The organism is Bacteroides gallinaceum (assembly GCF_030373775.1).
Classification (GTDB): Bacteria; Bacteroidota; Bacteroidia; order Bacteroidales; family Bacteroidaceae; genus Phocaeicola; species Phocaeicola excrementipullorum.
In genome coordinates this window covers 57,672-115,342 of the sequence record NZ_JAUDEN010000005.1, presented here as the reverse complement: position 1 = coordinate 115,342, position 57,671 = coordinate 57,672, and the positions used below count along the sequence as shown (strand labels likewise).

Genomic DNA, 57,671 nt, shown 5'->3' with positions numbered 1-57,671 from the left:
AGCCATCTGTCTGAATCTGGCATGACTGCCCAGCGCATAGATATAACAGTGTTTACACCGCTGGTCGCACGCTTCTGTGATATGCCATTGAAATGCGAAATATTCCATAAGCCTTTTTTATTTTAAAAGTTCCTGCCGCATACCATATTTTTCATTGCTGCACAATGAACTTCATTGTTTGTCATCCGCTCCGCAAGCGCTGCCGCAAGCACTCGCAGCATTCAACTGTCTGAAAAAACGATTTTCTAACATAATCTTTAGTGTTTAAAAGTAATACAATCAGTTCTTGATTTCTTTTTTCCGATCACAAAATTACGACGCTTATTTCTGATAAACAATAACTTACATATTCATCAGATAGTAACCTTTTTCTCGCTTTTGCTGATTAACAAAGGATTGTTCTCATAAAAAAATGCAGAAAATGCTTTTTTACATTGATTCACTGCTGGGCACTTAGTCCCAGCTGATTTTCAATTGTTTATAATTTAGTTCTTTGACATTTTTGTAATCGCAATTGGTAAGTATCTCTCTTACAGGCGTTTTATCCAGTAGAGAAAAACTCAAAATTTGTAGGATTTCGTAGATTGGACGGTTAACTTTCAATTTGTAAGCGACAATGGCAACCAGACAGTATGTTATGATGGCACAGTAGACTTGTGTCTTGACTGCATTCATCGTGGTTCCCCAAAAAGATTTTACTTTCAGGTGTTGCTTTATCCATTTGAAAAATAGTTCCACCTGCCAACGGTTCTTGTATAGCAAGGCTACTTCCTCTGCTGAGAGTTCCATGTTGTTGGTGATGAACACAAATTCTCTGCCCAGTTCTTCATCGTAGTATTTAACCCGCCGAAGTTTGTCCGGATATGCTTTGAGCGATTTATACGTTTCAAGTATTCCAATCTGGTCACATTTTATTCCGGTTGTTTTATCGACTTCACGGGAATACATTCTACGGAATCTCATATTATCCTTTGCACGTGTAACGAAGTAAGCATCACAGGTGTGAAGCTTATGCAAACGGGTGAAGTCAACATATCCTTTATCCATGATATAGAAACTTCCCTTTTCATAACTCAACTCATCCAGCATGTTTACGTCATGTACTTTAGCATTGGTTACCAGTACGATTGTCGGTATGGAAGTCTTTACATCATACAAGGTATGAAGTTTGATGCCTCCTTTGTGTTTCCTAAATTCCGCCCACCAAAAAACATTCAGACAAAGGTCTATGGTGGAGGAATCAAAGGCATAAACATTACCGTCAACTTTCACCTCGAAGTCATTTTTGTTGTAGCTATTACGGGCTTCCGCAATCAGGGTATAAGCAAATTCTTCGTAGATACGATAATCTCTATTCCGGTTTGCTTTCCCCAGATTGGTACGGCTAACTGTTGCACCGAATCCCAAGTGATAGTACTTGCTCTTGTGCGCCTCAAGGCTGAGCATAAGCTCACGCATACTATCTCGGGCGGTCAGTTGTCCGAAAATCATGCACAGCATCTGATTCCAACAGGTGAATGTTCTGATTTTCTTATTCCCGGAATACTTCTCTACCAAACGGTCAAAGACACGACGGGGAAGAAAATCTGTAAGTTGAGCGAAGATATATTTGCCTTGGTTCATTGTTTTTAGCTTTTGGACAAAGCTAAAACAACTTTTCAATTCAAATCGTCACGCTCCAAAAAGATATTTAACTATGCGATTATCAAAGATTTCAAAGAACGATGTTTAATTTAAAGTGCCCACTAGTGACATTGATTATTTTTTTAGCCTATGCGTTTGGACCAAGAGCGTTTAAATTTTCCAATAAAATGAGAAACTGTTTTGAATTTATCGTGTGCTGATTTGGGATGAGTTTTTGAGGCATTTCCGTTTGTGTGATGAGGAAGATAGCGGGCTATCCGACGAAGAACAGAAGCGGAAAAGACAAAAAAATAGCCCAAAGCACACACGAAAACGAACACATCAAGCCAAGAAAAACTTTTTGGAGAAATTCAAAACAGTTTCTGATATTCTGTCAGGTTCTTTTGCGCTTGCTTCCGGCATGTCTTCCCCGATTCTATTCGTCAGCCGATTGCCCTTCGGTACAAAGCACAATCCTGTCTAGCCCGCCGAGGCTTTCACCCCCTGAAATATCCTGTCATTCTATATAAAAAAGACATTATCTCCTTTTGGGCAGTTTTTATTCCGAGTTTGACAATTTTCTTTTTAACTTTGCAGAGCGTTGAGGTGACATTAGACGCACGACTTATTTTCATCGTTTAAGCAACTAAAAAAGACAGAACAAAGCGTATGTTTACAGTTATCAAGCGGATGGAGATCTCCGCATCACACAAACTGACTCTATCTTACCCAAGCAAATGCGAAAATTTGCATGGTCACAATTGGGTAATTACAGTGTATTGCCAAGCCGAAGAACTCGATGAAAACGGCATGGTGGTGGATTTCACCCATATCAAAAAGGCAGTCAAGGAGCGGCTGGATCATAAAAATCTGAACGACATTCTGCCATTCAACCCTACGGCAGAAAACATTGCCAGATGGATCTGCGGCCAGATCCGCAACTGCGTGAAGGTGGAAGTGAGAGAGTCGGAAGGAAACACCGTCATCTATGAAAAAGATTAACGAAATTTTCTACAGCCTTCAGGGAGAGGGATTCCATACGGGAACTCCCTCCGTGTTCGTCCGCTTTTCCGGCTGCAACTTAAAATGCGAATTCTGCGACACGGCGCACGAAAGCGGCAGCCTGATGACAGACGAAGAAATCGTTGAAGAAACAAACAAATACCCGTGCCGCACAGTTATCCTCACCGGAGGAGAACCGGGACTGTGGATTGACAAGAAGCTGCTGGACCTGCTCCATCAGGCGGGAAAATACATCTGCATCGAAACAAACGGAACCTGCAAGCTGCCGGAAAGTATCGACTGGGTGACTTGCTCGCCCAAGGAAGGCACCGAAATAAAGGCCGGACACATCGACGAAGTAAAAGTGGTCTACACCGGACAGGATGTGACGAAATACCTGAAGCTTCCGGCAAAGCACTATTTCCTTCAGCCTTGTTCATGCAGCAATACCCAACAGGTGATCGGCTACATCCTGGAACACCCCGAATGGAGATTGAGCCTCCAGACCCACAAGCTGGTCAATATCCAGTAAAAGCACTCACAGAAGACCGGAAGAGCTTCGGCAAAAACTCCGTCTCCAGACTGAAGACATGCATCTCCAGACTGAAAACATAAATCTCTAGCCTGAAGACATACATCTCCAGGTTAGAGATAAAAATTTGCCCGGCAGAAACGGCATTATCCGGCAATCCGCATCAGTCCGGAAGTACAACCACGCCCAGTTTCTTCCTTCCGTCCATCTTCACGGCCAGAGGCTTTTCAAAACGCACCCAACGGATAAACTTCGTTTCCTCTACGGCAGGCATGCTGTCGAGTATCTGCTGGTTATAGATTCCGTCTTTGATATAGGCATTGATCGTAAAGTATCCCACACCGAAAGAAGTCAGATTCTGAAAGAAATGTGTGCCCTGGCTGGGATCGACCCGATAGTTGGCCAGTCCGGCTTCAACAATGACACGGGCCGCCGAAATGTTCGGCCACTTCACCGGAATGCCGAGCCACGTATCACTGCTTCCCCAACGCCCCGGACCCACAAGCACATAATGCTTCCCTTCGTCAAGGAAACGGCGGTTCAGTTTCTCGATATCGTATGCAATCAGCTGGTTGTTGGATGCCGAATACCCCTCCGTCTTCACATAAATCACATCCTGAATGTCTTCCATTATACCATGTCCCAGCGAATTCTCGCTCTTCAGCAGCAGCCTTGAATCAGGAATAAGCGTAAGGTCTTCCTCCAGATCGGCTTTCACGTCCACCATCGGACGGATTTGCAGCATATAGAATGTGCCCGTCTTCGTCTTGGCATCGAAGTTCACCGCAAATTCAATCTCAACCGGCCTCCTCATCTCACCCTGCCCGTATTTCTGGACAAGCTGCAGAATACGCGCCAGCGGGAACACATCGTGCTGGAGAATGTTGGCGAAAGTGATCAGCTTCCGTCCGCCCGGATAAAGTCCGTCGCGTATCACCATGTCATACGGATCATAAGTGGAAGCGATGAAATTGAGCGATCCGTCAGCCTCCGCATCCTTCACATGCAGCTTGAGCAGGTTGAATCCGTCGTCGAGCGAGAAATTCTGCCCCATATTCTTCAGGTCAAGCGCATAGAACCGTGTCTGCGTTTCACGCAAGGCTATCTCCATCTCGCTTGTCTGCAACACCTGCGTAGGATGATACGGACAAACGCGCAGAGTCAGTCCGCCGTCAACGATGTATTTTCCCAGACCGAGAGCCAGGCTTACGATTCCTTCTTCAGCCAGTTCATCGTTGATGGGATAATAATTGATGGAACGTGCCACCCCCGAAATAGCAGGATAATAACGGTCGCCGTACTGCGTCCCTACCACCTCCTGCAGAATGACTGCCATTTTCTCCTGATCGATGACATTGCTGGTTGCCTGCATGTAGGCCTTGCTGTCCTTATAATATACCGAAGCATATACTCCCTTGATGGCGTCGCTCAACATGCGGAGCATCTCATACTTGTCGTCCAGATACGGAATCATGTACGTAGAGTAGATGCCGGCAAAGGGCTGGTAGTGCGAATCTTCAAGCAGACTGGACGAACGGATGGCTATCGGCGCCTTCACCGCATCGAAAAACGTGAAGAAATCCTCCACAAGCCGGTCGGGCAGCTTCGCGCGGAGAAACGCCCGCAATATGGTTTCATCGTCGGCATCGCTCAGCGCCACCTGATAAAGCTGGTTCGTGTCCATGAACTCATCGAACACATCGGTACACAGCACCACCGTTTTTGGAATCATGACCGAAGCGTTTTCAAACTCGTCAAACTCGCTGTGGCGCTTCAGCAGATGGTCGATAAAGGCAAGGCCTCTCCCTTTTCCTCCGAGCGAGCCTTCACCGATGCGGGCAAAATTGGAATAACGGTCAAAGCGGTCGCGCTGGAACACAGCCACAACACCCTGATTCTTCATCTTGCGGTATTTCACGATCGCCTCAAAAATAATCTGGCGATGGGCATCGATGTCCTGCAAAGACTCCCACGTGATCTGCTTCAAGAACTCGGCCACCGGAAAAATGGCGCGCGAATACAGCCAGCGGGAAATATGATTGTGGCTGATATGGTAGAAGAAAGACTCGGCTGGAATGGAAAACAGCACATTCTGCAGCTCTTTCAAGTTATGCACACGCGCAACCTCTCTCATGGTTTTCGGGTCACGGAAAATGAAGTCACCGAAACCGAAATTCTGCGATACGGCCTCCCGAAGGTCGACGTCCATCTTTTTCGAGTTCTTGTCGATGAAGTGGGCATCCAGTTCGCTCACATACTTTCTGTTGTCTTCTTCCGACGATTCCAGGATAAGCGGAACAAACGGGTCGCGCTTCCGGATTTCGCGCAACAGCTGCACGCCGGCAAGCGGATCCTGTTCGCCCTGGTGCGGAAAGCGGGCGTCAGAAATCACCCCCAGCACATTGTTCTGGTATTTCTGGTACAGCGACCAGGCTTCTTCATACGAGCGCGCAAGCACAATTTTGGGACGTCCGCGCATGCGCAAGGTACGCTGATGGGCATTCAGAGCCTCCGTAGCAAAAAGCTGGCTCTGCTGGAGCACAAACTTATACAGATTGGGAAGAACAGACGAATAGAAACGGATCGAATCCTCCACCAGCAGAATCATCTGCACGCCCACTTCCTCTATGTCGCGCTCCAGGTTCATCTTGTCTTCTATCAGCTTGATGATAGACATGAGCAGGTCATTGTTTCCCAGCCAGCAGAACACGTACTGGAATATGCTCAGGTCTTCGTGTTCCATCCTTTCTCTTATGCCGTGTGAAAAAGGAGTAAGCACCACCAGCGGCATGTGCGGATACTTCTCACGGATTTTATGCGCAATGTCGAACGAGTCGCTGTTGTCCGACCCCGGCATGCAGATCACCAGATCGAACGTGGTTTCGTTGAGCTTCTCCCAAGCCTCCTCCAAAGCAGACACCTGGGTGAAGCGAGGCGGATAGCGCAAGCTCAGATTCATGTATTCGTTGAATATCTTCTCATCGATGCGTCCGTCATCTTCCAGCATGAAAGCATCGTAGGGATTGGCAACCAGCAGCACATTGAATATGCGCTTGGTCATCAAATTGGCAAACTGCGTATCCTTGAAATAAAGCTGGTTGAGCTTTATCCGTAAAGCGTTAAGCATGATATCTCTGATTTAAACGGTTAATAGACAAGCAAAATTCGGGATTTCGGACGACATTTGCAAATATTTTCAACGCCATCTCCGCAAGTATCATTTTATCATATTTTAATCGATTTTTCCAAGGAAACCACTTGCAGGAACCAGAAAGTTTCCTAACTTTGTAAAAGTGAAAGTTTCAAAATGTCACACCTTTAAAAATCTAATTATGGACATCAACAGAATTATGTCATCGCTGGAGGCCAAGCATCCAGGTGAATCCGAGTATTTGCAGGCTGTCAGAGAAGTGCTGCTCTCTATTGAAGATATCTACAACCAACATCCTGAATTTGAAAAAGCCAAAATCATCGAACGGCTGGTTGAACCCGACAGAATATTCACATTCCGCGTAACATGGGTGGACGACAAAGGCGAAGTGCAGACCAACCTGGGATACCGTGTACAGTTCAACAACGCCATCGGCCCGTACAAAGGCGGCATCCGCTTCCATGCGTCGGTCAACCTGTCTATCCTGAAATTCCTGGGATTCGAGCAGACTTTCAAGAACGCCCTGACATCGCTGCCTATGGGCGGAGGAAAGGGCGGGTCCGACTTCTCTCCGCGCGGAAAGAGCGATGCGGAAATCATGCGCTTCTGCCAGGCATATATTCTGGAGCTTTGGCGTCATCTGGGACCGAACATGGATGTGCCGGCAGGCGACATCGGCGTGGGCGGACGTGAGGTTGGCTACATGTTCGGCATGTACAAAAAACTGACCCGCGAATTTACGGGCACATTCACCGGAAAGGGACTCGAGTTCGGAGGTTCGCTGATACGTCCCGAAGCAACGGGATTCGGAGGACTGTACTTCGTAAAGCACATGCTTGACAAGAAAGGGATCGACATCAAAGGCAAGACCGTAGCCATATCAGGATTCGGAAACGTTGCGTGGGGAGCGGCAACAAAGGCAACCCAGCTCGGCGCAAAGGTCATCACAATCTCCGGCCCCGACGGTTATGTATACGACCCGGAAGGAATCAGCGGAGAAAAGATCGACTATATGCTTGAACTGCGGGCTTCGGGCAACGACATCGTAGCTCCGTTCGCCGAAAAATTCCCAAGCGCAACATTCGTGCCGGGGAAACGCCCGTGGGAAGTGAAAGCAGACATCGCTCTGCCCTGCGCCACCCAAAACGAACTGAACGGCGAAGACGCAGCCAACCTGATAAAGAACAATGTCATCTGCGTAGGTGAAATATCCAACATGGGCTGCACACCGGAAGCCATCGACGCCTTCATCGAACACAAGATGATGTATGCCCCGGGAAAAGCGGTCAATGCAGGAGGAGTAGCTACTTCAGGACTTGAGATGAGCCAGAATGCCATGCACATCAGTTGGTCGGCGCAGGAGGTTGACGAAAAACTGCACAACATCATGCACAACATCCACGAACAGTGCGTAAAATACGGTACGGAACCTGACGGGTATATCAACTACGTAAAAGGAGCCAATATCGCAGGATTCATGAAAGTGGCTCACGCCATGATGGCTCAAGGAATTGTTTAAAAACATAAAAGAGAAAAAAGAGGAAAAAAGATGTGCCGAGGGAGATTATAATTCTTATCTTTACGCACTTTTAAAAAATAATCTCGTTTAGTTGTATTTGTATTTTGTATTGTAGCTTGCGCTATCAGCCTGTGAAGGTCAAGATAGCGCATTTTTTTTCATACATCCCACATGAATCAGAAGCCGCAGCCCGAATGCTCCATGCTTGGCAAAGCCTGCGGCAGGCTTCCTCCGGAAAAAGATGAAGGGCACAAGCAGCCCGCATATGCATAAAACAAGGGCATATCTTCGCAAAAACATCCGCATGTTTCACCGAAGATATGCCCTTCTGCTTTAAAATCCAACAGATTCTCAGCCCTTGATAACGCCCAATTCTTTACCAACCTTGACAAATGCGGCAATCGCCTTATCCAAATGCTCGCGCTTGTGGCCGGCAGAAAGCTGTACGCGAATGCGCGCCTGGCCTTTCGGAACAACCGGATAATAGAAGCCCGTAACATAAATGCCTTCTTCTTGCATCCGGGCCGCGAAATCCTGCGACAATTTCGCATCATAAAGCATCACCGCGCAAATGGCGCTCTGCGTTGGCTTGATATCAAAACCGGCAGCCAGCATCTTGTCGCGGAAATAAGCAACGTTCTCCATCAGCCTGTCATGCAGTTCGTTGCTTTCCTTCAGCATGCGGAACATTTCCAGACTGGCTCCCACAATAGCGGGCGCAACCGAATTTGAGAACAGATACGGACGCGAACGCTGGCGCAGCATGTCAATGATTTCCTTACGGCCAGTAGTAAAGCCGCCCATCGCTCCTCCGAACGCCTTTCCCAAAGTTCCGGTAAAGATATCAACCCGTCCGTAAACGCCAAACTGTTCTGCCACTCCGTGTCCTGTAGGACCTACCACACCCGCAGAGTGCGACTCGTCGACCATTACCAGGGCATCGTACTTCTCCGCCAGATCACAGATCTTGTCCATCGGAGCCACATTGCCGTCCATCGAGAACACGCCGTCTGTGGCAATGATGCGGAAACGCTGCGCCTGAGCCTCCTGCAAGCAACGCTCCAGATCGGCCATGTCAGCATTCGCATAACGATAACGCTTAGCCTTGCAGAGACGAACGCCGTCAATGATAGACGCGTGGTTCAGAGAATCCGAAATAATGGCATCTTCATCGGTAAGCAACGGTTCGAACAAACCGCCGTTCGCATCAAAACAAGCTGCATACAGAATCGTATCTTCTGTGTGGAAATAATCAGAAATGGCAGCTTCCAGCTGTTTGTGCAGATCCTGCGTTCCGCAGATAAAACGCACAGACGACATGCCGTAACCGTGCGTATCCATGGCAGCTTTCGCCGCTTCGATCAGCCGCTTATTGTCTGAAAGTCCCAGATAATTATTCGCGCAGAAATTAAGGACATCTTCCCCAGCATTCACTTTGATGTCCGCTTTTTGAGGAGTGGTTATCACACGCTCGTTCTTGTACAATCCGGCTGCCTGAATATCGGCCAGCTCTTTTGTCAGAAATTCTTTAAAATTACCATACATATTAGCAGTGAATTAAGGTTCTTATTTCAAGTCAAAGATGGGACTTTTTTCTGAAAAAAGAAACAAAGCCTAAAGAAATAACACTTTTTCACGCTATTCTTCCCGCCAAATTGCTACTTTTGCCACCGTATAAATTCAACCATAAATAAAATGAAAAACATTTTGATAATAGGAGCTACCGGCCAGATAGGTTCGGAGCTTACCATGTTGCTCAGAAAGAATTATCAGGGAAATGTAGTAGCCGGTTACATCACCGGCGCGGAACCGAAGGGAGAACTTAAGGAGTCCGGTCCTTCGGCATTGGTAGACATCACTGATCCCCAACAAATAGCAGACGCGGTAGAACGGTTCAACATAGATACCATTTACAATCTGGCTGCTATCCTTTCTGCCGTAGCGGAAAAAAAGCCTCAACTGGCATGGAAAATCGGCTTGGGAGGCCTCTACAACACCCTGGAAGTAGCGCGCGAAAAACATTGCGCGGTGTTTACGCCAAGTTCCATCGGTTCATTCGGCGGAGGAACTCCCAAAGACAAGACTCCGCAGGACACCATCCAGCGTCCCAAAACCATGTATGGTGTAACCAAAGTAGCAGGAGAACTGCTGAGCGACTACTACTTTACACGCTTCGGGGTAGACACCCGTTCGGTCAGATTCCCGGGACTGATTTCGTATGTCACTCCTCCGGGAGGGGGCACAACCGATTATGCCGTAGACATTTATTATGCCGCTGCAAAAAAGGAGAAGTTTGTCTGCCCGATAGCGCAAAACACTTACATGGACATGATGTATATGCCCGACGCTCTGCGTGCCGCCATCGAAATAATGGAGGCCAATCCGGACAAACTCATCCACCGCAACTCGTTCAACATTGCATCAATGAGCTTCGAACCGGAAACCATTTACCGGAAAATTAAAGAATACCGTCCTGATTTTGAAATGGAATACCAGGTGGATCCGTTACGCCAAGCCATCGCCGACTCATGGCCAAACTCACTGGACGACACCTGCGCACGCGAAGAATGGGGATGGGCGCCCAAATACGACCTTGACGCAATGACACGCGACATGCTGGAAAAACTGGAAAAACGGTTCGGTTAATCCATTCTGTCCAGTTCATGCGGCAAGACGGAACATTCGGAATTCGCCGCAAATAAGACAAAGGCATGTATTAAACGGAGATTGAATTCTCGCTTAATACATGCCTTTTTGTTTTGCCGCCTCCAAGCGCATGGAAAGCAGCGTACAGCAAAAAAGAGGAACCTCATCGCTGAAATTCCTCTCCTCGGGGTGACTAGTGGGACTCGAACCCACGACATTCAGAACCACAATCTGACGCTCTAACCAACTGAACTATAGTCACCATGTTGGCAATAATAATGTTCTGCTAAAAGAAGGGTGACTAGTGGGACTCGAACCCACGACATTCAGAACCACAATCTGACGCTCTAACCAACTGAACTATAGTCACCATGTTGATTATCCTTCTAAAAGCGAGTGCAAAGGTAAAGATATTTTTTTAATCCGCAAACATTTCTCTCACTTTCTTTCAAAAAAGTATTCTTCCATACCTGTTGAGTGATCATGAAACAGACGGCGCACATTGTTCAGGAACAGCTCCATGTGGTTTTTCTCCGCTGCATTTACCTTTTCCTTATTTATATCCGAAGGGTAGACTGCAAAATTACGCTTCCCGCTCAAGACCGGGCGCGACGTCCACACAAACGAATAGCCGCTTCCGGCCAAACGTGTCTTTCCGTTCGCCTTCCTCAACAGCAGTTTAACAGCCATTCCCCCATCCGTATGCAACTGGCTCATGTTCGAAATAAAGTTGCCCAAAGAATAAACCACAACATGAGGCTTCTTGTCCGCCAGCGTATCCACAACCTCTACCGGCTGAACCACATGAGGATGCGAACCGATCACATGATCCACTCCCAGCTTCAACAGCCAGCGTGCCAGCTCACGGTCTGCGTCCTCCGGCAACAGCTTATACTCTATCCCCCAGTGCATGCAAGCGATAATGGCATCCGGATTCATCCGACGGGCCTTGACTACATCCTGACGGATCTGCTTGCGGTCTATCAGGTTAACCATTCCGGGAGAAGGAACAGGAATCCCGTTTGTACCATACGTATAATTAAGGATTGCGATACGGAAACCTTTCTTTTCAATCAAAAGCGGATACCTGTCCGCCCGATCAAGCGAATCCCGATAGATGCCCGCATTCCACACTTTCAGCGAATCAAACACCCCGACAGTACGCTCCAGCCCTTTCTTCCCCCTGTCCAGGCAATGATTGTTTGCCGCAAGAAAGACATCAAACCCGGCGTCGCGCAAGGCAAACAGCCATTCGTCAGGAGCACTGAATGCCGGATAACCGGTGTACGGCTTACCTCCCAACGGAACTTCCAGATTCCCAACGGCGATATCAGCCTTCATGATTTCAGGGGAAACCTCAGCAAAACATCCGGAATAATCAAAGCTGCCGTCTTCACGGCGGGCCGCATCGAGCTGAGCCTGATGCTGCATCAAATCTCCGACAAACAGCAAAGACAACGTATCTGCCTGCTCTCCGGCAAAACAAGATGCTGACACTCCCCAACAGAAAAGTGCCAGCATCCTGCCCGCTACAGTTCTTTTCAGCTTCATAAAATCACCCGTAAATAGCCTTCTTTCCCGCAAGCAGCGTATTCTTCATCAACGACACGATAGTCATCGGTCCGACACCTCCCGGCACAGGAGTTATGAACGAACACTTGGCAGCCACCTCATCAAACTTCACATCTCCGGTCAGCTTGAAGCCCGACTTTTTAGTCGCATCAGGCACACGGGTTGTACCTACATCAATCACCACCGCCCCTTCTTTCACCATATCCGCTTTAACAAAATTGGGCTGCCCCATTGCAGCAATAATAATATCGGCTTCCCGACATTCTTCCACCAGATCTTTGCTGCGGCTATGGCACACGGTCACCGTGGCATCTCCGGGATAAGCCTTTTGCATCATCAGCATGGCCATAGGCTTTCCCACGATGTTGCTTCGCCCTAAAATCACACATTTCTTGCCCCGCGTTTCTATCTCGTACCGGCGAAGCAATTCAAGTATTCCATTCGGAGTGGCAGAAACATAACAGGGAAGCCCGATGGACAGCCGCCCTACATTAATAGGATGAAAGCCGTCGACGTCTTTCCGGTAATCAATGGCCTCGATTACTTTCTGTTCTGAAATATGTGCAGGCAAAGGAAGCTGCACAATAAATCCGTCAATATCCGGATCTTCATTCAACTCATGCACCTTTGCGAGCAACTCTTCTTCTGTCACATCCGATTCATACCGGATTAAAGAGGATTTGAACCCGCAAACTTCGCAGGCCTTCACCTTCGCAGCCACATACGTTTCGCTTCCTCCATCGTGCCCGACCAGCACTGCCGCCAGATGGGGACGCTTGCCACCTTTGGCCACGATATCAGCGACCTCCGCTGCAATCTCCTGTTTCACTTGTTCGGAAACAGCTTTTCCGTCAATCAATACCATATCAATAATTTGTTTTAAGGATAAACTGAACTCATAGTTTTACAAAAATAGCAAATTAAAAGGTAAAAAGACATCTATTTATCGGATTTTATAGCATTTATCAGCAATAAAGAAGATTTATTCGGAATACAGCCCGATTAAAGACAAAAAAATATTAACTTTGCCACGAATATATGTTTATGCAGACTATCAGATTCTACATACTATCTGTCATGTTATCCGTCCTGATGCCTTTTTCCGGATACCAGGAAACACATGCGGCGCCGGGCAAAACCTTCACGGTGGTCATAGATGCCGGCCATGGCGGCCATGATCCGGGTGCGATCGGAAAACGAGGGAAGGAAAAAAACATCAATCTGAAAGTTGCCATGAAGCTTGGCAAACTGATAGAGAACAACTGCGCTGATACGAAAGTCATCTACACAAGAAACAGAGATGTGTTTGTCCCCCTGCACCGCCGCGCAGAAATCGCCAACAACGCCAAGGCGGACTTATTCATATCAATCCACACCAATTCGATCGCCTCGCGCAGCAGCCAGGTTTCAGGTGCAGAAACCTACACGCTGGGGCTTCACCGCACCGAAGAAAACCTGGAGGTGGCCAAGAAGGAGAACTCCGTCATTCTGATCGAGGACGACTACAAACAGCAATACGCCGGATTCAACCCGGGATCGTCGGAAAGCTATATCATTTTTGAATTCATGCAAGACAAGAACATGTCGCAAAGCGTTGACTTTGCCAAAATGATACAACGCCAGTTCAAGCAGGGAAAACGAATCGACAAGGGAGTGCACCAGGCTGGATTCCTTGTATTGCGCGCCACTTCAATGCCAAGCGTACTGGTTGAACTGGGATACATCACAAATCCCAATGAAGAATCGTATCTGTTGTCAGAAAACGGCAGCACAAACCTGGCCCAATGCATCTACAGGGCATTCAGGAACTACAAAGACGGGCACCGTCCGGACAACACGGACATAAAAAATGCAGAAACGCCCGTACAGAATGACATCGAGGAAACGGTTGCCGCTATTGAGCCGGAAACGACAAAGACCGCCAATAACAGCACTGTTTCAGAAAAGCCCGTGTTCAAAATACAGATACTCACATCAGGAAAAGCGCTTTCCGCCAAGAACCGGGCCTTCAAGGGACTGTCGCCTGTGAGCTACTACAAAGAAAATGGTCTGATAAAATACACTTACGGTGCAGACACAAACTATAACAGTATCCTCAAATTAAAACGGAACAAAGTCGACAGCAAATTTAAAGACGCCTTCATCATAGCGTTCAAAAACGGAAAGAAAATAAACGTGAATCAAGCCATCAAGGAATTCAAGAAAAACAAATAGAAACGAAGAAAGATGAGAAAAGAATTTAAAATCGGACTTGCCGGTATCGGCGCACTGCTGATATTGTTCTTCGGTATCAACTACCTGAAAGGAATCAGCATGTTCAAACCCGAAAGCTACTACAATGTGGAATTCGAGAATATCAACGGACTGTCATTGTCAAGCCCTGTCTTTGCAAACGGCTACCAGATCGGTATCGTGCGTGACATAAGCTACAATTACAAGAACCCGGGACATGTCGTTGTAGGCATAGAAGTGGAAGAAAATCTCCGCATTCCCCAAGGCAGCCAGGCTGAACTGGTAACAGAAATGCTGGGAACCGTAAAAATGAACATGAAGCTCAACCACGAGGCAACAGTATATGTAACTCCCGGAGATACCATAAAAGGAGTGGCAAATTCCGGCATTCTGGGAGCTGCTGAAGAAAACCTGCTCCCGCAGATCGAGAAAATGCTTCCCAAACTTGACTCCATCTTGACTTCTGTCAATGCTCTCCTTGGAGATCCCGCACTGAAAAAGACACTTCACAATGCAGAACAGTTAACGGCATCGCTCAATGCTACCAGCAACGACCTCCATCTGCTGATGAGCAAAGACATTCCCCAACTGACAAGCAATGTGAACGCCATCACCGAAAACCTGAAAGGAATCAGCGAAAACCTGAAAGATGTTGACTACGCCTCAACGTTCGTAAAGATAGATTCAACCCTGCAAAATGTCCGCCTGCTGACAGACAAGCTGAACCGCAAAGACAACTCGCTCGGGCTGCTTCTCAACGACGAAGCACTTTACAACAACCTGAACGCGACAACAGCCAATGCTGCAAGCCTGCTCAAAGACTTGCAAGAGCACCCCAAACGATATGTGCATTTCTCATTGTTCGGAAGAAAGGACAAATAATCTTCCCCAAAAGAAAACGGCAATGCTGTCCGGCCAGCTCAAGGACAGACAACGATCCGATAAAAAGAACACCCGCAAAGGCAGAAAACAACAGAATAAGAACCGTACCCTATTCTATGCTTCTGCCTTTGCAGATGTTAGACTTCCATATTCAAACGTATCTGTTTAGTGCCGAGAAGACTCCTGTACTGCTCCCGACATTCGCATGCCACAGCCATTTACGCGCGAATGCATCACCCGAAAAACGCCCGAAAGAAAACGCCGGATTTTTCTTTATATAGAAATATTCTAAATAGCACAGACATCCGCCGTGATAGATGTACAATAACATAAACCATTGATAACCAACAGATAGACAAACACACAAAGTTTCACGCAAGGTGGCAACCGAAACAAAACAAACATTTGAGTTTCAAACCCTTAGAATTTCACAAATCAGCATGTTGCATCTTTTTTCTTAACATGAATGTAACATCCTACTATTCAACCCATTAAAATAGGCTCCAAAAAAGCAAGAAAAAAGAGATTTGTTTTTCTAGAATTAGATTGCGAAATTTGCAAACGTAGAAATTTCGCTTTATCAATAACAAAGTAAGTATGATTGAACAGAACCAAGCCGAAGTGCTGTGGAACCGTTGCCTTGGATTCATCAAGGACAACATCAACAACGCGAAAGCTTTTGAAACATGGTTTGAGCCAACTGTCGGTCTGAAATACGAGAACAAGGCCCTGACAATCGGCATCCCCAGCCCGTTCTTCTATGAGTTCCTGGAAGAGCACTATGTGGGGTTGCTGCGTGCCGCCATATATAAAGAAATAGGCGAGGGCACCGAGCTGATGTATTCAATTCTGACAGACAAGACCAACCACATCACGGTCGATTTAAGAGGAGGTGACAGATCGCCTGCCCTCCCCAAGCAAAAGCCAATCCATGACGGCAACAAAACCCCTAATATCCTGCAGGAGCCAAGACCGCAGGATCTGGATCCGCATTTGAATCCGAACTATAACTTTGAGAATTTCATCAAAGGAAACAGCAATGAATTCTCCAGAGCTGTGGCAGAAACTGTTGCACAGAACCCGGCACGCACTTTCAATCCGCTGTTCATTTACGGACCGTCTGGAGTGGGTAAAACACATCTCATCAACGCCATTGGTACACGCATCAAGGAACTTTATCCCGAGAAGCGGGTGCTTTATGTATCTGCACACTTGTTTCAAGTGCAGTATACAGACTCCGTACGCACCAATCGGTTCAACGATTTCATCGGGTTTTATCAGACCATAGATGTTCTGATAATAGATGACATCCAAGAATTTGCGGGAGTTACCAAAACGCAAAACACATTCTTCCATATATTTAACCATCTCCATCAGACGGGAAAACAGCTTATCCTGACTTCCGACCGCGCACCGGTCATGCTGCAAGGAATGGAGGAACGCCTGCTTACGCGCTTCAAGTGGGGACTGGTGGCCGAACTGGAGAAGCCGGACGTGGAGTTGAGAAAAAACATCCTCCGGAACAAGATCAAGCACGACGGCTTGAAGATACCGGAATCGGTCATATGCTACATTGCAGAGAATGTAAACGAAAGCGTACGCGAACTCGAAGGAATCGTCAACTCACTCCTCGCCTATTCTATCCACCTGAAGCGGGAAATAGATTTGGATTTAGCTCAACGCATAGTACGGAAGGCTGTGCGCTGCGCCGAAAGCAAACCGTTGACTGTGGACAATATCATCGAAAAGGTATGCGAGCATTATAAAGTTGACCGCTCATCCATCTTCACAAAGACACGCAAGCGCGAAGTTGTGCAGGTACGGCAGGTAGCCATGTATCTGGCCAAGAAACATACAGAAACGTCTTCATCAAAGATAGGCCAGCTCATCGGAAACAAAGACCATGCAACGGTGTTGCATGCCTATAAGATTGTAAAAGGACAGGTAGATGTAGACAAGGCATTCAAAGCTGAAGTCGAAGAAATAGAGTCGAGCCTGCATACGAAATAAAGCGAATATCTCAACCAACTCAACGTAACAAAACCCGCAAAGCCTGCAGCAAGATCAGCTTTGCGGGTTTTATTATGCTCAGAATCCCTGTTTTTTAATGACCTCTATCAGATTTGCAGACATCGACTCATTGTCAGACTTGGTGTAGCGGATATCGGTAAAAATCTGGGCCAAGGTTTCCGTATGATTGATTTCCACAAAATGCTTGTTTTCCGGAAGCGCTTCCTTGTATGCATAAATGTCGTCAATCATGGCAGGAGTGTAATCCTTATATGTTTCTTCATGAACAATGGCCCGCAAAGGCAGACGGTCCGGCTGGTCAGGATGCTCGTCGGGATACCCTACCGTAATGGTAGCCACAGGCATCACCAGTTTCGGCAGATTCAGAATCTGGATAATCCGGGCAGGATCGTAAATCGTTGTGCCCAAATAACAAATCCCCAGCCCCGACGCTTCGGCCAGCGTGCAGAAGTTCTGAGTTACCAGCAACGTATCGCTCGCCGCATTGATAAACGACATGAAGTTGTCATATCCGGGTTCTGCCTTACGCTGGCGGCACCACAGGCTGAAACGGTTGTAGTCGGCGCAGAAAGTCAGGACAACAGGAGCTGAAGTAACCATCGGCTGGTTGAAATGAGCCGGAGCAAGCTTTGCCTTCATCTCCGGATCACGGGTAACCACTACACTGTAGAGCTGCATGTTTCCCATTGTAGATGCCCTGAACGATTCCTCCAGCAAGCTGTCCAACAAGTCAGCGGGGATATCCTGCTCCGTATATTTTCGGATAGTACGTCTGTTTTTAATTGAATCCATAATAGTTCCATTTTGATCATACACTACCACAAAGATACAAAAAAAATGGAATAAAACACCCGTGGCCTAATTTTTATATTGAACAACCATTCAAAAGTAACAATTTATCATTTTTGACAACTTCACGAACAGACAAAAATCATAACATACTGAATATAAGCGTATTAAAAAACAGTTTCTGAAAACTTCATATTTTGTTGACAACTTCTTCTGGATTTATTTTGCAATTCAAAAAAACATCTTTAGCTTTGCACCCACTATCCTTTGTTATCTGTAAGGCAGAATTTCTACAAATGCTTTAGAAAAATATTTATTATATCAACCATAAACAACCGTGGAAAAAAAAACGTATAGCTACGATGAAGCGTATAACGCGACATTGGAGTATTTTAAAGGGGACGAACTTGCCGCACGCGTTTGGGTAAACAAATATGCGGTAAAGGATTCGTTCGGGAACATCTATGAAAGGACGCCTGCTGACATGCATTGGCGTATTGCTAACGAAGTGGCAAGAATTGAAGCGAAGTATCCGAATGCGCTCAGTTCGGAGGAGCTTTTTGAACTGATGGATCATTTCAAGTACATCATTCCCCAAGGAAGCCCGATGACAGGAATAGGAAATGACTTCCAGGTGGCTTCGCTCTCCAATTGCTTTGTTATCGGACTGGATGGACCGGCCGATTCGTATGGAGCAATCATACGGATCGACGAAGAACAGGTGCAACTGATGAAACGCCGCGGAGGTGTAGGACACGACTTGTCCCACATCCGTCCCAAAGGCTCGCCCGTGAAGAATTCGGCACTCACGTCCACCGGACTTGTTCCATTCATGGAAAGGTATTCCAATTCCACGCGCGAAGTCGCCCAGGACGGACGCCGGGGAGCGTTGATGCTGACCGTATCCATCAAACATCCGGATTCGGAATCATTCATCGACGCCAAAATGACGGAAGGGAAAGTAACCGGCGCAAACGTATCCGTAAGAATCGACGACGATTTCATGAAGGCAGCCATCGAGGAGCGCCCCTACATGCAGCAATACCCGATAGATTCGGACAAGCCAATGGTTTCAAAAGAAATCAACGCCAGCGCAGTGTGGAAAAAGATTGTACACAATGCCTGGAAGTCGGCAGAACCGGGCGTATTATTCTGGGACACCATCATACGCGAATCCGTACCCGACTGCTATGCAGACCTTGGCTTCCGCACCATCTCAACCAATCCGTGCGGAGAGATTCCCTTGTGCCCGTACGACTCCTGCCGGCTGCTGGCCATCAACCTCTACTCGTATGTCGTAAACCCGTTCACCCCGGAAGCTTATTTCGACTTCGAGCTGTTCAAGAAACATGTTGCACTGGCCCAGCGTATCATGGACGACATCATCGACCTTGAACTTGAAAAGATCGAGCGCATTCTCGAAAAGATCGACGCCGATCCGGAAAGCGAAGAAATCAAGGGAACCGAACGCCACTTGTGGGAGAAAATATACCATAAATCCGGGCTGGGACGCCGCACGGGTGTAGGAATCACTGCCGAAGGCGACATGCTGGCAGCCATGGGGCTGAGATACGGCACCGAAGAAGCCACCGAATTCTCAGAACAGGTGCACAAGACCGTTGCGATTGAAGCCTACCGCTCTTCAGTCAACATGGCAAAAGAACGCGGAGCATTCAAAATCTACGACACCGAACGCGAAAAGAACAACCCGTTTGTGAACCGCATCAAGGAAGCCGACCCGGAACTGTATGAAGAGATGGCGAAATACGGACGACGCAACATCGCGTGCCTCACCATCGCTCCGACAGGAACAACCAGCCTGATGACGCAAACCACATCGGGCATAGAACCCGTATTCATGCCTGTATACAAACGGCGCCGCAAAGTGAACCCGAACGATGCCAATGTACACATCGACTTCGTTGACGAAACGGGCGACGCTTTTGAAGAATACATTGTGTTCCACCACAAGTTCCTCACCTGGATGAAGGCGAACGGATACGACCCCGACAAGCGGTACACGCAAGAAGAAATCGACGAGCTTGTAACCAAGTCACCCTATTACAAGGCTACCTCAAACGATGTAGACTGGCTGATGAAGGTGAAAATGCAGGGACGCATCCAGAAATGGGTAGACCATTCCATCAGCGTCACCATCAACCTGCCGAACAATGTAGACGAGGATCTCGTAAACCGCCTTTATGTGGAAGCATGGAAGTCTGGCTGCAAAGGATGCACCGTTTACCGCGACGGCTCTCGTGCAGGCGTGCTGATCTCGGCACAGAAGGACAAAAAGAAGGAAAAGGAAGAAGAATGCTGGTGCAAACCGCCTCAGGTTGTAGAAGTGCGCCCGAAAGTGCTCGAAGCCGATGTGGTGCGCTTCCAGAACAACAAAGAGAAATGGGTTGCTTTTGTGGGACTGCTCGACGGGCATCCTTACGAAATCTTCACCGGCCTGCAGGACGATGAGGAAGGAATCCTGCTCCCCAAGTCTGTCACACACGGACGGATCATCAAGAACTATGATGAAGCGGGCATAAAACACTATGACTTCCAGTTCGAAAACAAGCGCGGCTACAAGATGACCGTAGAAGGCTTGTCGGAGAAGTTCAACAAAGAATACTGGAACTACGCCAAGCTGATCTCGGGAGTCCTGCGCTGGAGAATGCCGATCGAGCAGGTCATCAAGCTGGTAAGCTCGTTGCAGTTTGACAACGAGAACATCAACACCTGGAAGAGCGGCGTTGAACGCGCACTCAAGAAATATGTGATTGACGGCACGGAAGCCAAGGGCATCAAATGCCCGAACTGCGGACACGAAACGCTTGTCTACCAGGAAGGGTGCCTCATCTGCAAAACCTGCGGCTCATCACGCTGCGGATAAATACTGATCTACAATGAATAACGGCACGAACAGCATAAGGCCTGCAGGAAAACAGACGGCATGCGGTTCGTGCCTTCATTTTATGCATACATGAAAGCAACTGAGATGTACATACGGCTGAACGGACTGAAAATTTTCGCCTACCACGGCGTCCTGCCGCAGGAAAACAAAGTGGGAGCCGAATACACAATCAACCTGAGGCTGAAGACTGACTTCGCCCATGCGGCCGAAACAGACAGGCTGGAGGGCACCGTAAGCTATGCGGAGGTGTTCCAGGCCGTTAAAGACGAGATGAAGATACCGTCAAAGCTTCTCGAACATGCAGCCCGCCGGATAGCGGAACGCATCCTGAAGGATTTCCCGACGGTTATGGAGGTAAAAATCAGCCTCTACAAGCAAAACCCGCCGATGGGAGCGGAATGCACAGACATCGGAGTTGAATCAACATACACAAAAGACTGACCTTATGAAAAGACTTGCCATATTTGACCTCGACGGCACATTGCTGGATACAATAGCTGATCTGGCAGCAGCCACGAACCATGCGCTATCGCAATTCGGATATCCCACACATACAACCGACGAATACCGCTTTTTTGTGGGAAACGGTATAAACAAACTTTTTGAAAGGGCATTGCCGGAAGGGGAAAAATCCCAACAGAACGTCCTGAAAATACGCGGGAGCTTCATTCCTTATTACAATATGCACAACGCAGACCTGAGCCGTCCGTATCTGGGAATCGAAGCGCTGCTCGGCACGCTCCAGCAAAACGGGATGCAGCTTGCCGTAGCTTCCAACAAATATCAGGAAGCCACAACCAAACTCATCCGGCAATATTTCCCCTCCGTACGGTTTACGGCTGTATTCGGCCAGCGCGAAGGAGTTCCCTCCAAGCCAGACCCGCAGGTCATCAATGAAATCATCAGACTCGCCAACGTCAAGAAAGAAGAAACGGTGTATGCGGGAGATTCATGCGTAGACATGCAGACGGGCAAAAATGCCGGCGTCACAACCATTGGAGTGAGCTGGGGATTCAGACCGCGCGCCGAGCTGGAAGCATACAGCCCCGACCTGATAGCTGACAGATGCGAAGACATCCTGCGGTTTCTGCAACAGGAGTGAAACGAAAAAAAGACATTCAGCAAATGACTCTGAATGTCTTTAACCATCTGTAGCGGGACCCGGGATATTCCATTTCCTCTCAATTTGTGCAATTCTTATGCAAATGGCTGCCTTAAGTCTGTTTCATTTATACTCCAAGCACTATATTCGCATCAATATTGAGTTTTCTGCTAATATCACGGGCAACTTTCAATGTAGGCTCGCAACGACCTGTCAAGTAGTCGCTGACACGTGAAGGGCTTACGCCAAGAAGTTCCGAGAGTTTAGCCTGATTGATACCCATTTCATACATACGGAGCTTTATCATATCTACCAAAGAGGGAAGCTTTATCGGATAATGCTCATCTTCATACTCCGACACAAGTTCGGACAACAAATCAAGCTCTATCAGATTCTTATCCGTCACTGGTGTATTGTCATCAGTCAATGGCAGAAGTTCTTCAATTCTTTCCATTGCCGCCTCATAAGCCGTTTCATTCTGAATCTTTGCCATACTATATATTTTTTGCATCTACCAAATCATACTCGGCATGAGTACCGATAAATCGAATCAATACCGTTTTTATCGTAAACTTAACGACCACTATCAGACGATGATTGTTCCCTCTGATATTGAACACATAATGCTGGTTGCCGACACTATCCACGTTATTAAACATTCGTTTCATGTCTGCAAAGCAAGTCCACTCGGCCTTCTTCACTTTCTGAAACCAGTCTTCAAGAGCTGTTTCCGCATCAGGGTGCTCCGTGTAATATTCAATAATCTTGCTTCTCGCTATAATTCTCATGCCTCCCGCCATTTACGCAAAAGTATATATTAAATTCCTAAATACAAAATTTTCTATTGGATTTTAGAACAGGACCATTCATAATCTTCAAACGCTGCATGAGTAAAAGCAAAGAAAGGGATTTTCGAGGCAACTTATTCTCCGAATTTACCGACCACTGAGTTTCAAGACTGTAAGGGTCAACTTTTGCACAAGGAGCTATATGAACAAAAAAAGACATTTAAGAAACAACCTTTCTTAAATGCCTCATATCCAATTTTCTATATTCTGTAGCGGGACCCGGGATTGAACCGGGGACCTCATGATTATGAATCATGCGCTCTAACCAGCTGAGCTATCCCGCCATCATAAAAAAACCGCCAGGCGTGGAAGCCACCCAACGGCTTATCTTTTAAAAGTAGCGGGACCCGGGATTGAACCGGGGACCTCATGATTATGAATCATGCGCTCTAACCAGCTGAGCTATCCCGCCATCTTCCTGATTGCGGGTGCAAAGGTAAGCTAAGTTTTTCAATTACGCAAGTCTATGCCCATATTTTTTCAGCCGAATCCATAGAATGTGCTTTCCGATTCCAAAAATATACACTACAACAACCATTTTCGCTTGCACGTTCAAGATTTTCTTGATAACTTGCCAAAGCGTTTCTCCAAGACATGCATTTTGAATTTATCGTGTGCTGATTTGGGATGAGTTTTTGAGGCATTTCCGTTTGTGTGATGAGGATGACAGCGGGCTGTCTGACGAGTGAAAGCGGGGAAACAGACCGGAAACAAACGCAAAAGGGGAGGATAAAAATACTGAATCGGAAAATTTAAACGAACTAAAACAACCAACAACTTTAAATTTAAGAATGACAATGAAACGGGTTTATGCTTTTAACTTCATATTGCTTTGCTTGTTTACAGCCGTTTCGGCCGCGTCACCGGTTAAGGGCCTGCTGGAACGAGTGTCACCGGGTTCTTCCGGCAAATTCATCATTGAACAGGTGGCTTCTGCCAGCGACTTCTTCGAGCTGGACCAGAAGGGTGAGAAAGTGGTCATACGCGGCAACAACCCGGTCAGCATCGCCACGGGAATAAACTGGTATCTGAAATATCATGCAGGGGTGCATTTGTCGTGGAACAATATGAGCGCCCAGCTCCCCGCTGTATTGCCGGCCGTGCCGCACAAAGAGCGTCATGAAACCGCCAGCACGTTTCGCTACGACTTCAATTATTGCACTTTTTCATACACAATGGCATTTTGGGACTGGAAACGTTGGGAGAAAGAGATAGACTGGATGGCACTCCACGGCATCAACCTTTCGCTGGCGCTGGTGGGTGCAGACGCCGTGTGGCGCAACGTATTGTTCAAGCTGGGCTACTCGAAAGAAGAGGCAAACGAGTTCATTGCCGGCCCGGGCTTCCAGGCATGGTGGCTGATGAATAACCTCGAAGGATGGGGAGGACCGAACACCGACTCCTGGTATGAAAGCCGCATAGCCTTGCAAAAGAAGATACTGAAACGCATGCACGAATATGGTATCCAGCCGATTCTGCCGGGCTATTCGGGCATGCTTCCCCATAACGCCAGGGAGAAGCTGGGCGTAAACGTGACTGATCCCGGCACTTGGAACGGTTACAACCGTCCCGCATTCCTGCAACCCACCGACGAACGTTTTCAGGAGATAGCAGAACTCTACTACAAGGAAATGAACCGCCTGTTCGGCAAGGCAGACTACTACAGCATGGATCCTTTTCACGAAGGCGGAAAGGTGGCAGGAGTAGATCTGGACGCTGCCGGACAAGCCATCTGGAAGGCTATGAAGAAGAACAACCCCAACGCTACCTGGGTAATACAGGCATGGGGAGCAAATCCACGGCCGCAAATGATAAAGAACATACCGAAGGGTGACCTCATCGTGCTCGACCTCTACTCCGAAAGCCGCCCGCAATGGGGTGATCCCGAATCCACCTGGTACCGGAAAAACGGTTTCGACGGGCACCAATGGCTCTACTGCATGCTGCTGAACTATGGCGGAAATGTGGGACTCCACGGCAAGATGCAGCATGTCATCGACGAGTACTACAAAGCCGCGGAAAGTCCTTTTGGAAATTCGCTGAAAGGAGTAGGCATTACCATGGAAGGCACGGAAAACAATCCGGTGATGTACGAGCTGCTGTGCGAACTGCCTTGGCGCCCGGCCAGATTCTCGAAAGACGAATGGCTGAAAGGCTATGTTTCGGCCCGCTACGGAAAGTTCTCGCCGCGCCTCTGGGAGGCCTGGGTGCTGCTCGGAAACTCCATCTACAACTGCCCTGCCCGCTCCACCCAGCAAGGCACACACGAATCCGTTTTCTGTGCCCGCCCCTCGCTGAAGGTATATCAAGTTTCTTCGTGGTCAGAAATGTCCGACTACTACAATCCGCTTGAAGTAATCCGTGCGGCAAGCATGTTTGTGGAAGAGGCAGACCGGTTTAAAGGCAACAACAACTTTGAGTACGACCTGATTGATGTTGTGCGCCAGGCCGTCGCCGAAAAAGGCAGACTGATTTACAAAGTGGTAAGAGCCGCGTATGAGGCAAGAGATCCGAAGCTGCTCAAACAGGCTTCCGACCGTTTTCTCGAACTCCTTCTGGCACAGGACCGCCTGCTTGCCACCCGCCCCGAATTCAAGGTAGGCAGCTGGATAGAACAGGCGCGCAGTTTAGGACACACCGGCGCAGAAAAAGATTGGCTGGAATGGAACGCGCGCGTGCAGATTACCACCTGGGGCAACCGCCATGCCGCAAACGAAGGAGGGCTGCGCGACTATGCCCACCGGGAATGGAACGGCCTGCTGAAAGACTTTTATTATCTGCGCTGGAAAACCTGGCTCGACCGCCTGAGCCAGCTTCCTGATGAAGACCCTGCCGCATCCATCGACTATTATGGACTGGAAGAAGCGTGGACTTTGCAACACAACACTTACCCGTCAGCCCAAGAGGGCGATTGCGTGGAAACGGCGAAGATCATATTCGGAAAATTGAATTAAGCCATAATGTTCCGACGCCCTGAAAAAGGGTGTACGGACAATCATCCAGCCTGAAGCATGCTTTTGCGAAGCTCCGGCTGGATTCAAAGAGCAAGCGCCCTTATCAGAAATGTTTTTCAACTTTCAAATTGGCCGTACTGACCTTGCTATTGCCTTGTTGCGTGCAATCAAACACATCAGTTTCTCCCTCCACACGCAACCGGCTGCCGGCTCCTGCCGATACTTGCAAGTACTTTGTCTTTACGTTCACCCTGCCCTTTGATCCTGAAGCCAGAGAAAGGCTTAACGAATCCACTGCAAACGGCTGGTCTGCAATCAGCTCAGAATATATCATGCTGATGCGGCGAACGTCATTCGTATAGATGCGCACCACATCTTTCGGCATCGGCCCGCTTGCGTCTTTGAGGGTGAACGACAAGGTTCCGTCTTTCATCTCCTGAATCCCCAGATCCGGATTTTCCACCTCTACGCGAAACGTGTCCGACGGAATAAGCACGATCTTGTATCCGGCAAAGTAAAAATTCCTTGCAGGTTCTTCTGCATGGCCCAACAGACAAAAGCCGAGTCCTGCCAATAATAACGCCATCTTCTTCATCTTGTTATGTATTTCAATTATCATTTACTTTCAAAAAGCAACAAGGCTGCTTTCATGCATTTCTAAATGCAAGCATAGCAATTGTAAAACTAATGCATTTTACCGACAAAATCAAACGAATATACCGCAAAACAAAACATTTAGCATACATTTGCACGCCTCCGCCGGAATGAAAAACGGAAAAGCAGGGCGCATTTTACTCCCTCCGAAAAATAAGCCGTCATCCTGTCCAATGTTTCCCATCATCTTGATTAAAATGAGCCGTTATCTCAACCGACTTTACGGGTCAAAAAAACAAGCCGCTTCAACCCGGCCTTTACTCCATCCGCCAGCAACGAGAAAAAAATAAAGCGATTCGCTATGCGGTACGGAAAAAAATACTTTAATTTGCCGCCATTACATAAAACCAAAGAAAAACACCATGAAACGAAAAATACATATCGAGTATCCGCTAAACCCTTCATCGGGAACAATCATATGGAATGCCATCAGCACACCGGCAGGACTTGAACGCTGGTTTGCCGACAAGGTGACGCGCACAGACAAGAAATTCACCTTCCAGTGGGGAAAGACAGAAACAAGAGAGGCAGAGGTGGTGAACTACAGATCGGAATATTTCATCCGCTTCCACTGGCTCGATGAAGAAAAAGCCAAGACGTACTTTGAATTCAAGATACACTACAACGAACTGACCACCGACCACGTGCTCGAAGTGACCGACTTTGCAGACCCCGAAGAGGAAGACGACACGCGCGAGCTATGGGACTCGCAGATCGAAACGCTGCGGAGAGTTTTCGGACTATAAACCTAAAATTTCACAAAACATTGTTTCCGTGTCTGTTTTTTATGCTACTTTTGCACCTTGATAATACACGAAACTTAGGATGCTACGCATAAAGAAACTCGACATATTTGTTCTCAAGAGCTTTCTGCTGCTCTTCGCCGGAACATTCTTCATCTGCCTGTTCATCTTCATGATGCAGTTCCTCTGGAGATACGTTGACGAACTGGTGGGGAAAGGACTGGAAATGAACGTGCTTGCGCAATTCTTTTTTCTGTCGGCGCTGACGCTGATACCTCTGTCGCTTCCGCTGGCCATTCTGCTGGCGGCGCTGATGACATTCGGAAACTTCGGCGAACGATACGAACTGCTTTCCATGAAGGCGGCGGGCATCCCGCTGCTGCGCATCATGCGTCCCGTGGTGCTCTTCTGCCTCTTCCTGGGCGTGCTCTCTTTCTTCTTCCAGAATGTGGTGGGGCCGAAAGCCCAGAAAGAACTGTGGACGCTCCTGGTATCCATGAAACAGAAGTCGCCCGAAGTGGACATTCCTGAAGGGGTTTTCTACAGCGACATCGAAGGCTACAACATTTACGTGAAGCACAAAGACCGCAAAACCGGAATGCTGAAAGACGTGCTCATCTACAACTTTTCCGACGGATTCGAAAACGCGCACATCATCTGGGCGGAAGAGGGAAAGCTGGAACTGACGGCCGACAAGAAGCACCTCTTCCTGCATCTCTACAACGGAGAACAGTTTGAAAACCTCCGCTCGCAGTCGGTCATCTCCAGAAACGTGCCGTACAGAAGAGAAACCTTCAAGGAAAAGCATACGCTCATCGCTTTCGACACGAACTTTGAAATGGTGGACGGAAACTTTCTGAACCAGCGCTCGGACATCAAGAACATGAGGGAAATATCGCTGGCCATCGACTCGCTCAGCATGTATGCCGACAGCGTGGGACGTTCGCTCTACAAGGAGGCCATGGACCGCACATACAAAGAGCCTCCGCTGACTGCAAGGGATTCGACCAGACTGGCCGAACAGAAGATTACGCACATCAACACCGACAGCATATTCAACAGCCTGACCGCAGCGCAGAAATACAAGACACTGAACTCAACCAGAAGCCGCGTGGCGTCGCTCGCCTCCGAATGGTCGCTGAAGAGCTTCACCACGCAGGATGTGGACGGACGGATCAGAGGACACCGCTCTGACTGGCACAAAAAGATAACCCTGTCGCTGGCATGCATCATCTTCTTCTTTATCGGAGCACCACTGGGCGCCATCATACGGAAGGGGGGACTGGGAATGCCGGTCGTCATTTCCGTGCTGATATTCGTGCTCTACTACATCATCGACTCAGGAGCCACGCGCGTGGCGAAGAGCGGCGAAATGAACATCGTGCTGGGAACATGGATGAGCACAGTCGTCCTGGCTCCGCTGGGCGGATTCCTCACCTACAAATCAAACAAAGACTCCGTGGTGTTCAATATCGACGTATACGCGGCATTCTTCCGCAAGGTGTTCGGCATCCGGGTGTCGCGGCACATCTTCAAGAAAGAAGTCATCATCCAGACGCCCGACTATGCAGAAGACATCAGCAAACTGGAAAAAGTCAGTGCAGAATGTGCAGACTATGCCGCAACCCACAAGCTGCTCGGACCGCCGAACTACTACCGGATTTTCACCAACAACACGCCCGACGATGCCATAGCAGGCATCAGCAGGCAGATCGAGGAGCTGGTGGAAGAACTCTCAAACTCAACGGACACGGTGCTGCTGAACATGATGAACAATTATCCGTTCCTCTCTGTTAAAGCCCACAAGAGCCTGTTCGACAACCGCTGGCTCAACATGCTGTGCGGAGTGGTCGTTCCGGCCGGACTGCTGCTCTGGCTGAACATCTGGCGATACAGGGTGCGCCTCGACAAAGACCTGAAGGTCATCATCAAGACAAACAAGGATATCCAGGAAAGAATCAGACAGAAACTATTATAAAAACATATATCAGTTCAATTATGGAAAAAGTGAAACTCAACACAATTGAAGAGGCAATAGAAGATTTCCGGAAGGGCGAATTCATCATCATCGTTGATGACGAAGACCGCGAAAACGAAGGCGATCTGGTAATTGCCGCCGAAAAGGTAACTCCCGAAAAAATCAACTTCATGCTGAAACATGCCAGAGGGGTGCTGTGCGCTCCGATTACCATATCACGCTGCAAAGAGCTCGACCTGCCTCATCAGGTGACGAACAACACTTCCGTGCTGGGAACTCCGTTCACCATCACCATCGACAAGCTGGACGGATGCACCACTGGGGTTTCGGCAGCCGACCGGGCAGCCACAATCAAGGCTTTGGCTGATCCGGACTCCACCCCGGAAACATTCGGACGACCGGGACACATCAATCCGCTCTATGCGCAAGACAAGGGTGTGCTCCGCCGCGCCGGACATACCGAAGCCTGTGTAGACATGGCACGCCTGGCAGGACTGTATCCGGCCGCCGCACTGATGGAAGTGATGAACGAGGACGGAACAATGGCACGCCTGCCGGAACTCAAGCAGATGGCAGACGAATACGGATTCAAGCTGATATCCATAGCCGACCTGATCGCCTACCGGCTGAAGCAGGAGTCGCTGGTAGAAAAGGGAGTGGAAGTGGACATGCCAACCGCCTACGGACATTTCCGCCTGATTCCTTTCAAGCAGAAGAGCAACGGCCTGGAACATGTGGCTCTCATCAAGGGAACATTCGGCCCCGACGAACCGGTGCTGGTGCGCGTGCACTCTTCCTGCGCCACAGGCGACATCTTCGGTTCCATGCGCTGCGACTGCGGAGAACAGCTTCACAGAGCCATGCAGCAGATCGAAAAAGAAGGCAAGGGAGCTGTCATCTACCTGAACCAGGAAGGAAGGGGCATCGGACTGATGGAAAAGATGAAAGCGTACAAGCTGCAGGAAGAAGGAATGGACACGGTGGATGCCAACATTTGCCTCGGACATCAGGCCGACGAGCGTGACTACGGGGTGGGTGCCCAGATTCTCCGCGAAATCGGAATCCACAAAATGCGGCTGCTCACCAACAATCCGGTGAAGCGTGTCGGGCTGGAGGCCTACGGACTGGAGATCATAGAGAACGTTCCGATCGAAGTGACGCCGAATCCTTTCAACGAGCGGTATCTCCATACCAAAAAAGACCGGATGGGACATACGCTCCATTTCAACAAATAAAAAAACATCTAACCAACAACTTTCAATATGGAAACAAACAATTTAGTGAAAAGCATAGCGAACAGGACAGCCCAGACCGCCCTGTTCCGCAGCGTATACGTATGGATGACACTGGCTCTGGCCATCACTGGCTTTGTGGCGCTTTATGTAGCCAAATCCTACACACTGATCAACGCAATGGCACAGAACTCCATGATGTTCTGGATTCTTCTCATCGCAGAAGTGGGACTGGTCATGTTTCTTTCGGCACGCATCCACCGCATCAGCTTCACAACGACAACCATCCTGTTCATCCTCTATTCTGTGCTGAACGGTGTCACCATGTCGGTTCTGTTCATGGTCTATACCATGAGCTCGATTGCCACGACCTTCTTCGTGACGGCCGGCACGTTCGGAGCTACAGCCCTCTACGGCTATGTCACCAAAAAAGACCTGACCCGCATCGGAAGCCTGTGCATCATGGGAGTTATCGGACTGATCATCGCTTCGCTGGTCAACCTTTTCCTGCAAAACTCCATGATGGACCTCATCATCTCGTATATCGGCGTGCTGCTTTTTGTGGGACTGACCGCCTACGACTCGCAGAAGATCAAGCAGCTTTTGTCGGGAGATGACGTGGAAGTGAACGAAACCACACAGAAAATAGCGCTGATGGGGTCGCTCACCCTGTATCTGGACTTCATCAACCTGTTCATCTACCTGCTCAGAATACTCGGCGACAGGAAATAACGTCTTTCATAAGCTAATTTCTTTCATATATCCAAGAAATTAGCTTATTTTGCAAAGAAATCCAACTTTAAACATCATAAGGAAAAATGAACCAACTTTCAGATCGTCTGAACAGCCTGTCGCCGTCGGCTACACTGGCTATGTCACAAAAAAGTAGTGAACTGAAAGCTCAGGGCGTTGATGTGATTAACCTGAGCGTAGGAGAACCGGACTTCAACACGCCGGACCATATCAAGGAAGCCGCAAAGAAGGCTATTGATGAAAACTATTCACGCTATTCTCCCGTTGCCGGATATCCGGCTCTGCGGAACGCAATCGTTGAAAAACTGAAAAAGGAAAACGGTCTGGAATATACAGCCGCACAAATCAGTTGCGCCAACGGAGCAAAACAGTCCGTATGCAACACCATCCTCGCACTGGTCAACAAGGGAGATGAAGTGATCGTCCCCGCTCCTTTCTGGGTTAGCTATCCGGAAATGGTAAAGCTGGCCGAAGGAACGCCTGTCATTGTGCGCGCCGGTATCGAACAGGACTTTAAAATAACTCCGGCCCAGCTCGAAGCGGCCATCACGCCGAAAACGCGCGCGCTGATTCTCTGCTCTCCGTCGAACCCTACCGGATCGGTATACAGCAAAGAAGAACTGGCAGGACTGGCAGAGGTGCTGGCCAAACACGAACGCGTCATCGTCATCGCTGACGAAATCTACGAGCATATCAACTACATCGGCAAGCACGAAAGCATTGCGCAGTTCCCGGCCATCAAAGACCGGGTGGTCATCGTAAACGGCGTTTCTAAGGCTTATGCCATGACCGGCTGGCGTATCGGATTCATCGCCGCCCCGGAATGGATCGTGAAAGGAGTGAACAAGCTGCAGGGACAGTACACCTCCGGCCCGTGCTCCGTATCTCAGAAAGCCGCTGAAGCTGCCTATACCGGCACACAGGAGCCTGTAGAAGAAATGCGCAAGGCATTCGAACGCCGCCGCGACCTGATTGTCAAGCTGGCAAAAGAAATTCCGGGATTTGAAGTGAACGTGCCGCAGGGAGCTTTCTACCTGTTCCCGAAATGCGACTCCTTCTTCGGAAAGAAAGACGGCGACCGTGTTGTCAGCAATGCGGAAGACCTGGCCATGTATCTGCTCGAAGTGGGCCACGTAGCCTGCGTGGGAGGAACTTCATTCGGAGCTCCCGAGTGCATCCGCATGAGCTATGCCACATCCGACGAGAACATCGTTGAAGCGATGCGCCGCATCAAGGAAACATTGGCACGCTTGAAATAAACATGCCATAACTTTATTTTCACCACAGAAAGCCGGAACGCATGTTTTATGCTTTCTGTGGTGTTTTTTGTGTATACCTTCGTCAAATTTCACATGAAATCTGAAAACTTATTCCACCTCCTTGCCATCGTGACGGTGTGCATCTGGGGTACCACATTCGTATCTTCCAAAATTCTGATCAGTTCAGGACTTCCTCCCGCAGAAATATTCCTCTACCGCTTTCTGGTGGCGTACATATGCCTGCTGGCCATTTCGCACAAGAAATTCATGGCCAACAGCCTGCGCGACGAACTGTTTCTGCTTCTGGCCGGTCTTTTCGGAGGATCGCTTTATTTCATCACCGAAAACACGGCGCTGGAAATCACCCAGGCCTCAAACGTGTCGCTGCTGGTGTGCACGACACCCATATTCACCCAGCTGCTTTCCCGGCTGTTCTACAAGGAGAAATTCAGAAGATTCTTTCTGCCAGGCACGGTCATCGCTCTGACCGGTGTGGCGCTTATCGTATGCAACGGAAACGAAACGCTCGAATTCAATCTGTCCGGCGACCTGCTGACACTTGCCGCCGCCGTTTCGTGGGCCTTATACTGCATGGTGCTCCGGCGATTGGGAAGCGCTTATCCCACACTCTTCATCACCCGGAAAGTGTTTTTCTACGGCATCCTGTCGCTGCCGGTTTATTTCGCCTTCCGTCCGGAAGAGCTTCATATCGGGCTTCTTTCGCGGCCGGAAGTCTATTCCAACCTGCTTTTTCTGGGACTGATAGCCTCGATGCTCTGCTACATCTCATGGAATGCCACCGTGCGCATGATCGGTGCATCAAAAGCGTCAAACTATCTCTACATCAATCCGCTTGCCACCATCATCACCGCCCATCTCATTTTGGGAGAAAAGATCACGCTGACATCGCTGCTCGGAGCGGCCTGTATTGTCGGAGGAGTTTATCTGGCTGAAAGAAAATAAAAAAAGGAGCATCCCAAAGAGATGCTCCTGCATAAGTTTTGTCATACGACGATCCGATTATTCCTGGTGAATAGCTTCAGAAGGACAAACAGATGCGCAAGTACCGCAATCAGTACAAGCATCCGGATTGATTGAATATTTGTCACCTTCTGAGATTGCGCCAACCGGGCATTCATCGATACAAGTACCGCAAGCGATACAATCGTCACTAATTACGTAAGCCATTGTAGTAAAAAGTTTAATTATTATTAGTCCTAAAATGATGTTACAAAGGTAACGTTTTTATCATAAGTTGTAACACCGACATTGCAAAATCTGCGCAATTTGTACCCTGTCTAAATAGATTCATTTCATTAACGACTGATACATTGCCTGTTGCATGCGCGGACGTATATTCAGTTCCGTAAGCTTCGTGCGGTCAGAAGCGTGCGGATAAGTGCGGTTGCTCAAAAACACAAACACAAGCCCGTTGTCCGGATCCACCCAGGCCGCCGTACCGGTGAAACCCGTATGGCCGAACACCGAAGCCGGCGCTTCAGCCGCACACGGTCCGTCCTCAGGATGCTCCGTATCGGGCTTGTCAAATCCCAGTCCGCGGCGGCTATGTTTCGCCTTCAGGGTTGTGAACAGCTCGCAAGTAGCGCGCGACAGGTAGCGGCGGTCACCGCATACTCCCTTATCTAGCAGCATCTGGCAGATGCGCGCCACGTCGTGCGCTGAAGAAAACAGTCCCGCATTTCCCGATACGCCTCCCATAAACGCAGCCGCTTCATCCTGCACAAAGCCCTGCAAGGGTCCTCTCCGGATAAAATCCTCCTCCACTGTAGGCACAATCCGGTCTTTCCCGAAACGTGCAAGCGGATTGAAAGCCGTATGGATCAGCCCCATCGGCTTATAGAACACGCTGTCGAGATAAACGTCCATCGGCTTTCCGGCCAAGGTTTCCACAAGTTCCTTGAGCAGCATGAAGTTCAGGCAACTGTACCGGTAGGAACTGCCTTTCACCCGGGCATCAACAATCTGCCTGATGATCTCTCCGCGGAACGACTCCTTGACAAAAATGCTGTCGGACACCTGAAGCGGATACGTTTCCGAAGGTACGGACGACACCCACTCGGGCTTATACGAAAAGTTTGTACAGGCATATAAGTTCTCCCCCACCCGGAACGGATGGTTCGAATCACGCTTCTTCCTGAACAGCCCGCCCTTGCACGACTTCAAGTCGATCGCTTCCTGATAAAAAGGCAGATAGGCAGGAAGGCCCGACTGGTGGAAAAGCAGGTCCTGAACTGTGATACGCGACTTGTCGGTCTGCTTCAGGTAAGGGAGATAATCAGACACACGGTCAGTAAGTCCGATCCGTCCTTCGTCATACAGTTTCATAACAGCCAGCAGGGTAGCTGTCACCTTGGTCAGCGAAGCCAGGTCATAGATGTCGCTTTCCAACGTTTTCCGGTTTCCTTCATATGTATGCTTTCCGAAACACTTATCATAAACCGGCATGCCATCTTTCAGGATAAGCACATGGCATCCGGGAAAGGCTCCTTCACGAATGCCTTCTTCCGCGATGTCATCGATGCGCGCCAGTACGGAAGAGTCCATGCCCAGCTCTTCGGGAGAACAGGTACGCGGATGTTCCGGATCAACGGTCACACCCGTCCCCTCCGCAAAGACATCGCCCAAAGGCACAGACAGGCGCCCGTCGGCATACGCCTTGCCCAAAAGCAAGTCGGCCACATACTGCTGCACCGCTTCTTGCCCGTCGTGCGCAAGAATCACGGCCGATGCCTTCCGCAACAGATCCGGCGTTTTCTCCAGTCCCTTCATATCGGCAAACGAAACCAGCACAAGCGGCTTGTCTTCAGCCAAAGAAGTCAGCAGCGAATCATACGGAAGCAGGTCGTCCGAATGAACGGCCACAATCACACGCTGCACCGGACGCAGCCTGCGTCTGATTTCCGGAATGGAATCCGCATCTGCATGTATCCAGTTTAAGGGAAACGCAGCATTCAAACGCTTATAAAAAGGATAAGCCTCGGAAAGCGCAGGCGACACGCTCAGCAAGACAGTGCCTGAAACGGCCAGATCCAAAGGAACCAGTCCGTCTGAATCGCGGGCAACGGTCACTGCTGCACAAGCCAGGCTCTGCTGCAAGGCTCCAACGGAGGCATCCTGCAATTCCTTTCCAATATTTTCCAGCGAAACCGGCTTGCTGTCCGCCAGCCCGAGCGCGTACTTGAAAGCAAGTACCTTCCGGCATTTCGCTTCAATCAGTTCCTCCGAAAGTTCGCCGTGCCTGATGGCCTGCATCACGCCTTTCAGCTCCCTCTTCAGGTTGCGGGGAGCAAGAAGCATGTCATTTCCCGCCGCCAGCGCCTGCGCGCAGACATTTTCATTGCCGGAAATTCCCTTCATCTCCAGCGCATCCGTAAACGCAAGTCCCTCGAAATGCAGTTCATCTCTCAGCACGCGCAGAATGTCCGAAGAAATCGACGCGGGCTTTTTTCCCAACGCCGGCACATGCAGGTGACCGCTCATCACTCCGCCTATGCCAGCCTCTACCGCCTTTCTGAACGGATACAGCTCCACACTGTCCAGGCGCAGGCGGTCGAACGCCAGTTCGGGCAACGCCTCGTGCGAGTCAACGTCCGTATCGCCGTGACCGGGGAAATGCTTGCACACGGCCAGCACTCCTCCGTCTTCCAGTCCGCGGGCATAAGCAACCACCTTTTCGGCCACACGTTTCGGGCTGCTCCCGAACGAACGCCAGCCGATAACCGGATTATCCGGGTTGCTGTCTACATCAGCCACCGGAGCAAAATTCACATGCACCCCTATGGAACGGCACTGCCGGGCCACTTCACGCCCGTATTCATACAGCAGGGAATCGTTCGCCACACATCCCAGCACCCGGTTGTAAGGAAATCCGGGAGCGTCTTTCAGGCGCATCGCCAGCCCCCACTCCCCATCGAATGCGATGAGCAGAGGAACCTCCGACACCTGCTGGAGATAGTTGGTCAGACTGGCCTGCTTCTCCGCCTCGCCTCCGGAAAAAAGAAATCCGCCCACACCGTACTCGCCAATGATTTTCCGCAGACGGTTCTTGTTATACTGGGTATATTCGGGCGGGGCTGTATAAATGAAAAGCTGCCCTATCTTCTGCTTCAATGTCATTTTCTCCATCTGTGCGTCAACCCACCGTCTGCACGCCGCCGTATCGCCAAGCGCTTCCAGCACCGAAGGCTGCCGCGCGTGCAATGAAAACGTTGCCAGCAGGCCGAGCACCAAACACAATAATTGCCTTTTCATGATTGTTCCTTTAAATTATTCTTCCTGCATTCTGACAACCATCCGGCCAACAAAAGCCGCATGTTTGCCCATCTGCTGGACAGGGATTTCCTTCCCGTCCAAGTTTTTGTAATACCGGGGACCTTCAAAATAAGAATGCGAATGTCCTCCCAGCACGATATCGATGTTGCGGGTATTTTCAATCAGTTCCACATCCGAATAAGGCTCTCCGTTCCATCCCAGATGCGACAGGCAGACCACCAGGTCACACCCTTCTTCATTGCGCAGCAAGTCGGCAATGCGCTGCCCTTCTGAAACCGGATCTTCAAACTTCACATTTCCGTAATTGGCATGAGCCACCAGCCCGTCAAGCGGAGCGCCCAGTCCGAACACGCCGATCCGTATGCCGCCGCGCTCAATCACCGTATACTCCTTCACCAGTCCTTCAAGCACGGTTCCCTCAACCGCATAGTTGGCACACACAATGGGGAACTTTGCCATCCGGAACAGCCTTGCCATATTGTCCAGCCCGAAATCAAATTCATGGTTTCCGATAGTTCCGGCATCATACTTCATTTCGTTCATCATCTTCACCTCTACCTCACCCTTGAAAAGGTTGTAGTAAGGGCTTCCCTGCGAAAAGTCGCCCGAATCAAAAAGCAGCAGATCCTTGTGCTTCTTTCTTTCATCACGTATAAATGCAGCGCGGCGAATGACACCGGCCTTTCCGGCCAACGCCGTATCGGGATAGTAAGCCGCAAAAGGTTCGATGCGGCTATGCATATCGTTGGTATGATAAATAAGCAGTTCTTTGACGTTCTGTGCCGCCAGCAGACCTGCGGCAAAGCACATCAGCAACACACCTGTAATTCTGCGGTTCATATCAGCACACTGTTTTTAAGTTACTTGTTTTCAGATTTCGCCACCGTTATCCTTCCGCCGGCCGGCGCATCGACAAAGCGGCCCTTCCGCTCACACTCCTTCACATAGTCGAGAAATACGGTACGCAGAAGCAGCGGCTCGGGAGGAAATGTTTTCGATTTCGCTTCGCGGAAAGCCGCCATCCTGTCGTTCCCTTCCGCAAGATAGTCGATGGTAGCCACCGTATAGTCTTTTCCCTCATCAACCGGACGCCCTCCTACCTCCGCAGAAAGGAGCTTTCCGTCGGGAGAGATGACCAACTTTGCTCCGCTGAGTCCTTCGCCTCCCCTTCCAGCAATCTGCCGGAACAGCTCCATCAGCGTCTTTCCGTCCAGAGTCAGCACACACACGGCATTTTCAAAAGGAGTTATTTCATACACCATGCCGTAAGTGACCTCTCCTTCAGGAAGCGAATTGCGTATTCCGCCCATATTCATCACGCCCACATCCGCCGGCTTTCCGGAAATGCCCGCCGCTCCCCGGCGTATGATGTCGGCCAGCAGATTGGAAAGCGGCGATTCCGGACGGTATGCCTCCAACGCTCTCGCCGAATGTCCGACAACAGGCGACATGATGCTGTCTACCACCCGGCGGTAAGGCTGCAGGATGGCTTCCGCATCCCGGTCGGGATTCTTGTCGTACTCGGCGGTCATGGCCACCCTTCCTCCTTCAATATCTTTCACCAAATAGCCGGAAGCACAGCCGCCAAGCAGCAGCGTCCCTCCCAGCAGAACAATCTTTATGCTATTTTTCACAATCATATCAGTTTATGAAACTATTTTTCACGTCAAATGTAGCCAAAAAAACACACGGGACAAAGCATTTTCACCTCTTCCCGCAAAAAACATTCCACCGGACTCAAAATATGAGCGAAAGTTTTGGCTGTATCGCAAAAAATCGCTTACTTTGCACCGCTTTCGCGCAATCGCTGTCATGAAGAGTTACTTGATATGTTGCGTTGTAACGATCTAACAATTTATTAAAAAGAAAAAATGGATTTAATTAAAATTGCAGAAGAAGCATTTGCTACTGGCAAACAGCATCCTTCATTCAAAGCAGGTGACACGGTTACAGTAGCATACCGTATCGTTGAAGGTAACAAGGAACGTATACAGATGTATCGCGGCGTTGTTATCAAAATCTGCGGACATGGCGAAAAGAAACGCTTTACAGTTCGCAAAATGTCGGGAACAATCGGCGTTGAACGTATTTTCCCGCTGGAATCTCCGGCTATCGACAGCATTACAGTAAACAAGATCGGTAAAGTTCGCCGCGCTAAACTGTACTACCTGCGCAAACTTACCGGAAAGAAAGCCAGAATCAAGGAAAAACGTCCGGTTGCTGCGGCTGAATAAATCTCCCGGCAAACCGACTTTCCACATACAGGTCCCCGATTCCGCAAGGAGCCGGGGACTTGTATTTTTATAGCCTCTGCACATCCATCCCGTTCCATCTCCATGCAAGAATCTGCCATATTGTTACAGGCTATTTGTCTGCCATTTAATCTGAAAATTGTTTTCGAGGACATTTTTCTGCTCTTGCGAGGAGGACAACCGCCGTCTGACGGAGAAGAACAGGAAATGCTTCCCCTTGCCTATCTGCCTTTCACACTGCAGTTTCTTTCCAAAACACTGAAACATAAATGCAACATTCTTTTAATAAGGAATGAAATAGAAGAAGTTTCTTTGCAAGAAATCAAAAATAAGCACATCTTTTTGATTCAAAATTAAAATATTCTCTAAATTTGCAACAAACTGTTTTTGTAAGTTTAAGACATGACCGTACAAATAAGCCAACCCAACACCCTTCGTTTCTCAACGAATGAGGACTTGCTGGAATCTATCAAACAAAATGACCATGCTGCCTTTGAGTACCTGTTCAAGCGTTTTTACCCAAGACTGCTGGGATATGCGATCCGCTTCGTTCAGGATGAAGATGTGGCGAAAGACATCCTGCAAGAATGTTTCATGAATTTTTGGGAGAAAAGGCAACTGCTTTCAGCCGTATCCATCAGTTCGCTGCTGTTCCTAATGGTCCGAAACGCATGTCTGAATTACCTGAAACACCACATGCTGGCAAACTACCTTTCAATAGACTATCTGAGCACTTTGGACGGTGAAGAAAAACTTTACTCCGCCGACCTGATGTTCTCTACAGACGAAAACATCCTCTACGAAGACCTGAAAACGCAGATTGACGCAGCATTGTCCAAACTTTCTCCACGCTCCAGAGAAATATTCCTGCTCAGCCGGTTTGACGGAATGAAGAACAAAGAAATCGCCGAGCTGCTAGGCATATCCACCACTGCAGTAGAAAAACACATATCCAAATCATTGAAGGTGATTTCAGACTATCTGAAGGACAATTCATCCTACTACCAATACATTGTCATCATGTCTTTCTTCCTCTTCACAAAATAAAAAACACATCTCCGGGGGTTGGGTAAAAAGCTGCCAAATTGTTCTATCTATAGAAATCAATTTCTATGGACAGAACATCAGAAAAACATAATTTGGCTATCCGGTACTTCAATGGGAAAATAACCCGTGACGATGAACGGGAGTTGTTTGAGTTCATCAACGAAAATCCCCAAAACCTATCTCTTTTCAGACAATGGGAAAAGCAGTGGGCCAGTGCAATGTGCGCCAGCACTGAAGTTGAGAGAGAATGGAAAAAGCTTCAGGCACGTTTGCTTGCCAAGGAAGCCATTGCTCCAATGATTCCCAAGCGGCGTTTTACGTTCAGGCGGATAGGTGCTTGGGTCGCTTCCGCCGTCATTTTGGTATGCCTGTCCATCACGGCTTCGTGGTATTATTTTCATCAGACGGAGGCCTGTTTTTATTTCGTCAGCGAGGCTCCGTTGGGCGGAAAGTCGAAAGTGCTTCTCGCCGATGGTTCCTTGGTCTGGCTCAACAGCGGTTCGACATTGAAGTATTCCACGGACTTTAATGAGAAAGAACGTATTGTCACATTGAGCGGAGAAGGTTATTTCGAAGTGTCGAAAAAAAATGGTATGCCTTTCACCGTCCGTACCCAAGGGTATGACGTGGTGGTGAAAGGCACAAAGTTCAATGTGTCCGCTTACGAGGGGGATCCCTTTATTTCCACTACCTTAATCGAAGGGAGAGTTACCGTCAATTATAAAGACGAGTCGATTGACATGAATCCGGGAGAAGAGATGAAACTGATAAAGAATACCGGCGAGCTGCAACACACGTCGGTCAATGCTTTCCAGTCGAATGCGTGGATGGACAACCAGCTGGTAAACGACAATATTACTTTTCAGGACTTGATGATAAAATTGTCACGTCACTTCAACGTGAAGATTGAAATAGAAGATGAAAGACTGAAGTTTCAAACCTTCAGTATTTCGTTGCGGAACGATGAAACCTTGGAACAGATTTTCAAGGCATTGCAGAAAATCATTCCGTTCTCAGTAACGTGGGATAATCATGTTTATCATATTAAATCAATTAACCATTAAATTAAAAAATTATGAACAACCGAAAAGTTTTTCTCAGGCTGTTCCTATGCCTTTCGTTCGGGTGGGGTGCGTTGACGTTTGGATACGCCCAGACGGTGAGCAAGACATTTAGCAATGCTCCGTTGAAGACCGTATTGAAAGAAGTGGAAAGCCAGACAGGGTTGTCTGTTGTTTACAAGACAGACGAGGTGGATGTGAACCGGAAGGTGAATGCATCGTTTCAAAATGCTTCCTTAGAAGACGTGATGGCGCAAATCCTTGACAAAGGGTTGACATGGACTATACAGGAAAAAATGATTGTCATTTCGAAGCAGCCGCAGGAACAGGTGCAACCCGCAGGAAAGGGACTCAATGTAAAAGGAGTGATCGTAGACGAAACCGGCATTCCCGTTATCGGTGCCAGTGTATTGGTAAGGGGAAGTTCAAACGGAACCATTACCGATATGGACGGTAATTTCTCTATTGCCGATGTGCCTCAAGATGCGATGATAGATATTTCGTACATTGGTTATAAGACATTGACGTTCAAGGCTACAGACAAAGCGTTGGCGAATGTTGTATTGAAAGAAGATACCGAAGTATTGGAAGAAGTGGTGGTTGTAGGATATGGTACGGCGAAGAAGGCGAACTTGTCGGGTTCCGTAGCGCAGATTTCGTCCAAGGAGATAGAGCACCGCATCAGCGCCAATACGGGGTCTGCCTTGCAAGGACTTATCCCCAACTTCAATGTGTCGTTCAGCGACGGTGCGATTAACAAGAAAGCCTCGTTCAATGTGCGTGGCGAAGGTTCTATCAACGGAGGCGAACCGCTGGTGCTGATTGATGGTGTAGAAGGGGATATGAACTACATTAATCCGAAGGACATCGCTTCGGTTACGGTTCTGAAGGATGCTTCTTCGGCTGCCATTTACGGAGCACGCGCCGCATTTGGTGTGGTATTGGTTACGACCAAGAATCCCGAGAAAGGGAAGATACAGGTGAACTACTCCAATCATTTCGCATGGAGCAATCCGACCATTAATACCGACAATTTCATTACAGACGGGTTGGAATGGGCACGGTTGAGTGATAAGCTGAGCCTGATGGAAAACACGAGTACCTATTTAGGCTATACCGAAGAAGATTATGCTTATATGGAGGCGCGTAAGAAAGACCCGTCGCTTCCCAGTGTGCTGATAAAGACCATAGATGGTGTAGAACGGTATGTGCATTACGGCAATACGGACTGGTGGAATTATATTTTCCGCAGCAACCAGCCTTCGATGGAACATAACCTGAACATCTCCGGAGGTTCCGACCGCGTGCGCTATTACTTGTCGGGACGATTCTATTCGCGCGACGGTATCTACCGCATCAATCCCGACAAGATGAAAAGCTACACGTTGCGTTCGAAGGTGGATTTTCAGATATTGGACAACTTGAAGTTTACCAACTCTACCAATATTTATATGAGCGATTACGATTATCCGGTGACCAACGCCCGCGATATGAGCGGAAACAATAACGATGAAGACTGGCGGAAATACACTTACCATGCTTCGCCGTTGTATTTGCCTCACAATCCTGACGGAAGCATTATGATAAACAGTCCGTATGCACCGGGGCGTGATATTGCCGACGGTACTTTCGCTGATTTGACTTACGGAAAGAGCCACGGAACGGATTCGGAATATGACTTGATGAATACATTCAGTATACAATACACTCCTATTAAAGGACTGGACTTGAACGCTGATTATACATTCCGTAAGGAAAGTCCGTTCTCACGCCAGTTGCGTGTATCTACTCCTCATACGAACCAGCCGGGTGGAGAGGGAGTGACCGACTATAAGCCCAATACAGAATTGTACAAGGAAAGACACTGGCATTCGCAATATCAGGCCATCAATGCATTTGCTACTTATAGCCATACCTTCAATGATAAGCATAACCTGAAAGCGATGGTCGGGTTTAATCAGGAGTGGAGACACTGGGAGCGTACGGTAGCTATGCGCAGCGGACCCATCTCGGAAGATTTAGGTTCATTTAATTTGGCGACCGGCGAGAATATCGAGCTGCTGGGTTCGAAAGCAGAATGGGCCATCCGTGCCGCTTTCTATCGGTTCAATTACGATTATAAAGGGAAGTATTTGATTGAGTTCAACGGACGTTTTGATTTGTCGTCCAAGTTCCCTCATGATAATCGTTTGGGTATATTCCCCTCTGGTTCAGTTGCTTGGAGAGTAAGCGAAGAGAAGTTCTTCGAACCTTTGCGTTCGTGGATGGACAATCTGAAACTGCGTTTGTCATTCGGTACATTGGGCAACCAGAATGTAGGCGAGTACGATTATATCGCTAAAATGAAAGTGAGCCAAGGAAATTATATTGTAAATGGGGCAAACTTGAGTTACTTGAGTACTCCCGATGCTATCTCTTCTAATTTTACTTGGGAAAAATCCCAAACCATTAATGCCGGTATTGACTTGTCCTTCTTCAACAGCCGTCTTTCGGCTTCGTTCGACTGGTATCAGCGTGACACACGCGATATGTTGACGCAAGGCAAGGAGCTTCCTGCCGTGTTCGGTACGGAAGAACCGCAAGAAAATGCTGCCGACTTGCGTACCAGAGGTTTTGAGTTGTCGGTAAACTGGAGAGACCGCTTTACCTTATGGGATGCTCCTTTCGAATATAATATCGGGGTAAACCTTGCAGATAACCGTACGGTTATTACCCGGTTCGACAATTCGAGCGGGAACATTGATGATTTCTATGTAGGAAAAGAACTGGGAGAAGTATGGGGATATACGATTGAAGGTTTCTTCCAGACCGATGACGAATATCTGACTCATGCCGACCAGCTGCTGGTGAACCAGCGCATACGCAACTATTATCTGGTAAACCATCCTGTAGCGGGCGACTTGAAGTTCAAGGACATTGATGAAGACGGTTCAATCACTCCGGGAAAACAGACATTGAGCGATCACGGCGATTTGCGTCGGATTGGAAATACCACACCAAGATATTCCTTGGGTGTTAATTTAGGGTTCAATTATCGGGGCATCGATTTCTCCGCATTCTTCCAGGGTGTATTAAAACAAGACTGGTGGCCGGGTGATGATAACGGTTATTTCTGGGGACCTTTCACCCGACAATACCTGAACTTCTATCCGAAAAGCATCGAATCCATGTCGTGGACACCGGATAATCCGGATGCCTATTTCCCGCGTCTGGCTGTTTATGCAGCCAATGAAGGTGGCGATTACGAAGGATCACAATTAAGAGTTGTTTCGGATAAATATCTTCAGAATGCAGCATACGTGCGTTTGAAAAACATTACTCTTGGATATACCTTGCCCGAACGGATTTGCCAGAAGCTGAAGATTATCAGAAGCATCCGCATGTATGTGTCCGGCGAGAATATCCTGACATTCTCTCCGCTGTACAAGAATAATCCAGACCGTACTGTCGACCCTGAACAATTGGGTAATGGCAATGCTTATCCTTTCAGCAAGACATTTGCCTTTGGTTTTGACATTAAATTCTAAAGAATATCAGTTATGAAAAAGAAATATAGTACAATCAAATTGGTTTCCCTTTTTGTGGGAAGCATATTGACGGTTTCCTGTAACGATTCCTTTCTGGACCGTTATCCCATTGCGGAAATCTCGCCGGAAAATTCATTTAAGACGGCAGATGACCTGAGACTGTACACAAACGGTTTTTATGAACAGCTTCCTTCTATCCGTAACATTATCGATGCAGACCTGAAGACGGATAATGTGCTGTATTCCAGCATACCGGAAGAGCAGCGCAGCCACGAACGGATTCTTCCTTCCGAAACAGGAAGCGGAGGCTGGGATTGGGAAGATCTGCGTGAAATAAACTTGTTTTTCGACAATTACCAGCGCTGTACCGATGAAGCGGGGCGCGATAAGTATGAAGGAGTAGCCCGGTTCTTCCGTGCGTGGTTCTATTTTGACAAAGTAAAACGCTTCGGTGACGTGCCTTGGTATGAAACGGTTATTCAGACCGGTGACACCGATTTATTGTATAAAGCGCGTGATAGCCGTGAATTTGTTGTAAGCAAGATTATACAGGATTTGGAGATAGCTGTAGACAAGTTGGGGGACGAACGTGCTTCTGATCAGGTAACCCGCTGGACGGCATTGGCCCTTCTCTCCCGTGTTTGTTTGTATGAAGGTACTTTCCGTAAATATCATACAGAGTTGGGTATACAAGGAAGTGATACATTGCTACAGAAAGCTTACGAAGCTGCAGGAAGAGTGATGGACGAATCAGGCTATACCTTGTATAGTACAGGCAATCCGGATACGGACTATCGGGATTTGTTCGCTTCTACATTAAAAGAGGATGAAGTGATTTTGGGACGCCGTTATTCGTTGACTTTGAACCAGATGCATAATGTGAACTATTACTTGACATCACGTACCCAACGTGACATCGGCCTGACAAAAGACTTGGTAGACTCCTACCTCCAACTGAACGGAATGCCTTTTACAAGTAAGACAGGATATGCCACAATGGGATTCTACGATGAAATGCAGAGCCGTGACCGCCGTTTGGCGCAGACAATCCGTTCTTTGGGGTATCAGCGTATAGGCGGAACAGCTACCTTGCTTCCTGATTTTGCTGCTACGATGACAGGCTATCAGCTATGCAAGTTCTTATCTGACGAAACGCAAGACGGTGACGGAGCTTCGTATCAGGATGTTGCGTTTATCCGTTATGCTGAAGTCTTGTTGAACTATGCGGAAGCAAAAGCTGAACTGGGCATTATTACACAGGATGATATAGACCGTACCATCCGGCTGATACGCAGCCGGGTCAGTATGCCTAATTTAGATATGACGTCTGCTAATCAGTCGCCCGATGCGGTATTGGCAGCCTTGTATCCGAATGTATCGGGAAGCTGTCAAGGAATCATATTAGAAATTAGGAGAGAACGGCGGATTGAGTTGGTAATGGAAGGTTTCCGTTGGGATGACCTAGTGAGGTGGAAAGCCGGCAAATTGCTGGAACCTCATTTTATCGGTATGTATTTCCCGTCATTAGGCGAGTTTGACTTGGATGGAGACGGTGCACCTGATTTGATGTTGTACACGGGTACTGCCCCTTCGACTACCGCTGCGCAAAGTGTGGAAATCGGAGGCGTGCTTCAGCTTACGGAAGGTGACCACGGCAATTTAATCGGTTTTAAGGATAATACAAAACAATTCGATGAATCGCGTGATTATCTGTATCCTCTGCCAACAGGTGACTTATTGTTGAACGAAAATTTGGTACAGAATCCGGATTGGGACAAATAAAGGAGGAACGCAATGATAAAGGCTTTTAAGTTTTTCATGCTTGTATCTGTCATGTCCTTCTATGCCTGTGGCTCCGATTCGATAGAAGGAGGTGCGGCATCTGCATCCATAGCGGTTGAGGCTTCTGCCAATGAGGTCGGTTATGGAGAAGGCGTGACATTTACGCTCCAGAATGTGACGGAATCAGATGTAGCTTCTGTCTGTTGGGATTTCGGTGACGGTGAAACATCTGATGCATTTTCTCCGTCACATGCTTATCGTATACCTGATGATTATACGGTAGTGGCTTCTGTAATCTTGTCTACTGGAGAGGTGAAAGAATATAAGACTTTGGTAAAGGTTTTTGCCGAAGAAATAAATTCGACAGTCCGTCTTTCTATTCCTGAATCTTTGACAGACAGGCATTATCAGGTATGTGCACATCGTGGATATTGGAAGGAAGCTCCGGAAAATTCGGTTTCCGCTATCGAGAAGGCTATACAGAACGGCATTGATTTCATCGAGATTGATGTGCGGATGACGGAAGACAACGAGCTTGTGTTGATGCACAACGCTACGATAGATGAAACCACTAATGGAACAGGTAAGGTTTCTGACTTGACATTCGAAGAGATAAAGTCTTACTATTTGTATTTTGACGGTCGACAGACAATGGAACATGTACCTTCATTGGCAGAGGCGCTGATGGCGGCAAGAGGGAAGATATATGTGGATATTGACATGAAGATCTCGGATTACCGTTCCGTTTACAATATAGTGAAACAATGCGGTATGCTGTCTCAAAGTATGTTTACCGTTTACGAGTTGCAGGATGCGTCCAATTTGTTGAACATTGACAAGACGGTGAATGTGTTTCCGGTTGTTTACACAATGGATGACTTAGACGGCTTTATGTCTTTAGTTGATAAACTTGCTATCGTTCAATTCAATTCGGAGGCTTGGAAAAACGATATTTTGGAGAAAGCATATAGTAACGGGATAGCCGGATTCATGAATGTCTATGTCAATGACGATGATACTCCATATACGGACAACTATCAGAAAGTAAACAGGTTTGTCAGTTTGGGAGGAACTGTCGCACAGACGGATTTTCCTGTCGAGTTAAAAAAATATCTTGACAACTTAAAAAGAGATTAACAGCGTATGAAAAAACTAATATGGATGGCAGCGGCGTTTGTATTGATAACCGCCTGCCAAGATGATGATAAAGTGAATACTAAGCCGGTGGCTGCATTCAAGGCTACGGCTACTACAGTGGAAGTGGAACAAAGCATTTCGTTTACCAATCTGTCGTTTGACGAAGACGGTCAGATAAGCCGCTGGCAATGGGATTTCGGAAACGGAACAACATCGGAAGAAGAGAATCCTACCATTTCCTATAGTGAGCCAGGTGATTACAAGGTGGTGTTGACTGTATGGGACAATCAGGGGCAGCAGAATGCAAATTCCTTTGATAAGACCATTGCTGTCAAGGAAAAATCATTATCAGATGAGGAACCGGAACTGATATGGGAATATGCTACCACTACGGGATTCCAGGATGCTTCTTTGGCAGTTGATAATCAAGGGAACATCATTTTCGGTTGCGATGCCAATAACAGCCGCGGTGATTATAACATTGCGGTGCTGAATAATAACGGCGAAGAACAATGGACTTATAAGGCGGGTGATGTGGTAAGAAGTACACCGGCTGTTGCTGATGACGGAACGTTCTACATCGGCAGTTATGATGATAATTTGTATGCGTTCAAAGCGGAGTCTTCAACCATTTTGGGTACATACGATACGAATGACAATGTGAAATATACTTCTCCGGCTGTGGATACGGACGGAACTGTATATTATGGAGGTGACAATCAAAAGTTATGTGCTCTTTCAGCTGTTTCGATGAGTGAATTGTGGAGTGCGGATTGCGGCGGTGACATACAGTCTCCGGTGGTTATCGGTGACGATGCCGTATATGTCTGCAACAACAGTGGCAAGATGCTGGCTTTCGCCAAGGCAGATGGTTCTAAACTTTGGGAAATAGAATATGGAGCGTCTTGTACGGCTGCACCGGCTTTGGGTGAAGACGGAACGATTTATATGTGCGGCAACACGTCTGACGGAGGCATCGTCATGGCTGTAAATGCTGCCGATGGAACTGTCAAATGGCAGTCGCCAAGTGTATCGAAATACGACAACAGCGGAATTGCGCTTGACTTGAGCGGGCGTCTGTATGTCGGTGACAGTGACGGCGTGATGACTTGCTACAGCCAATCGAACGGAGATATGGTTTGGACATTCCGCAGCCAGGGAAGGATTCGCTGTACACCTGCCATAACCGATAACGGAAATATCTGTTTCGGAGACGGTGCCGGCTATTTCTACATCCTGAATGAAGAAGGCAAGCAAGTATATAAGGAAGTCAAGCTGGGCAATGAGATTTATTCATCGCCGGCAATAGGCAGTGACGGTACGGTTTATATTTGTGTGAATGTCGAGACAAACCAACAGCCGGGCAGATTGTGCGCATTCCGGACAACCGCTACCGGGGCAATGAAAGGCTGGTCAATGCGGGGAGGTAACAGTTTAAGAAACGGTCGTCGTTCAAATTAAAAAGGTTTTCAATATGAGGTATTTTATATATATGGTATGTGTCTGCTTGTTGACATTGTCATCTTGCGGACCGAAAGAGAAGAATAATTCAATTGCTGAGAAACCAGTCATTGAAAAGAAGAGTGTATCTGTTACCGAAAATTTAGCGTCCGAAGGAATCTTAGTGGTTTCGCATCGTGGTGATTGGCGCAACACTCCTGAGAACTCGTTACAGGCTATTCAGAATTGCATAGACATGGGAGTGGATATGGTGGAAATAGATTTGAAAAAGACAAAAGACGGGTATTTGGTCTTGATGCACGATAAGACCATCGACCGTACGACAACGGGCAAAGGAAAACCTGAAGACTATACGCTTGCAGAGCTGAGGGAATTCTTCTTGAAAGGAGGGCACGGTCAGAAGACCCGTCATAAAATCCCTACCTTCGAAGAAGTGATGATGCTTTGCAAAGGTAAGATAATGGTGAACGTAGACAAGGGATACGATTACTTTAAGGATGCATACGCCGTATTGGAAAAAACAGCTACGGTAGACCAGTGTGTGATAAAGTCGAACCATCCGTATGAAAAGGTGAAGGCCGAAAATGGGGAAGTCTTGGACAAGATGGTCTTTATGCCGGTGGTAAACCTGCATAAGGAGGGAGCGGAAGCCCTTATCGACGGTTACCTGGAGCATATGAAACCCAAAGCGTTTGAGCTGGTTTTCAATAATGATTCGCCCGAAGTGTTGCGTCTCATCAAGAAGGTAAAAGACAGTGGGGCTAAGATATTCATCAATTCTTTGTGGCCTGAACTCTGTGGAGGACACGATGATGACCGTGCGGTGGAATTGGGCGAACCGGAGGAAAGCTGGGGATGGATTATCAATCAAGGAGCCAAGCTTATTCAGACAGACCGTCCGGCTCTTCTCTTGGACTATCTGAGAGATAAGGGGTTGCATCAATAAAGGTTGAATGGAGCTTTTATAATTGTCTGCATGGTTCCGTAAGGCCATGCAGACAATATAAGCCATTCTCAGAAACTGTTTCTCAGTCTCCAAACACTGTGTTAGGTATGATTAAGAATTTAATATTCGATTGGGGCAATGTATTGATAGATGTATCTGTGGAACGCTTTGCCAAGTCCTGCAAAGCGTTCGGGATACAGTTCGCTGATGATGAAGTCGGCAGTGCCCATAAAGCCGGTTTTTTCTTGGAATATGAGAAAGGAAACCTGTCTGATTGTGAATTTAGAAACGAAATACGTGCAAGGGCTTCCGTGATTCTTTCGGATGAGGAAGTCGATTCGGTTTGGAATGGAATGTTGGGCAGGATTCCTGTAGAGAAATTGCAACTCCTGTATATGCTGAAGGATACATACAATTTATATCTTTTGAGCAATACCAATTCTATACATTGGAACACGTTTTCCAAGAAAAGTTTCGATTATAGAGGATTAAATGCCGATGATTTTTTTAAGGGAATCTACCTTTCCTATAAGTTGCATACGGCAAAGCCTGATTCGGTTATATTCCATAAAGCCGTTGAGGATGCCGGAATAGATGTGAGGGAGACCTTATTCATTGATGACTCTTTTGCCAATTGCATGACAGCTCGGTCTTTAGGGATGAGCGTCTTGCATTATAAGCCGGGTGATAATTTGGAGAGTTGTATATTAAAAGAATTAGAACAAAAAGAAATGATATGATTTTAAAATCAATAATTGAGTTTTATAAAGTATCCAAGCCGAAACCTTGTGGAGACGGATGGACACCTGAATCGGAACGGAGGCTGAAGCACCTGCAGTGGTCCACTTTCCTTTCCGCCACGTTAGGGTACGGTATGTATTACGTCTGCCGTTTGAGTCTGAATGTGGTGAAAAAACCCATTGTAGAAGAAGGCATTTTTTCGGAAACCGAACTGGGAATCATCGGCTCGGTGCTGTTCTTCACCTATGCTATAGGAAAGTTCACCAATGGATTTTTGGCGGACAGAAGCAATATCAGGCGTTTTATGTCGACAGGTCTGTTGGTGACAGCACTTGTGAACCTGTGTTTGGGCTTTATCCATTCGTTTGTCCTGTTCGCCGTGCTTTGGGGAATCAGCGGATGGTTTCAGTCGATGGGAGCTGCTTCGTGCGTGGTGGGTTTGTCGCGTTGGTTTGATGACAAAAAACGTGGTTCGTTCTACGGATTCTGGTCGGCAAGCCACAACATTGGCGAGGCGTTGACCTTTATCATCGTGGCTTCCATCGTGAGCGCATCCGGCTGGCGTTACGGATTTTGGGGGGCCGGATTGGTGGGCTTACTGGGAGCGTTAATTGTATGGAACTTTTTCCATGACACGCCGCAAAGCAAGGGACTGCCTCCTGTAAATCAGCCTAAAGCGAAGAAAGTGTTGACCGAGGCAGAGACTGCTGACTTCAATAAGGCGCAAAAGCGGGTGCTGCTGATGCCTGCCATTTGGATATTGGCATTATCGAGCGCATTTATGTACATCAGTAGGTATGCCGTAAACAGTTGGGGGGTATTCTATCTGGAAGCGCAGAAAGGATACGATACGCTGGATGCCAGCTTCATTATCTCCATCGGCTCGGTATGCGGTATTGTCGGCACGGTATTGTCGGGCTTCGTGTCAGACCGCTTGTTCAAAGGCAAGCGTAATGCTCCTGCATTGATATTCGGTTTGTTGAATACCTGTGCCTTGTGTCTGTTCCTGCTGGTTCCCGGCGTGCATTATTGGCTGGACGTGACGGCAATGATATTGTTCGGTCTGAGCATCGGTGTGCTGCTTTGTTTCCTGGGCGGGTTGATGGCGGTAGATATTGCTCCTCGCAACGCTTCGGGGGCGGCATTGGGCGTGGTCGGCATAGCCAGCTACGTGGGCGCAGGCATCCAGGATGTGATGAGCGGGATTCTGATAGAGGGGAACAAGGCGGTGGTAAATGGTGTAGAAACATACGACTTTACCGCTATTAACTGGTTCTGGATAGGCGCGGCACTGTTGTCAACACTCTGTGCTCTGTTGGTTTGGAATGTAAAACCCGGAGGGGATAAATGAGTAAATGTCCATATTCAGACAATGTAGGGGCGTATGCAATACGCTCCTACAAGCAAATCCGTTCATATAAGTAAGTGCGCAAAATTAAATAATATTATCAGAAATACAATTTTTTGCTGATTAAACACAGACTATCAGCAAAATTATCTGCATTTCTGAACAGACAGATTCTGTATAAACTAATTCTCAACATCTACTTATTTTTAAAGTTTGGTCTATGAAGAAAGCTATATTTGCATTGCTTGTTGCGTTTGATGCAATAGGGATTGCAGCGCAAGAGGTAAGTTGGAAAGACTACTTGCCGGAAGTGCACGGAACGTTGAGAGGCAAGTACGAGTATCAGACCGCTACTGGAGAACAGCGTTTTCAGGTGCGCACCGCAAGAGTGAGCGTTACGGGAAATGTAACTCCCATCGTAAGCTATAAAGCCGAAATAGACCTTTGCGATGAGGGAGAAATCAAGATGCTGGATGCTTACGCACGGGTTACTCCATTAAAAGGATTTTATATTACAGCCGGACAGATGCGTGTACCGTTTACGATCGACGCGCACCGCTCGCCTCACTTGCAGTATTTTGCCAATCGTTCGTTTATCGCCAAGCAGATGGGAAGTTTGCGTGATGCTGGCGCTACATTAAAGTATGTGCGTAAAGAAGGGTTCCCTTTTTCGCTGGAAGCAGGTTTGTTCAGCGGTTCGGGACTGACAGAGCAAAAAGGCTGGCACAAGGCCCTTTCGTATTCGGCAAAGTTGGAATTAACTCCTTTTAAAGGCTATAACCTCACATTGAGCACACAGCGTATCCGTCCTACAGACCGGAACATTTATATGTATGATATAGGCACCTTTTACAACTGGAATAACTGTCATTTCGAAGTGGAAACCATGTATAAGGAGTATGCCAATTCCTCGTTTAAGAGCGTATGGGCGGTGGATGCTTTTGTGAATTACGATTGGTTTATCCGGAAAAAGAAAAGTTTGTTCAAAAAGGTTTCTCTCCTTGCCCGTTTCGATTATATGGGCAACAACAGCGATGGCACATTAGACGAACAAGGGGAGTTCTTGATTACTGATTATGAACGCAAGCGCATCACAGGAGGCCTGACGTTCAGTTTCGGGAAACCGTTTCAGGCAGATCTTCGTTTGAATTATGAGAAGTATTTCTATTCAGACCGCTCGTTTGCTTTGGAATCGGAACAAGACAAACTGGTGGTGGAGATGATGGTGAGGTTCTGATTTTCAAATTTCACATTTTATTTCATTGCTGTCCGATACAGTTGCCTCGGCCGGAATCATCGCTTGCAGCCACGTAACCGTTGCCATAGCGTTCGGCAGGCGACAATATTGAAGCTCATAAAAGATTATAAAAACGAAAGACTGCATCACCCGAAAACAAACTTTACACAGAATCAGAATCCCAACTTTGCTTATTTTAAAATCCGTGCCGGACGGAAGAGATGTTGCAAGGATGTTACGATCCGGACAAAAATAAAGAATCAGAAGGCTGCCGACAACCCCCCTCCATATGCCCCCTTTAACATATCCCGCAAATCAAGTTCGCCAACAAATCAAAAAATAAAGGGTAAGGGTTTCTTTCTTTATTTTTTATTTATATATAAGGTGTAATTTGACCTTCGTGGTCCCGTTCGTGGTTCCCTTATCTTCACAAATATTTGATTCACAAAAAGTTAAGTGTGACTTTCGTGGTTCCCTACCCATTTTTAAGTTAAATAAACCACGTATTTAATTAAATAACATCACAAGCGATGTGTAACAAAATGAGCCGTCAGCCCAAGTGACCTGACGGCTCATTTCAATCAGAATGACGGGAAAGATAAAAAAAATGTCCCGTCATCTTTTTTCACCCGTGCAGAGAAGCGCCGGACAGGCTCAGAACTGGAACAGCGCCGTAAACACGACACGGTTGTTCTTCACCAGATGCGTGTCGACAATCCGCCCCTTGGCATTGTTGTCGCCATACCAGGCTCCCGTCCACGTATATTCTACGCCGAACTTCCAGTTCGGACGGTTATAAGTCAGTTCTGCCCCCAACGTATTCAGCTGGTCAAGATCGGTCCCGGTGCCGATAAGGTTCGCCACCTTATCCGACGCCCCGAGGTTCTTCAGATAACCGGCAAACACGCCGCCGCGGAATGTCTTTCCGTACATCACGTTCACCCACGTATGCGACACGCGCAACGGAGCATACTCCTGCTCGCCCGTCTGCGGGTCGACAGATTTCACGCCATATCCGCCCACGGTGCTGGTTTGTGTCAGATTGGTGCTCAGCACGCTCTTGGCAGCAATCATCAGCCGGTCGCGCGTATACTTCAGATGAGCTTCGCCCGACACGCCCGTCACACGCTCGCTCACTTTATAGACACCGCCCGACGTTTCCGACTGGACACGGGGAGTGACGGACGACACATGCACGCCTGCCCCGAGCAGCAAGTTCGGATTCTTGTAGTCCATGCCCGCATAAAACTCCGGCACGCAACTGTTCTTGATATAATTCTGGCTCTTTGCCGTAGAAGTTTCTCCCGCCTTGTTTGATGCTGGTCCGACCGACAGATACTGCATCTGCCATACCGCGGCCGCGGTAAACACGAAGTGCTTCGATGTATAGCGGTAGCGCACCTGCGGAGCGCGGCTGAAAGGCTGGTAGGGCGCGCCCATGTTCAGGTTCAGTATCTCCGGAGCCACGTCGCCGTAAAGCGGATGCCAGTACTGCCCCACGCGGAGGGCCGACTTGCCCCAGTCGAAATTGAAGTAGGCATGGCGGATACGGACAAGCGAATAAGTAGTTCCGGAACCGCGGAAATCCACTTCCAGCTTGGCGGAAGTCTTCGCCTTGCCCAGCATCGGACCGGCCACGTCTACCCCGAGGCGCGAATACAGCGTATAGAAATTGCCGTCGGGCTTGGCGTTCAGGTCCTCCCCGCGCGCATCGGGAGCCACATCCTTCGGATACATATAGAACAGTCCGTCCACGGTTTCCGAATTGGAACGGCTGTTATAAAACAGGTCAGTGCGTACCTGGCCGTAAAACTTATAACTGAAATTCTTTTTCTGGGCCTGCGCCCCGAACGCAACGGCGGCAAAAGCTACCCATAAGACAAGTTTCTTTTTCATTTTTAAAGTTCCTCAACTAAACGGAAGCAAAAGTATGAATTATCTGAAAAATCACAAAATGAATCAGAAACAATAAAAATACAGAATACTTTGTATCTTTGCTGATCCAACGCATAAACGATACGGACATGAAAAGAAAAAACAGCAACAACAGACGGAATGCCGGAATCCCGGCATTGGGAAGAAGCCTGCTCACCCTGCTGGCGGCACTCGTGTGCCTGCATGCGGCAGCCTTCGCCCCTCAGCCCAAACACGAAATCAGAGCCGTATGGCTGGCCACCCTGGGAGGGATGGACTGGCCGCGCCAGAAGGCCGTGTCCGCATCCGCAACCGCTGCGCAGAAAGCGGAACTTTCTGCCCGGCTGGACGCGCTGAAGGAAGCGAACTTCAACACCGTGCTCTTCCAGACGCGGCTGAGAGGGGACGTGGTTTATCCCTCGCAGATAGAGCCTTTTGCCGAATGCCTGACCGGACATACGGAACAGAATCCGGGATACGACCCGCTCCGGTTTGCCGTTGAAGAATGCCACAAAAGAGGGCTGGAACTTCACGCCTGGATTGTCTGCATCCCGATAGGAAACAAACGCCAGGTAAGCCTGCACAAGAACAGCGTGGTGAAAAAGCAGCCCGGACTCTGCAAGTTCTTCAACGGAAGCTGGTATCTCGACCCCGGAAATCCGGGAACAGCCGACTATCTGACACGGATAGCCAAAGAAATCGTGACCAGATACGATGTGGACGGCATCCATCTGGACTACATCCGCTATCCGGAACAGGGCGAAAAGTTTCCGGACAAAGACACTTACCGCAAATACGGACGCGGAAAGGAACTCAGGCAATGGAGGCGCGACAACATCACACGCATCGTGCGGAGCATATACACCGAGGTCAAGAAGCTGAAGCCTTGGGTAAAGGTAAGCAGCTCGCCCATAGGAAAATACGACGACACAAGCCGGTATTCGTCGCACGGATGGAACGCATACGGCACGGTATATCAGGATGCGCAAGGCTGGCTGGAAGAAGGCATCCACGACGCGCTGTTCCCCATGATGTACTTCCGGAAGAACCAGTTCTACCCGTTCGCGCTCGACTGGAAGGAGAACAGGCACGGGCGGTGGATCGTGCCCGGACTGGGCATCTACTTCCTCCATCCGGGAGAACAGGACTGGAGCATCGGCGAAATCACGCGCCAGATTTTCTTCACGCGGGGAATCGGACTGGACGGACAGGCTTACTTCCGCAACAAATACCTGCTCGACAACACGAAGGGCCTGCTTGACCTGCTGAAACAGCACTTCTATGCCTGCCCGGCCGTAGTGCCTCCGATGACGTGGGCAGACTCAGTCGCCCCAAGCAGTCCCGCAGGAACGCAAATCGCCCTCAGCGGAAAGAGCATCCGCATGCAATGGAACCCTTCGTCCGACAACACGCAAGCCGGCATCTATTACCGGATCTACGCATCGAACTCCTGCCCGGTAGATACGGACAACCCGGAAAACCTGATATCCGCACGCACGGACAGTTGCCGGTTCGCCTATACCCCTTCTCTCCCCTGGCAGCAAAAGGTCTACTGGGCGGTGACGGCCGTCGACCGCTTCGGGAACGAAAGCGCGCCGTCTGCCTTCAACCGGAAGGACGAAAACACGCCGGAAATATTCGGCGAAAACATTCCGGACGTGCCCGAAGGATATACGCTAATCGTGAGCGATGCAACCGGCATCGAGCTTTTCCGGACCACAGATCCGGCAAAAGACATTCCGGCCAGACTGAAGCCCGGGCTCTTCCGCTTCAGCCTGCTTGCTCCTGACGGCACGGTCACGCTTGTCGGCGTATACACCAGACAACAATAAGCAAGTGTGCAAAATTTTGTATAAACTGATTCCCAACATCTACTTATATCCGATAATTTATGGGAAAAAGCGGAATTATCGCTAAATTTGCACATTCAAATGATTATAAATATAATATCATATACTCATGAGCAACCAACGATACATGCAACGCGGCGTATCCGCATCGAAAGAGGATGTGCACAACGCCATCAAGAACATTGACAAAGGCATTTTTCCGAAAGCATTCTGCAAAATCATCCCTGACATACTGGGAGGAGATCCCGAATACTGCAACATCATGCACGCCGACGGAGCCGGCACGAAATCTTCGCTGGCCTACCTGTACTGGAAAGAAACAGGCGACCTGTCGGTGTGGAAAGGCATCGCGCAAGACGCGCTGATCATGAACATCGATGACCTGCTCTGCGTGGGAGCCGTCGACAACATCCTGGTTTCGTCCACCATCGGACGCAACAAACTGCTGGTGCCGGGAGAGGTCATCTCGGCCATCATCAACGGAACCGACGAACTGCTTGCCGAACTCCGCGAAATGGGTGTGGGAGTCTATGCCACGGGAGGAGAAACAGCCGACGTGGGCGACCTGGTGCGCACCATCATCGTTGACTCTACCGTGACCTGCCGCATGAAGCGCGCCGACGTGATCGACAACGCCAACATCCGCCCGGGCGACGTAATCGTGGGAC

44 protein-coding genes and 4 tRNA genes (1 of these 48 only partly in view) are annotated in these 57,671 nt (G+C 48.3%); 30 read left to right on the top strand and 18 right to left on the bottom strand.

What is annotated here, in order from left to right:
* Positions 1 to 453: 453 nt before the first annotated feature.
* A complete protein-coding gene (locus QUW60_RS04650; RefSeq protein WP_289558756.1) occupies positions 454 to 1,623 on the bottom strand; it encodes an IS4 family transposase in 1,170 nt (389 codons plus the stop codon).
* Positions 1,624 to 2,292: 669 nt separating this feature from the next.
* Between QUW60_RS04650 and queD the strand changes: the two genes are divergently transcribed.
* Together queD and QUW60_RS04640 are read left to right on the top strand one after the other, a co-directional pair.
* On the top strand, positions 2,293 to 2,625 hold the full coding sequence (gene queD / locus QUW60_RS04645; protein ID WP_258337725.1) for a 6-carboxytetrahydropterin synthase QueD: 333 nt from the start codon (positions 2,293 to 2,295) through the stop codon (positions 2,623 to 2,625).
* Positions 2,612 to 3,157 (top strand): 7-carboxy-7-deazaguanine synthase QueE, encoded by a 546-nt coding sequence (locus tag QUW60_RS04640; protein ID WP_289558754.1) that lies wholly within the window; start codon positions 2,612 to 2,614, stop codon positions 3,155 to 3,157. Before queD ends, QUW60_RS04640 begins: the two co-directional genes overlap by 14 nt.
* A gap of 163 nt (positions 3,158 to 3,320) precedes the next feature.
* Here the strand turns inward: QUW60_RS04640 and QUW60_RS04635 are convergent, their stop codons facing one another.
* Positions 3,321 to 6,284: a PEP/pyruvate-binding domain-containing protein gene (locus tag QUW60_RS04635; protein ID WP_289558752.1), complete on the bottom strand. Its 2,964-nt coding sequence runs from the start codon at positions 6,282 to 6,284 to the stop codon at positions 3,321 to 3,323.
* Between the two features lie 205 nt (positions 6,285 to 6,489).
* Here QUW60_RS04635 and gdhA point away from each other — a divergent pair, with 205 nt between their 5' ends.
* Positions 6,490 to 7,827, top strand: coding sequence for an NADP-specific glutamate dehydrogenase (gene gdhA / locus QUW60_RS04630; RefSeq protein ID WP_258337728.1), 1,338 nt, complete (start codon positions 6,490 to 6,492; stop codon positions 7,825 to 7,827).
* A gap of 351 nt (positions 7,828 to 8,178) precedes the next feature.
* Here the strand turns inward: gdhA and kbl are convergent, their stop codons facing one another.
* Positions 8,179 to 9,372 (bottom strand): glycine C-acetyltransferase, encoded by a 1,194-nt coding sequence (gene kbl, locus QUW60_RS04625; RefSeq protein WP_258337729.1) that lies wholly within the window; start codon positions 9,370 to 9,372, stop codon positions 8,179 to 8,181.
* A 150-nt stretch (positions 9,373 to 9,522) separates the two neighbouring features.
* Here kbl and QUW60_RS04620 point away from each other — a divergent pair, with 150 nt between their 5' ends.
* A complete protein-coding gene (locus QUW60_RS04620; protein ID WP_289558749.1) occupies positions 9,523 to 10,473 on the top strand; it encodes an NAD-dependent epimerase/dehydratase family protein in 951 nt (316 codons plus the stop codon).
* Positions 10,474 to 10,661: 188 nt separating this feature from the next.
* Here QUW60_RS04620 and QUW60_RS04615 read toward each other — a convergent pair.
* The 4 genes from QUW60_RS04615 to folD all read right to left on the bottom strand — a co-directional run bounded on the left by QUW60_RS04615 (position 10,662) and on the right by folD (position 12,910).
* Positions 10,662 to 10,735: transfer RNA gene (locus tag QUW60_RS04615), tRNA-His, on the bottom strand.
* Between the two features lie 34 nt (positions 10,736 to 10,769).
* Positions 10,770 to 10,843 (bottom strand) — tRNA-His (locus QUW60_RS04610).
* Positions 10,844 to 10,911: 68 nt separating this feature from the next.
* Positions 10,912 to 12,024 (bottom strand): CapA family protein, encoded by a 1,113-nt coding sequence (locus tag QUW60_RS04605; RefSeq protein ID WP_289558747.1) that lies wholly within the window; start codon positions 12,022 to 12,024, stop codon positions 10,912 to 10,914.
* A 4-nt stretch (positions 12,025 to 12,028) separates the two neighbouring features.
* Entirely contained in the window at positions 12,029 to 12,910 is an 882-nt protein-coding gene (folD, locus tag QUW60_RS04600; RefSeq protein ID WP_258337732.1) for a bifunctional methylenetetrahydrofolate dehydrogenase/methenyltetrahydrofolate cyclohydrolase FolD, read from the bottom strand.
* A 179-nt stretch (positions 12,911 to 13,089) separates the two neighbouring features.
* Here folD and QUW60_RS04595 point away from each other — a divergent pair, with 179 nt between their 5' ends.
* The 3 genes from QUW60_RS04595 to dnaA all read left to right on the top strand — a co-directional run bounded on the left by QUW60_RS04595 (position 13,090) and on the right by dnaA (position 17,169).
* A complete protein-coding gene (locus QUW60_RS04595; RefSeq protein WP_289558745.1) occupies positions 13,090 to 14,259 on the top strand; it encodes an N-acetylmuramoyl-L-alanine amidase family protein in 1,170 nt (389 codons plus the stop codon).
* A gap of 12 nt (positions 14,260 to 14,271) precedes the next feature.
* Positions 14,272 to 15,159 carry an MlaD family protein gene (locus QUW60_RS04590; protein ID WP_258337734.1) on the top strand — a complete coding sequence of 296 codons (888 nt, stop codon included), beginning with the start codon at positions 14,272 to 14,274 and terminating at the stop codon, positions 15,157 to 15,159.
* A gap of 597 nt (positions 15,160 to 15,756) precedes the next feature.
* Positions 15,757 to 17,169, top strand: a complete 1,413-nt coding sequence (dnaA, locus tag QUW60_RS04585; RefSeq protein ID WP_258337735.1) for a chromosomal replication initiator protein DnaA — start codon at positions 15,757 to 15,759, stop codon at positions 17,167 to 17,169.
* 78 nt (positions 17,170 to 17,247) lie between these two features.
* Here the strand turns inward: dnaA and QUW60_RS04580 are convergent, their stop codons facing one another.
* A complete protein-coding gene (locus QUW60_RS04580) occupies positions 17,248 to 17,982 on the bottom strand; it encodes an NADPH-dependent oxidoreductase (protein ID WP_258337736.1) in 735 nt (244 codons plus the stop codon).
* 334 nt (positions 17,983 to 18,316) lie between these two features.
* On the opposite strand from QUW60_RS04580, the gene QUW60_RS04575 reads away from it, so the two are divergent.
* From QUW60_RS04575 to QUW60_RS04565, 3 genes are all read left to right on the top strand, one after another.
* Positions 18,317 to 20,863 (top strand): adenosylcobalamin-dependent ribonucleoside-diphosphate reductase, encoded by a 2,547-nt coding sequence (locus tag QUW60_RS04575; protein WP_289558742.1) that lies wholly within the window; start codon positions 18,317 to 18,319, stop codon positions 20,861 to 20,863.
* 90 nt (positions 20,864 to 20,953) lie between these two features.
* Entirely contained in the window at positions 20,954 to 21,325 is a 372-nt protein-coding gene (folB, locus tag QUW60_RS04570) for a dihydroneopterin aldolase (protein WP_258337804.1), read from the top strand.
* A gap of 4 nt (positions 21,326 to 21,329) precedes the next feature.
* Positions 21,330 to 21,986 (top strand): HAD family hydrolase, encoded by a 657-nt coding sequence (locus tag QUW60_RS04565; RefSeq protein ID WP_289558739.1) that lies wholly within the window; start codon positions 21,330 to 21,332, stop codon positions 21,984 to 21,986.
* A 127-nt stretch (positions 21,987 to 22,113) separates the two neighbouring features.
* Here the strand turns inward: QUW60_RS04565 and QUW60_RS04560 are convergent, their stop codons facing one another.
* The 4 genes from QUW60_RS04560 to QUW60_RS04545 all read right to left on the bottom strand — a co-directional run bounded on the left by QUW60_RS04560 (position 22,114) and on the right by QUW60_RS04545 (position 23,246).
* Entirely contained in the window at positions 22,114 to 22,479 is a 366-nt protein-coding gene (locus QUW60_RS04560) for a helix-turn-helix domain-containing protein (RefSeq protein ID WP_258337739.1), read from the bottom strand.
* A 1-nt stretch (position 22,480) separates the two neighbouring features.
* Positions 22,481 to 22,774, bottom strand: coding sequence for a type II toxin-antitoxin system HigB family toxin (locus tag QUW60_RS04555; RefSeq protein WP_258337740.1), 294 nt, complete (start codon positions 22,772 to 22,774; stop codon positions 22,481 to 22,483).
* Between the two features lie 270 nt (positions 22,775 to 23,044).
* Positions 23,045 to 23,118: transfer RNA gene (locus QUW60_RS04550), tRNA-Met, on the bottom strand.
* Between the two features lie 54 nt (positions 23,119 to 23,172).
* Positions 23,173 to 23,246 (bottom strand) — tRNA-Met (locus QUW60_RS04545).
* A 385-nt stretch (positions 23,247 to 23,631) separates the two neighbouring features.
* On the opposite strand from QUW60_RS04545, the gene QUW60_RS04540 reads away from it, so the two are divergent.
* Complete coding sequence (locus QUW60_RS04540) at positions 23,632 to 25,788, top strand: alpha-N-acetylglucosaminidase (protein WP_289558736.1); 2,157 nt, start codon at positions 23,632 to 23,634, stop codon at positions 25,786 to 25,788.
* Between the two features lie 103 nt (positions 25,789 to 25,891).
* Here the strand turns inward: QUW60_RS04540 and QUW60_RS04535 are convergent, their stop codons facing one another.
* Entirely contained in the window at positions 25,892 to 26,374 is a 483-nt protein-coding gene (locus QUW60_RS04535; RefSeq protein WP_289558734.1) for a GIN domain-containing protein, read from the bottom strand.
* A gap of 430 nt (positions 26,375 to 26,804) precedes the next feature.
* On the opposite strand from QUW60_RS04535, the gene QUW60_RS04530 reads away from it, so the two are divergent.
* The 6 genes from QUW60_RS04530 (at position 26,805) to QUW60_RS04505 (ending at position 33,370) form a co-directional block, all read left to right on the top strand.
* Entirely contained in the window at positions 26,805 to 27,188 is a 384-nt protein-coding gene (locus QUW60_RS04530; protein ID WP_258337743.1) for an START-like domain-containing protein, read from the top strand.
* A gap of 79 nt (positions 27,189 to 27,267) precedes the next feature.
* Positions 27,268 to 29,163: an LptF/LptG family permease gene (locus tag QUW60_RS04525; protein ID WP_258337744.1), complete on the top strand. Its 1,896-nt coding sequence runs from the start codon at positions 27,268 to 27,270 to the stop codon at positions 29,161 to 29,163.
* 20 nt (positions 29,164 to 29,183) lie between these two features.
* Positions 29,184 to 30,398, top strand: a complete 1,215-nt coding sequence (locus QUW60_RS04520) for a bifunctional 3,4-dihydroxy-2-butanone-4-phosphate synthase/GTP cyclohydrolase II (RefSeq protein WP_289558732.1) — start codon at positions 29,184 to 29,186, stop codon at positions 30,396 to 30,398.
* 27 nt (positions 30,399 to 30,425) lie between these two features.
* The gene (locus tag QUW60_RS04515) at positions 30,426 to 31,127 is read left to right on the top strand and encodes a Bax inhibitor-1/YccA family protein (RefSeq protein WP_289558730.1); all 702 of its coding nucleotides are present in this window, start codon (positions 30,426 to 30,428) and stop codon (positions 31,125 to 31,127) included.
* 86 nt (positions 31,128 to 31,213) lie between these two features.
* Positions 31,214 to 32,407, top strand: a complete 1,194-nt coding sequence (locus tag QUW60_RS04510; RefSeq protein ID WP_258337747.1) for a pyridoxal phosphate-dependent aminotransferase — start codon at positions 31,214 to 31,216, stop codon at positions 32,405 to 32,407.
* Between the two features lie 93 nt (positions 32,408 to 32,500).
* On the top strand, positions 32,501 to 33,370 hold the full coding sequence (locus QUW60_RS04505) for a DMT family transporter (protein WP_289558727.1): 870 nt from the start codon (positions 32,501 to 32,503) through the stop codon (positions 33,368 to 33,370).
* A gap of 57 nt (positions 33,371 to 33,427) precedes the next feature.
* On the opposite strand, the gene fdxA is transcribed toward QUW60_RS04505, so the two are convergent.
* The 4 genes from fdxA to QUW60_RS04485 all read right to left on the bottom strand — a co-directional run bounded on the left by fdxA (position 33,428) and on the right by QUW60_RS04485 (position 38,340).
* Entirely contained in the window at positions 33,428 to 33,595 is a 168-nt protein-coding gene (fdxA, locus tag QUW60_RS04500; RefSeq protein WP_258337749.1) for a 4Fe-4S ferredoxin, read from the bottom strand.
* 120 nt (positions 33,596 to 33,715) lie between these two features.
* Positions 33,716 to 36,679: a serine hydrolase domain-containing protein gene (locus QUW60_RS04495; RefSeq protein WP_289558724.1), complete on the bottom strand. Its 2,964-nt coding sequence runs from the start codon at positions 36,677 to 36,679 to the stop codon at positions 33,716 to 33,718.
* Between the two features lie 15 nt (positions 36,680 to 36,694).
* Positions 36,695 to 37,540: a bifunctional metallophosphatase/5'-nucleotidase gene (locus tag QUW60_RS04490; RefSeq protein WP_258337751.1), complete on the bottom strand. Its 846-nt coding sequence runs from the start codon at positions 37,538 to 37,540 to the stop codon at positions 36,695 to 36,697.
* 20 nt (positions 37,541 to 37,560) lie between these two features.
* Positions 37,561 to 38,340, bottom strand: a complete 780-nt coding sequence (locus tag QUW60_RS04485; protein ID WP_289558722.1) for a 5'-nucleotidase C-terminal domain-containing protein — start codon at positions 38,338 to 38,340, stop codon at positions 37,561 to 37,563.
* 231 nt (positions 38,341 to 38,571) lie between these two features.
* Here QUW60_RS04485 and rplS point away from each other — a divergent pair, with 231 nt between their 5' ends.
* The 11 genes from rplS to QUW60_RS04430 all read left to right on the top strand — a co-directional run bounded on the left by rplS (position 38,572) and on the right by QUW60_RS04430 (position 53,239).
* The gene (gene rplS, locus QUW60_RS04480; RefSeq protein ID WP_258337753.1) at positions 38,572 to 38,934 is read left to right on the top strand and encodes a 50S ribosomal protein L19; all 363 of its coding nucleotides are present in this window, start codon (positions 38,572 to 38,574) and stop codon (positions 38,932 to 38,934) included.
* A 420-nt stretch (positions 38,935 to 39,354) separates the two neighbouring features.
* Positions 39,355 to 39,999: an RNA polymerase sigma-70 factor gene (locus QUW60_RS04475; RefSeq protein ID WP_289558720.1), complete on the top strand. Its 645-nt coding sequence runs from the start codon at positions 39,355 to 39,357 to the stop codon at positions 39,997 to 39,999.
* Between the two features lie 65 nt (positions 40,000 to 40,064).
* Positions 40,065 to 41,063, top strand: a complete 999-nt coding sequence (locus tag QUW60_RS04470) for a FecR family protein (protein ID WP_289558719.1) — start codon at positions 40,065 to 40,067, stop codon at positions 41,061 to 41,063.
* An 11-nt stretch (positions 41,064 to 41,074) separates the two neighbouring features.
* Positions 41,075 to 44,587 carry a TonB-dependent receptor gene (locus QUW60_RS04465; protein ID WP_289558717.1) on the top strand — a complete coding sequence of 1,171 codons (3,513 nt, stop codon included), beginning with the start codon at positions 41,075 to 41,077 and terminating at the stop codon, positions 44,585 to 44,587.
* A 12-nt stretch (positions 44,588 to 44,599) separates the two neighbouring features.
* Positions 44,600 to 46,369 carry a RagB/SusD family nutrient uptake outer membrane protein gene (locus QUW60_RS04460; protein ID WP_289558715.1) on the top strand — a complete coding sequence of 590 codons (1,770 nt, stop codon included), beginning with the start codon at positions 44,600 to 44,602 and terminating at the stop codon, positions 46,367 to 46,369.
* A 12-nt stretch (positions 46,370 to 46,381) separates the two neighbouring features.
* Positions 46,382 to 47,506, top strand: coding sequence for a glycerophosphodiester phosphodiesterase family protein (locus QUW60_RS04455; protein ID WP_289558713.1), 1,125 nt, complete (start codon positions 46,382 to 46,384; stop codon positions 47,504 to 47,506).
* Positions 47,507 to 47,512: 6 nt separating this feature from the next.
* Positions 47,513 to 48,967, top strand: coding sequence for an outer membrane protein assembly factor BamB family protein (locus QUW60_RS04450; RefSeq protein WP_204429943.1), 1,455 nt, complete (start codon positions 47,513 to 47,515; stop codon positions 48,965 to 48,967).
* 13 nt (positions 48,968 to 48,980) lie between these two features.
* The gene (locus tag QUW60_RS04445) at positions 48,981 to 49,913 is read left to right on the top strand and encodes a glycerophosphodiester phosphodiesterase family protein (RefSeq protein WP_289558710.1); all 933 of its coding nucleotides are present in this window, start codon (positions 48,981 to 48,983) and stop codon (positions 49,911 to 49,913) included.
* Between the two features lie 107 nt (positions 49,914 to 50,020).
* Complete coding sequence (locus QUW60_RS04440; protein ID WP_289558709.1) at positions 50,021 to 50,653, top strand: HAD family hydrolase; 633 nt, start codon at positions 50,021 to 50,023, stop codon at positions 50,651 to 50,653.
* Entirely contained in the window at positions 50,653 to 52,005 is a 1,353-nt protein-coding gene (locus QUW60_RS04435; protein WP_289558800.1) for an MFS transporter, read from the top strand. Before QUW60_RS04440 ends, QUW60_RS04435 begins: the two co-directional genes overlap by 1 nt.
* Before the next feature lie 217 nt (positions 52,006 to 52,222).
* A complete protein-coding gene (locus QUW60_RS04430) occupies positions 52,223 to 53,239 on the top strand; it encodes a porin (RefSeq protein ID WP_289558707.1) in 1,017 nt (338 codons plus the stop codon).
* Between the two features lie 654 nt (positions 53,240 to 53,893).
* Here the strand turns inward: QUW60_RS04430 and QUW60_RS04425 are convergent.
* Positions 53,894 to 55,135 carry a hypothetical protein gene (locus QUW60_RS04425; protein ID WP_289558705.1) on the bottom strand — a complete coding sequence of 414 codons (1,242 nt, stop codon included), beginning with the start codon at positions 55,133 to 55,135 and terminating at the stop codon, positions 53,894 to 53,896.
* Between the two features lie 176 nt (positions 55,136 to 55,311).
* On the opposite strand from QUW60_RS04425, the gene QUW60_RS04420 reads away from it, so the two are divergent.
* Both QUW60_RS04420 and QUW60_RS04415 read left to right on the top strand, forming a co-directional pair.
* Positions 55,312 to 56,985, top strand: a complete 1,674-nt coding sequence (locus tag QUW60_RS04420) for a glycoside hydrolase family 10-like protein (RefSeq protein ID WP_434736843.1) — start codon at positions 55,312 to 55,314, stop codon at positions 56,983 to 56,985.
* A gap of 127 nt (positions 56,986 to 57,112) precedes the next feature.
* A protein-coding gene (locus tag QUW60_RS04415) for an AIR synthase-related protein (RefSeq protein WP_258337756.1) crosses the window boundary here: on the top strand, positions 57,113 to 57,671 show its start. Its footprint extends 614 nt past the window's final position; only the first 559 of its 1,173 coding nucleotides appear in the window; its start codon is at positions 57,113 to 57,115; the stop codon falls past the right edge of the window.

Excerpts from the sequence above, each read along its gene's own strand:
- QUW60_RS04650 (WP_289558756.1), bottom strand. The coding sequence starts at position 1,623 with ATGAACCAAGGCAAATATATCTTCGCTCAACTTACAGATTTTCTTCCC.
- queD (WP_258337725.1), top strand. The coding sequence starts at position 2,293 with ATGTTTACAGTTATCAAGCGGATGGAGATCTCCGCATCACACAAACTG.
- QUW60_RS04640 (WP_289558754.1), top strand. The coding sequence starts at position 2,612 with ATGAAAAAGATTAACGAAATTTTCTACAGCCTTCAGGGAGAGGGATTC.
- QUW60_RS04635 (WP_289558752.1), bottom strand. The coding sequence starts at position 6,284 with ATGCTTAACGCTTTACGGATAAAGCTCAACCAGCTTTATTTCAAGGAT.
- gdhA (WP_258337728.1), top strand. The coding sequence starts at position 6,490 with ATGGACATCAACAGAATTATGTCATCGCTGGAGGCCAAGCATCCAGGT.
- kbl (WP_258337729.1), bottom strand. The coding sequence starts at position 9,372 with ATGTATGGTAATTTTAAAGAATTTCTGACAAAAGAGCTGGCCGATATT.
- QUW60_RS04620 (WP_289558749.1), top strand. The coding sequence starts at position 9,523 with ATGAAAAACATTTTGATAATAGGAGCTACCGGCCAGATAGGTTCGGAG.
- QUW60_RS04605 (WP_289558747.1), bottom strand. The coding sequence starts at position 12,024 with ATGAAGCTGAAAAGAACTGTAGCGGGCAGGATGCTGGCACTTTTCTGT.
- folD (WP_258337732.1), bottom strand. The coding sequence starts at position 12,910 with ATGGTATTGATTGACGGAAAAGCTGTTTCCGAACAAGTGAAACAGGAG.
- QUW60_RS04595 (WP_289558745.1), top strand. The coding sequence starts at position 13,090 with ATGCAGACTATCAGATTCTACATACTATCTGTCATGTTATCCGTCCTG.
- QUW60_RS04590 (WP_258337734.1), top strand. The coding sequence starts at position 14,272 with ATGAGAAAAGAATTTAAAATCGGACTTGCCGGTATCGGCGCACTGCTG.
- dnaA (WP_258337735.1), top strand. The coding sequence starts at position 15,757 with ATGATTGAACAGAACCAAGCCGAAGTGCTGTGGAACCGTTGCCTTGGA.
- QUW60_RS04580 (WP_258337736.1), bottom strand. The coding sequence starts at position 17,982 with ATGGATTCAATTAAAAACAGACGTACTATCCGAAAATATACGGAGCAG.
- folB (WP_258337804.1), top strand. The coding sequence starts at position 20,954 with ATGAAAGCAACTGAGATGTACATACGGCTGAACGGACTGAAAATTTTC.
- QUW60_RS04565 (WP_289558739.1), top strand. The coding sequence starts at position 21,330 with ATGAAAAGACTTGCCATATTTGACCTCGACGGCACATTGCTGGATACA.
- QUW60_RS04560 (WP_258337739.1), bottom strand. The coding sequence starts at position 22,479 with ATGGCAAAGATTCAGAATGAAACGGCTTATGAGGCGGCAATGGAAAGA.
- QUW60_RS04555 (WP_258337740.1), bottom strand. The coding sequence starts at position 22,774 with ATGAGAATTATAGCGAGAAGCAAGATTATTGAATATTACACGGAGCAC.
- QUW60_RS04540 (WP_289558736.1), top strand. The coding sequence starts at position 23,632 with ATGAAACGGGTTTATGCTTTTAACTTCATATTGCTTTGCTTGTTTACA.
- QUW60_RS04535 (WP_289558734.1), bottom strand. The coding sequence starts at position 26,374 with ATGGCGTTATTATTGGCAGGACTCGGCTTTTGTCTGTTGGGCCATGCA.
- QUW60_RS04530 (WP_258337743.1), top strand. The coding sequence starts at position 26,805 with ATGAAACGAAAAATACATATCGAGTATCCGCTAAACCCTTCATCGGGA.
- QUW60_RS04525 (WP_258337744.1), top strand. The coding sequence starts at position 27,268 with ATGCTACGCATAAAGAAACTCGACATATTTGTTCTCAAGAGCTTTCTG.
- QUW60_RS04520 (WP_289558732.1), top strand. The coding sequence starts at position 29,184 with ATGGAAAAAGTGAAACTCAACACAATTGAAGAGGCAATAGAAGATTTC.
- QUW60_RS04515 (WP_289558730.1), top strand. The coding sequence starts at position 30,426 with ATGGAAACAAACAATTTAGTGAAAAGCATAGCGAACAGGACAGCCCAG.
- QUW60_RS04510 (WP_258337747.1), top strand. The coding sequence starts at position 31,214 with ATGAACCAACTTTCAGATCGTCTGAACAGCCTGTCGCCGTCGGCTACA.
- QUW60_RS04505 (WP_289558727.1), top strand. The coding sequence starts at position 32,501 with ATGAAATCTGAAAACTTATTCCACCTCCTTGCCATCGTGACGGTGTGC.
- fdxA (WP_258337749.1), bottom strand. The coding sequence starts at position 33,595 with ATGGCTTACGTAATTAGTGACGATTGTATCGCTTGCGGTACTTGTATC.
- QUW60_RS04495 (WP_289558724.1), bottom strand. The coding sequence starts at position 36,679 with ATGAAAAGGCAATTATTGTGTTTGGTGCTCGGCCTGCTGGCAACGTTT.
- QUW60_RS04490 (WP_258337751.1), bottom strand. The coding sequence starts at position 37,540 with ATGAACCGCAGAATTACAGGTGTGTTGCTGATGTGCTTTGCCGCAGGT.
- QUW60_RS04485 (WP_289558722.1), bottom strand. The coding sequence starts at position 38,340 with ATGATTGTGAAAAATAGCATAAAGATTGTTCTGCTGGGAGGGACGCTG.
- rplS (WP_258337753.1), top strand. The coding sequence starts at position 38,572 with ATGGATTTAATTAAAATTGCAGAAGAAGCATTTGCTACTGGCAAACAG.
- QUW60_RS04475 (WP_289558720.1), top strand. The coding sequence starts at position 39,355 with ATGACCGTACAAATAAGCCAACCCAACACCCTTCGTTTCTCAACGAAT.
- QUW60_RS04470 (WP_289558719.1), top strand. The coding sequence starts at position 40,065 with ATGGACAGAACATCAGAAAAACATAATTTGGCTATCCGGTACTTCAAT.
- QUW60_RS04465 (WP_289558717.1), top strand. The coding sequence starts at position 41,075 with ATGAACAACCGAAAAGTTTTTCTCAGGCTGTTCCTATGCCTTTCGTTC.
- QUW60_RS04460 (WP_289558715.1), top strand. The coding sequence starts at position 44,600 with ATGAAAAAGAAATATAGTACAATCAAATTGGTTTCCCTTTTTGTGGGA.
- QUW60_RS04455 (WP_289558713.1), top strand. The coding sequence starts at position 46,382 with ATGATAAAGGCTTTTAAGTTTTTCATGCTTGTATCTGTCATGTCCTTC.
- QUW60_RS04450 (WP_204429943.1), top strand. The coding sequence starts at position 47,513 with ATGAAAAAACTAATATGGATGGCAGCGGCGTTTGTATTGATAACCGCC.
- QUW60_RS04445 (WP_289558710.1), top strand. The coding sequence starts at position 48,981 with ATGAGGTATTTTATATATATGGTATGTGTCTGCTTGTTGACATTGTCA.
- QUW60_RS04440 (WP_289558709.1), top strand. The coding sequence starts at position 50,021 with ATGATTAAGAATTTAATATTCGATTGGGGCAATGTATTGATAGATGTA.
- QUW60_RS04430 (WP_289558707.1), top strand. The coding sequence starts at position 52,223 with ATGAAGAAAGCTATATTTGCATTGCTTGTTGCGTTTGATGCAATAGGG.
- QUW60_RS04425 (WP_289558705.1), bottom strand. The coding sequence starts at position 55,135 with ATGAAAAAGAAACTTGTCTTATGGGTAGCTTTTGCCGCCGTTGCGTTC.